Annotated in this window: 58 protein-coding genes and 1 pseudogene (1 of these 59 running past the window's edge); 30 read left to right on the top strand and 29 right to left on the bottom strand. The window is 71.5% G+C overall.

Features of this window, described 5'->3' with window-relative positions; all coding sequences use genetic code 11:
* The 5 genes in view from Dsi01nite_RS48400 to Dsi01nite_RS48380 are tightly spaced (at most 53 nt apart) and all read right to left on the bottom strand, a layout consistent with a single transcriptional unit that may run on beyond the window.
* Positions 1 to 1,345, bottom strand: the beginning of a protein-coding gene (locus Dsi01nite_RS48400; protein WP_203853250.1) for a LuxR C-terminal-related transcriptional regulator. 1,397 nt of this gene lie to the left of the window's left edge; only the first 1,345 of its 2,742 coding nucleotides appear in the window; the start codon lies at positions 1,343 to 1,345; the stop codon falls past the left edge of the window.
* Positions 1,339 to 3,552, bottom strand: a complete 2,214-nt coding sequence (locus Dsi01nite_RS48395) for a LuxR C-terminal-related transcriptional regulator (protein WP_203853249.1) — start codon at positions 3,550 to 3,552, stop codon at positions 1,339 to 1,341. Before Dsi01nite_RS48395 ends, Dsi01nite_RS48400 begins: the two co-directional genes overlap by 7 nt.
* The gene (locus tag Dsi01nite_RS48390; protein ID WP_203853248.1) at positions 3,549 to 6,209 is read right to left on the bottom strand and encodes a helix-turn-helix transcriptional regulator; all 2,661 of its coding nucleotides are present in this window, start codon (positions 6,207 to 6,209) and stop codon (positions 3,549 to 3,551) included. Before Dsi01nite_RS48390 ends, Dsi01nite_RS48395 begins: the two co-directional genes overlap by 4 nt.
* 53 nt (positions 6,210 to 6,262) lie before the next feature.
* Positions 6,263 to 6,649: a DUF6069 family protein gene (locus Dsi01nite_RS48385; protein WP_203853247.1), complete on the bottom strand. Its 387-nt coding sequence runs from the start codon at positions 6,647 to 6,649 to the stop codon at positions 6,263 to 6,265.
* Positions 6,650 to 6,689: 40 nt separating this feature from the next.
* Entirely contained in the window at positions 6,690 to 7,562 is an 873-nt protein-coding gene (locus Dsi01nite_RS48380) for a 1,4-dihydroxy-6-naphtoate synthase (RefSeq protein WP_203853246.1), read from the bottom strand.
* Between the two features lie 269 nt (positions 7,563 to 7,831).
* Here Dsi01nite_RS48380 and Dsi01nite_RS48375 point away from each other — a divergent pair, with 269 nt between their 5' ends.
* Genes Dsi01nite_RS48375 through Dsi01nite_RS48360 form a run of 4 tightly spaced genes read left to right on the top strand, consistent with a single transcriptional unit; the run spans position 7,832 to position 11,193 of the window.
* On the top strand, positions 7,832 to 8,911 hold the full coding sequence (locus Dsi01nite_RS48375; protein ID WP_203853245.1) for a hypothetical protein: 1,080 nt from the start codon (positions 7,832 to 7,834) through the stop codon (positions 8,909 to 8,911).
* A 41-nt stretch (positions 8,912 to 8,952) separates the two neighbouring features.
* Positions 8,953 to 10,119 carry an aminofutalosine synthase MqnE gene (mqnE, locus tag Dsi01nite_RS48370; protein WP_203853244.1) on the top strand — a complete coding sequence of 389 codons (1,167 nt, stop codon included), beginning with the start codon at positions 8,953 to 8,955 and terminating at the stop codon, positions 10,117 to 10,119.
* A 46-nt stretch (positions 10,120 to 10,165) separates the two neighbouring features.
* Positions 10,166 to 10,471 (top strand): ferredoxin, encoded by a 306-nt coding sequence (locus Dsi01nite_RS48365; protein WP_203853243.1) that lies wholly within the window; start codon positions 10,166 to 10,168, stop codon positions 10,469 to 10,471.
* A complete protein-coding gene (locus Dsi01nite_RS48360; RefSeq protein ID WP_239136876.1) occupies positions 10,468 to 11,193 on the top strand; it encodes a 4'-phosphopantetheinyl transferase family protein in 726 nt (241 codons plus the stop codon). The genes Dsi01nite_RS48365 and Dsi01nite_RS48360 overlap by 4 nt, the downstream gene beginning before the upstream one ends.
* A 55-nt stretch (positions 11,194 to 11,248) precedes the next feature.
* Here the strand turns inward: Dsi01nite_RS48360 and Dsi01nite_RS48355 are convergent, their stop codons facing one another.
* The gene (locus Dsi01nite_RS48355) at positions 11,249 to 11,983 is read right to left on the bottom strand and encodes a rhomboid family intramembrane serine protease (RefSeq protein WP_203853242.1); all 735 of its coding nucleotides are present in this window, start codon (positions 11,981 to 11,983) and stop codon (positions 11,249 to 11,251) included.
* Positions 11,984 to 12,092: 109 nt separating this feature from the next.
* On the opposite strand from Dsi01nite_RS48355, the gene Dsi01nite_RS48350 reads away from it, so the two are divergent.
* Genes Dsi01nite_RS48350 through Dsi01nite_RS48335 form a run of 4 tightly spaced genes read left to right on the top strand, consistent with a single transcriptional unit; the run spans position 12,093 to position 20,408 of the window.
* Positions 12,093 to 17,144 carry a type I polyketide synthase gene (locus Dsi01nite_RS48350; protein WP_203853241.1) on the top strand — a complete coding sequence of 1,684 codons (5,052 nt, stop codon included), beginning with the start codon at positions 12,093 to 12,095 and terminating at the stop codon, positions 17,142 to 17,144.
* A complete protein-coding gene (locus Dsi01nite_RS48345) occupies positions 17,141 to 18,904 on the top strand; it encodes a fatty acyl-AMP ligase (protein ID WP_203853240.1) in 1,764 nt (587 codons plus the stop codon). The genes Dsi01nite_RS48350 and Dsi01nite_RS48345 overlap by 4 nt, the downstream gene beginning before the upstream one ends.
* Before the next feature lie 17 nt (positions 18,905 to 18,921).
* Complete coding sequence (locus tag Dsi01nite_RS48340; protein WP_203853239.1) at positions 18,922 to 19,665, top strand: HAD family hydrolase; 744 nt, start codon at positions 18,922 to 18,924, stop codon at positions 19,663 to 19,665.
* Complete coding sequence (locus Dsi01nite_RS48335) at positions 19,662 to 20,408, top strand: futalosine hydrolase (protein ID WP_239136874.1); 747 nt, start codon at positions 19,662 to 19,664, stop codon at positions 20,406 to 20,408. Before Dsi01nite_RS48340 ends, Dsi01nite_RS48335 begins: the two co-directional genes overlap by 4 nt.
* Here the strand turns inward: Dsi01nite_RS48335 and Dsi01nite_RS48330 are convergent.
* The gene (locus tag Dsi01nite_RS48330) at positions 20,405 to 21,586 is read right to left on the bottom strand and encodes a multidrug effflux MFS transporter (protein WP_239136872.1); all 1,182 of its coding nucleotides are present in this window, start codon (positions 21,584 to 21,586) and stop codon (positions 20,405 to 20,407) included. The genes Dsi01nite_RS48335 and Dsi01nite_RS48330 overlap by 4 nt on opposite strands.
* A gap of 59 nt (positions 21,587 to 21,645) precedes the next feature.
* Here Dsi01nite_RS48330 and Dsi01nite_RS48325 point away from each other — a divergent pair, with 59 nt between their 5' ends.
* The gene (locus Dsi01nite_RS48325) at positions 21,646 to 22,077 is read left to right on the top strand and encodes a MarR family winged helix-turn-helix transcriptional regulator (protein ID WP_239136870.1); all 432 of its coding nucleotides are present in this window, start codon (positions 21,646 to 21,648) and stop codon (positions 22,075 to 22,077) included.
* Positions 22,078 to 22,325: 248 nt separating this feature from the next.
* Here Dsi01nite_RS48325 and Dsi01nite_RS48320 read toward each other — a convergent pair whose 3' ends face one another.
* Positions 22,326 to 22,967: a family 43 glycosylhydrolase gene (locus Dsi01nite_RS48320; protein WP_275423476.1), complete on the bottom strand. Its 642-nt coding sequence runs from the start codon at positions 22,965 to 22,967 to the stop codon at positions 22,326 to 22,328.
* A gap of 227 nt (positions 22,968 to 23,194) precedes the next feature.
* Between Dsi01nite_RS48320 and Dsi01nite_RS48315 the strand changes: the two genes are divergently transcribed.
* The 3 genes from Dsi01nite_RS48315 (at position 23,195) to Dsi01nite_RS48305 (ending at position 25,092) form a co-directional block, all read left to right on the top strand.
* A complete protein-coding gene (locus Dsi01nite_RS48315; RefSeq protein ID WP_239136867.1) occupies positions 23,195 to 23,617 on the top strand; it encodes a hypothetical protein in 423 nt (140 codons plus the stop codon).
* An 81-nt stretch (positions 23,618 to 23,698) separates the two neighbouring features.
* A complete protein-coding gene (locus Dsi01nite_RS48310; RefSeq protein ID WP_239136865.1) occupies positions 23,699 to 24,436 on the top strand; it encodes a DUF6766 family protein in 738 nt (245 codons plus the stop codon).
* Positions 24,437 to 24,480: 44 nt separating this feature from the next.
* The gene (locus Dsi01nite_RS48305; protein ID WP_203853236.1) at positions 24,481 to 25,092 is read left to right on the top strand and encodes a flavodoxin family protein; all 612 of its coding nucleotides are present in this window, start codon (positions 24,481 to 24,483) and stop codon (positions 25,090 to 25,092) included.
* Positions 25,093 to 25,399: 307 nt separating this feature from the next.
* Here the strand turns inward: Dsi01nite_RS48305 and Dsi01nite_RS48300 are convergent, their stop codons facing one another.
* The gene (locus Dsi01nite_RS48300; protein WP_203853235.1) at positions 25,400 to 25,672 is read right to left on the bottom strand and encodes a DUF4235 domain-containing protein; all 273 of its coding nucleotides are present in this window, start codon (positions 25,670 to 25,672) and stop codon (positions 25,400 to 25,402) included.
* Complete coding sequence (locus Dsi01nite_RS48295) at positions 25,669 to 26,046, bottom strand: DUF3618 domain-containing protein (protein WP_239136863.1); 378 nt, start codon at positions 26,044 to 26,046, stop codon at positions 25,669 to 25,671. Before Dsi01nite_RS48295 ends, Dsi01nite_RS48300 begins: the two co-directional genes overlap by 4 nt.
* A 386-nt stretch (positions 26,047 to 26,432) precedes the next feature.
* On the opposite strand from Dsi01nite_RS48295, the gene Dsi01nite_RS48290 reads away from it, so the two are divergent.
* From Dsi01nite_RS48290 to Dsi01nite_RS48280, 3 genes are all read left to right on the top strand, one after another.
* Positions 26,433 to 27,290 (top strand): RNA polymerase sigma factor SigF, encoded by an 858-nt coding sequence (locus tag Dsi01nite_RS48290; protein WP_239136861.1) that lies wholly within the window; start codon positions 26,433 to 26,435, stop codon positions 27,288 to 27,290.
* 118 nt (positions 27,291 to 27,408) lie between these two features.
* Positions 27,409 to 27,882, top strand: a complete 474-nt coding sequence (locus tag Dsi01nite_RS48285; RefSeq protein ID WP_203853234.1) for a response regulator — start codon at positions 27,409 to 27,411, stop codon at positions 27,880 to 27,882.
* 333 nt (positions 27,883 to 28,215) lie between these two features.
* A complete protein-coding gene (locus Dsi01nite_RS48280) occupies positions 28,216 to 28,947 on the top strand; it encodes an STAS domain-containing protein (protein ID WP_203853233.1) in 732 nt (243 codons plus the stop codon).
* 19 nt (positions 28,948 to 28,966) lie between these two features.
* Here the strand turns inward: Dsi01nite_RS48280 and Dsi01nite_RS48275 are convergent, their stop codons facing one another.
* Positions 28,967 to 30,130 (bottom strand): SigB/SigF/SigG family RNA polymerase sigma factor, encoded by a 1,164-nt coding sequence (locus Dsi01nite_RS48275; protein WP_203853232.1) that lies wholly within the window; start codon positions 30,128 to 30,130, stop codon positions 28,967 to 28,969.
* Between the two features lie 234 nt (positions 30,131 to 30,364).
* On the opposite strand from Dsi01nite_RS48275, the gene Dsi01nite_RS48270 reads away from it, so the two are divergent.
* From Dsi01nite_RS48270 to Dsi01nite_RS48255, 4 genes are all read left to right on the top strand, one after another.
* A complete protein-coding gene (locus tag Dsi01nite_RS48270) occupies positions 30,365 to 31,183 on the top strand; it encodes an endonuclease/exonuclease/phosphatase family protein (RefSeq protein WP_203853231.1) in 819 nt (272 codons plus the stop codon).
* A gap of 112 nt (positions 31,184 to 31,295) precedes the next feature.
* Positions 31,296 to 31,694: a DUF6158 family protein gene (locus tag Dsi01nite_RS57955; RefSeq protein WP_239136857.1), complete on the top strand. Its 399-nt coding sequence runs from the start codon at positions 31,296 to 31,298 to the stop codon at positions 31,692 to 31,694.
* A 125-nt stretch (positions 31,695 to 31,819) separates the two neighbouring features.
* Positions 31,820 to 32,626, top strand: coding sequence for an SDR family NAD(P)-dependent oxidoreductase (locus tag Dsi01nite_RS48260; RefSeq protein ID WP_203853230.1), 807 nt, complete (start codon positions 31,820 to 31,822; stop codon positions 32,624 to 32,626).
* A gap of 185 nt (positions 32,627 to 32,811) precedes the next feature.
* Positions 32,812 to 33,282, top strand: coding sequence for a PP2C family protein-serine/threonine phosphatase (locus Dsi01nite_RS48255; RefSeq protein WP_203853229.1), 471 nt, complete (start codon positions 32,812 to 32,814; stop codon positions 33,280 to 33,282).
* 60 nt (positions 33,283 to 33,342) lie between these two features.
* Here Dsi01nite_RS48255 and Dsi01nite_RS48250 read toward each other — a convergent pair whose 3' ends face one another.
* Complete coding sequence (locus Dsi01nite_RS48250; RefSeq protein WP_203853228.1) at positions 33,343 to 33,771, bottom strand: STAS domain-containing protein; 429 nt, start codon at positions 33,769 to 33,771, stop codon at positions 33,343 to 33,345.
* Positions 33,772 to 34,024: 253 nt separating this feature from the next.
* Here Dsi01nite_RS48250 and Dsi01nite_RS48245 point away from each other — a divergent pair, with 253 nt between their 5' ends.
* On the top strand, positions 34,025 to 36,328 hold the full coding sequence (locus Dsi01nite_RS48245; RefSeq protein ID WP_203853227.1) for a catalase: 2,304 nt from the start codon (positions 34,025 to 34,027) through the stop codon (positions 36,326 to 36,328).
* A 140-nt stretch (positions 36,329 to 36,468) separates the two neighbouring features.
* Here the strand turns inward: Dsi01nite_RS48245 and Dsi01nite_RS48240 are convergent, their stop codons facing one another.
* Positions 36,469 to 36,642 (bottom strand): hypothetical protein, encoded by a 174-nt coding sequence (locus Dsi01nite_RS48240; RefSeq protein ID WP_203853226.1) that lies wholly within the window; start codon positions 36,640 to 36,642, stop codon positions 36,469 to 36,471.
* A 31-nt stretch (positions 36,643 to 36,673) separates the two neighbouring features.
* Entirely contained in the window at positions 36,674 to 37,120 is a 447-nt protein-coding gene (locus tag Dsi01nite_RS48235; RefSeq protein WP_203853225.1) for an Hsp20/alpha crystallin family protein, read from the bottom strand.
* A 123-nt stretch (positions 37,121 to 37,243) separates the two neighbouring features.
* On the opposite strand from Dsi01nite_RS48235, the gene Dsi01nite_RS48230 reads away from it, so the two are divergent.
* On the top strand, positions 37,244 to 37,858 hold the full coding sequence (locus tag Dsi01nite_RS48230) for a type III effector protein (protein ID WP_203853224.1): 615 nt from the start codon (positions 37,244 to 37,246) through the stop codon (positions 37,856 to 37,858).
* Positions 37,859 to 37,871: 13 nt separating this feature from the next.
* On the opposite strand, the gene Dsi01nite_RS48225 is transcribed toward Dsi01nite_RS48230, so the two are convergent.
* From Dsi01nite_RS48225 to Dsi01nite_RS48210, 4 genes are all read right to left on the bottom strand, one after another.
* On the bottom strand, positions 37,872 to 39,005 hold the full coding sequence (locus Dsi01nite_RS48225; protein WP_203853223.1) for a carboxylate-amine ligase: 1,134 nt from the start codon (positions 39,003 to 39,005) through the stop codon (positions 37,872 to 37,874).
* Between the two features lie 11 nt (positions 39,006 to 39,016).
* Positions 39,017 to 39,973: a methyltransferase gene (locus tag Dsi01nite_RS48220; protein ID WP_203853222.1), complete on the bottom strand. Its 957-nt coding sequence runs from the start codon at positions 39,971 to 39,973 to the stop codon at positions 39,017 to 39,019.
* A 174-nt stretch (positions 39,974 to 40,147) separates the two neighbouring features.
* Positions 40,148 to 40,759 carry a hypothetical protein gene (locus Dsi01nite_RS48215; RefSeq protein ID WP_203853221.1) on the bottom strand — a complete coding sequence of 204 codons (612 nt, stop codon included), beginning with the start codon at positions 40,757 to 40,759 and terminating at the stop codon, positions 40,148 to 40,150.
* 371 nt (positions 40,760 to 41,130) lie between these two features.
* Positions 41,131 to 42,312 (bottom strand): zinc-dependent alcohol dehydrogenase, encoded by a 1,182-nt coding sequence (locus tag Dsi01nite_RS48210; RefSeq protein ID WP_203853220.1) that lies wholly within the window; start codon positions 42,310 to 42,312, stop codon positions 41,131 to 41,133.
* 283 nt (positions 42,313 to 42,595) lie between these two features.
* Between Dsi01nite_RS48210 and Dsi01nite_RS57950 the strand changes: the two genes are divergently transcribed.
* Entirely contained in the window at positions 42,596 to 42,841 is a 246-nt protein-coding gene (locus Dsi01nite_RS57950; protein WP_239136855.1) for a spore photoproduct lyase family protein, read from the top strand.
* Positions 42,842 to 43,072: 231 nt separating this feature from the next.
* Here the strand turns inward: Dsi01nite_RS57950 and Dsi01nite_RS48200 are convergent, their stop codons facing one another.
* Entirely contained in the window at positions 43,073 to 43,309 is a 237-nt protein-coding gene (locus Dsi01nite_RS48200; protein WP_239136853.1) for a CDGSH iron-sulfur domain-containing protein, read from the bottom strand.
* 158 nt (positions 43,310 to 43,467) lie between these two features.
* On the opposite strand from Dsi01nite_RS48200, the gene Dsi01nite_RS48195 reads away from it, so the two are divergent.
* On the top strand, positions 43,468 to 44,508 hold the full coding sequence (locus tag Dsi01nite_RS48195; RefSeq protein ID WP_308442143.1) for an iron-containing redox enzyme family protein: 1,041 nt from the start codon (positions 43,468 to 43,470) through the stop codon (positions 44,506 to 44,508).
* Positions 44,509 to 44,600: 92 nt separating this feature from the next.
* Here Dsi01nite_RS48195 and Dsi01nite_RS48190 read toward each other — a convergent pair whose 3' ends face one another.
* The 3 genes and pseudogenes from Dsi01nite_RS48190 to Dsi01nite_RS48185 all read right to left on the bottom strand — a co-directional run bounded on the left by Dsi01nite_RS48190 (position 44,601) and on the right by Dsi01nite_RS48185 (position 45,343).
* Positions 44,601 to 44,978, bottom strand: coding sequence for a sigma-70 family RNA polymerase sigma factor (locus Dsi01nite_RS48190; RefSeq protein WP_203853218.1), 378 nt, complete (start codon positions 44,976 to 44,978; stop codon positions 44,601 to 44,603).
* Between the two features lie 41 nt (positions 44,979 to 45,019).
* Positions 45,020 to 45,070 (bottom strand): annotated as a pseudogene (locus Dsi01nite_RS57945) (hypothetical protein); the annotation flags it as partial.
* Between the two features lie 63 nt (positions 45,071 to 45,133).
* A complete protein-coding gene (locus tag Dsi01nite_RS48185; RefSeq protein ID WP_203853217.1) occupies positions 45,134 to 45,343 on the bottom strand; it encodes a hypothetical protein in 210 nt (69 codons plus the stop codon).
* On the opposite strand from Dsi01nite_RS48185, the gene Dsi01nite_RS48180 reads away from it, so the two are divergent.
* Together Dsi01nite_RS48180 and Dsi01nite_RS48175 are read left to right on the top strand one after the other, a co-directional pair.
* A complete protein-coding gene (locus tag Dsi01nite_RS48180) occupies positions 45,336 to 45,521 on the top strand; it encodes a hypothetical protein (protein ID WP_203853216.1) in 186 nt (61 codons plus the stop codon). The two genes, Dsi01nite_RS48185 and Dsi01nite_RS48180, sit on opposite strands and share 8 nt — an antisense overlap.
* A gap of 59 nt (positions 45,522 to 45,580) precedes the next feature.
* Positions 45,581 to 46,045, top strand: a complete 465-nt coding sequence (locus Dsi01nite_RS48175; protein ID WP_203853253.1) for an SRPBCC family protein — start codon at positions 45,581 to 45,583, stop codon at positions 46,043 to 46,045.
* 494 nt (positions 46,046 to 46,539) lie between these two features.
* Here Dsi01nite_RS48175 and Dsi01nite_RS48170 read toward each other — a convergent pair whose 3' ends face one another.
* Entirely contained in the window at positions 46,540 to 46,851 is a 312-nt protein-coding gene (locus Dsi01nite_RS48170) for an EthD family reductase (RefSeq protein WP_203853215.1), read from the bottom strand.
* A 164-nt stretch (positions 46,852 to 47,015) separates the two neighbouring features.
* Here Dsi01nite_RS48170 and Dsi01nite_RS48165 point away from each other — a divergent pair, with 164 nt between their 5' ends.
* Genes Dsi01nite_RS48165 through Dsi01nite_RS48155 form a run of 3 tightly spaced genes read left to right on the top strand, consistent with a single transcriptional unit; the run spans position 47,016 to position 48,360 of the window.
* Positions 47,016 to 47,303: a winged helix-turn-helix transcriptional regulator gene (locus Dsi01nite_RS48165; RefSeq protein ID WP_239136851.1), complete on the top strand. Its 288-nt coding sequence runs from the start codon at positions 47,016 to 47,018 to the stop codon at positions 47,301 to 47,303.
* Complete coding sequence (locus Dsi01nite_RS48160; RefSeq protein ID WP_203853213.1) at positions 47,303 to 47,470, top strand: carboxymuconolactone decarboxylase family protein; 168 nt, start codon at positions 47,303 to 47,305, stop codon at positions 47,468 to 47,470. Before Dsi01nite_RS48165 ends, Dsi01nite_RS48160 begins: the two co-directional genes overlap by 1 nt.
* Positions 47,470 to 48,360: a PhzF family phenazine biosynthesis protein gene (locus tag Dsi01nite_RS48155; RefSeq protein WP_203853212.1), complete on the top strand. Its 891-nt coding sequence runs from the start codon at positions 47,470 to 47,472 to the stop codon at positions 48,358 to 48,360. Before Dsi01nite_RS48160 ends, Dsi01nite_RS48155 begins: the two co-directional genes overlap by 1 nt.
* 136 nt (positions 48,361 to 48,496) lie before the next feature.
* Here the strand turns inward: Dsi01nite_RS48155 and Dsi01nite_RS48150 are convergent, their stop codons facing one another.
* Positions 48,497 to 48,907, bottom strand: a complete 411-nt coding sequence (locus Dsi01nite_RS48150) for an organic hydroperoxide resistance protein (protein ID WP_203853211.1) — start codon at positions 48,905 to 48,907, stop codon at positions 48,497 to 48,499.
* 138 nt (positions 48,908 to 49,045) lie between these two features.
* Here Dsi01nite_RS48150 and Dsi01nite_RS48145 point away from each other — a divergent pair, with 138 nt between their 5' ends.
* The gene (locus Dsi01nite_RS48145; protein WP_203853210.1) at positions 49,046 to 49,960 is read left to right on the top strand and encodes an AraC family transcriptional regulator; all 915 of its coding nucleotides are present in this window, start codon (positions 49,046 to 49,048) and stop codon (positions 49,958 to 49,960) included.
* A gap of 89 nt (positions 49,961 to 50,049) precedes the next feature.
* On the opposite strand, the gene Dsi01nite_RS48140 is transcribed toward Dsi01nite_RS48145, so the two are convergent.
* From Dsi01nite_RS48140 to Dsi01nite_RS48120, 5 genes are all read right to left on the bottom strand, one after another.
* The gene (locus Dsi01nite_RS48140; RefSeq protein ID WP_203853209.1) at positions 50,050 to 50,970 is read right to left on the bottom strand and encodes a carboxypeptidase-like regulatory domain-containing protein; all 921 of its coding nucleotides are present in this window, start codon (positions 50,968 to 50,970) and stop codon (positions 50,050 to 50,052) included.
* Between the two features lie 216 nt (positions 50,971 to 51,186).
* Positions 51,187 to 51,837 carry a chloramphenicol phosphotransferase CPT family protein gene (locus Dsi01nite_RS48135; protein ID WP_203853208.1) on the bottom strand — a complete coding sequence of 217 codons (651 nt, stop codon included), beginning with the start codon at positions 51,835 to 51,837 and terminating at the stop codon, positions 51,187 to 51,189.
* Positions 51,838 to 51,920: 83 nt separating this feature from the next.
* Positions 51,921 to 52,604 (bottom strand): DUF4240 domain-containing protein, encoded by a 684-nt coding sequence (locus Dsi01nite_RS48130; RefSeq protein WP_203853207.1) that lies wholly within the window; start codon positions 52,602 to 52,604, stop codon positions 51,921 to 51,923.
* A gap of 93 nt (positions 52,605 to 52,697) precedes the next feature.
* Positions 52,698 to 53,108, bottom strand: a complete 411-nt coding sequence (locus Dsi01nite_RS48125) for a hypothetical protein (protein ID WP_203853206.1) — start codon at positions 53,106 to 53,108, stop codon at positions 52,698 to 52,700.
* Between the two features lie 129 nt (positions 53,109 to 53,237).
* Complete coding sequence (locus Dsi01nite_RS48120; protein ID WP_203853205.1) at positions 53,238 to 53,699, bottom strand: hypothetical protein; 462 nt, start codon at positions 53,697 to 53,699, stop codon at positions 53,238 to 53,240.
* A gap of 182 nt (positions 53,700 to 53,881) precedes the next feature.
* On the opposite strand from Dsi01nite_RS48120, the gene Dsi01nite_RS48115 reads away from it, so the two are divergent.
* Positions 53,882 to 54,085, top strand: coding sequence for a hypothetical protein (locus Dsi01nite_RS48115; RefSeq protein WP_203853204.1), 204 nt, complete (start codon positions 53,882 to 53,884; stop codon positions 54,083 to 54,085).
* Positions 54,086 to 54,143 lie beyond the last annotated feature (58 nt).

Below are 54,143 nucleotides of genomic sequence, written 5' to 3'. Positions count from 1 at the left end.
GCAGGACGTCGTCGATCGCCGCGCCCGCGGCCTCCGCACCGGTCTGCAGCGCCGTCAGCGGGACCCGGGCCAGCGCGGCGGCCCGCGCGTCGTCGTCCGGCAGCGACGGCAGCGCCTGCAGGACGCGGCGCACCAGCGTCGCCGGGTTGCCGCACCGCTCGGCGACGGCGAGCTCGACGAGGGCCTGGGCCCGCTCGGCGCCGTGCGGCGGCAGGCCGCGCAGCGCGACCCGCAGATACCGCACGGCGGCGGTCACGTCGTGGCGGGCCAGTGCGCTCGCGGCGGCGTCGGCCAGCACACCCGCCGCGTACGGCTCCAGCGTGACGGCCTGCTCCAGGTGCGCGGCGACCCGTTCCGCGGATGCGCCGGCCCGGTAGAGCGCCGTCGCGGCGTGCTGATGACCGGCCGCGAAGGACTCCGGGCAGATCGTGGTGCCGACGACGTGCCGCACGACCGCGTCCAGCAGCGGCTGCGGCTCGGCGGCGCCGTACAGCCCCATCGCCCGCAGCGCCCGGGCGGCGGTGCGGGCGTCGACGTCGTCGAGCCCGGCCAGCCGGGCGACCAGGCCGGCCTCCGCGTCGGTGCCGAGCAGCACCCCGTGCAGCAGGTACGCGCTCAGCGGCTCGGGCAGCGCCCCGACGACGGCGGTCACCCGCCGCAGCAGCGGCCGGTACGCCTGGCCCGTGACGTCGGGCGGGGCGGTGCCGGCCGGCCCGGCGGAAGCGGACCACCCGGCGGCGTCCGCCGCCATCGCCCGCACGACCGACGGGTTGCCGCCGCTGAGCCGGTGGCAGCGGTCGGCGGCGAACCGGTCCACGCCGGCGTCGGTCAGCAGCCGCTCGACGCCGGCCACACTCAGCCGGGCCGGGCGCAGCGTCCGGTCGGCGTCGGCCAGCGCGGCGCGGACCTCGGGCCGCTCGCCGCCGGCGTCGCCGTCCAGGACCGAGAGCGCGACGAGGACCGTCACCCCGCTCGCCCGGCCGGCGAGGCGGTGCAGGCGGTTGAGCCAGGCCAGGCTCGCGTCGTCGGCCCATTGCAGGTCGTCGATGGTGACCAGCAGCGCGCCGGCGCCGCCCGCCGCGGTGGAGGCGGTTGCGGCGCGCGCGCGGACCTCCCGCCACAGCCGGGACGCCAGACTCCGCGGCAGGCCCTGCTCGACCCGGTTCGCGGTGGCCGCGACCACCGGCACGCCGTCGGCGCGGGCGAGCTCCGCCGCCTGCGCCAGCAGCGCCGTCTTGCCTGTGCCCAGGTCACCGGTGATGGCCAGGACCCCGCCCTGCCCGGCCCGGAGCCGGGTCAGTGCGGCGCAGCAGATGTCACGTTCGTGGTCCCGCTCGATCAGCACACCGGAGAGTGTTCCCCAGCCGCGCCATACAGCACATCGGAAAGTTCCGATCTGTTGGAAATTCCGAGTTTCCGGTACGCGTTGCTCAGGTGCAGTTCCACGGTGCGCTTGGTGATGGCGAGGATCTCGGCGATCGCGGCGTTCGGCAGCCCGTTCGCCGCCAGCTCCGCGACCCGCAGCTGGGCCGCGGACAGGTTCCCGGCGTCGCCGCCGGACACCGGCCGCCGGTCGGTGCGGCCGGCGTTGCGGGGCACCGCGACGCTCCTGGCCGCCTTGGCCGCGCTGGTGCCGCCGACCCTGACGCTCCAGCCGCTGCCGGGCCCGATCCGGGCCGCGGCACGCACGGCCGCGTCGGCCGCCGCGGACATCGGGCGGCCCGCCGCGGCGCTCTCCAGCGTCAGCAGCGCCTCGGCCGACCAGCCGCCCCGCATCGCCGCCCACAGCGCCACGACGGCCCGGTCCGCCCTGCTCACCCCGTCGCCGTGCAGCAGCGCCGCCCGCAGCTCGGTGAGCGTGACGGTGCCGGCGGCTCCCCACCGCTCGGCGGCCTGCCGCTCCACCCGCAGCAGCGCGGCAGCTTCGGTGTCGTCGCCGCGGACGTGCTCCCACAGCGCCGCCTGGGACCGCCAGGGCAGCAGGGCCGGGTTGCGGTGCCCGGCCGACAGGCAGCGGCGGCCGCACTCGTGCAGCATCCGCACGGCGGCGTCGACGTGACCGTCGGCGGCCTCGGCGACGGCCCGGGCGTACAGCAGGTACGCCCAGGCGACGCCCTGGTCGCTGCCCGGCGGCAGCGGCTCGCCCAGCGCCGCACCGACCTGCTCCCTACGGCCGGTGGCGAGCAGCTGCATGAGCTGCAGCGCCCGCAGCCGCGGCAGGGCACTGGGGTGCCAGGACTGCTCCGGCAGGCATTGCTGCAGGTCGTGGAGGTCGCGTTCGGCCTCGGCGAGGTGGCCGGTGCGCAGCCACAGCTCGGCCCGCGCCGCCAGCGGCCGGGCGGCGTGCCCGCCGGCGCCGCGGGATGCCTCGACGAGCCCGTTGAGGCGGTGCTCGGCCGCGTCGAAGTCCTCGGTCACCATCAGCGCGCGGGCCGCCGCCACCTGCACGGCCGGCGGCACCACCGCACCGGCCGGCGGGTCCAGCGCGGCCAGGGCGTGCCGGCGGGTGCGGTCCAGGTCGTCGCCCGCGACCGCTTCGCGCCAGGCCAGGACCCCGCGCCCGGCGGGGTCCGCAGCGGCGCCGTCGAGGGCGGGCACCCGGTCGGAGGTCAGCTCGGGCGGGGTGCCGGCCCGGTCGGCCGCGAGCCAGTACAGCGCCGCGAGCGCCGCGGGTTCACCGGCGTGCGAGGGCGGTGCGGTGGCCGTACGGTGATGGGCGGCGGCCAGCGCGCGGCGCGCGGTCTCGTCGTCGCCGCGGACCAGGAGCCGGTCCGCGGCCGCGAGCCGCACCGTCAGCGCCCCGCCGTCCGGTGCCGTGCGCAGCACCGTGCGGAACGTGCGGTCGGCGGCCTCCGGGGAGCAGGTCAGCTGCGCGTCGCCGAGCGCCAGCGAGGTCGTCAGCCGCAGAGTGTCGTCCATCGGCTCGCGCAGTGCCCGGTCGTACAGCGTCGCGGCGGTCTCCCAGTTGCGTTCGGTCGCGGCGGCCGCGGCGGCGGCCAGCAGCGCCTCCAGCGCCCAGCTGGGCCAGCCGGGCTCGGTCGCGCTCAGCAGCCGGCCGACGAGGACGGGCGGCAGGCCCAGGTCGTTGGCGGTCTCGGCGGCGTGCCGGCGCAGCGCGGCCCGTTCGGCGCCGTCCATCGCGGCGAGCACGACGTCGGCGACGAGCGGGTCGGTGGGGTCGATTCCGGAACAGCCGGGGAGGCCGTGGGTGAGTCCCGCCGCGAGGCGTTCGGGCACTCCGGGGCCGAGCAGCGCCCGGATCCGCAACCCGCGCAGCTGCGGGGCGGACAGCAGGGCGAGCCGCCCGGCGACGAGGTCGCGCCGCACCTCGCGGCAGGCGGCGTTGAGCCCGTCGACGTCCGGGTCGCGCAGGCCGCTGCGGCGCATGGCGGCCAGCAACGCCGCCGGGTCGCCGGCGGCCGCGGCGGCGAGCAGCGCCTCGGTGTGGGCGGCGAAGGCGCCGTCGGCGTCGAAGGCGCCTCCGCCCGCGGCGGCGGGCACGGACCGCCACCAGGCGGCAGCGGTCCCGGCGGCCCGGGCCGGCTCGGTCATGACGTCGCCTCGGCCGGTCCGGCGGCGGACCCCGAGGCAGGGCCGCCGGGCCGGGGCGGGGCGGTGGCCCGCCGGGACGGGGCGGTGGCCCGCCGGGTCAGCGGCATCGGCTCGACGATGCCGGCCAGGGCGTCCCTGCGGCGGATCCCTAGCCGCCGGTAGGCGTTGGTGAGGTGGAACTCGACGGTCCGCACGGAGATGAACAGCTCCTCGGAGATCTGCCGGTTGGTCGCGCCGCCGGCCGCCAGCCGCGCGACGGCCCGTTCGCTGCTGGACAGCTCACCGCACGCGGCGAGCTCGGTGCCGGTGCGCCCGCCGGCGGAGCTGAGCACGTTGCGGCAGTGCGCGGCGAGCATCATGTAGCCGAGCCGGTTGGACAGCACCATCCCGTCCCGCAGGTGCCGGCGGGCGGCGGTGCGGTCGCCCAGCTCCGTCAGCGTCCGGCCGAGCATCAGCTGCGCCTTCACCTGGTGCAGCGGCGCCGGTGAGTGCTCCAGCTCGGCGAGGGCACCGAGCAGCAGCTCGACCTTGGCGCCCTGCTCGGTGAGCGAGGCCCTGGCAAGCAGGGCCATGCCCGCCGTCCGCGGGGTCCGCCACCGCCGGCACTGCTCCTCGGCCTGCTCGAGGCGCAGGTGCGCCTCGCTGCGGCGGCCGCGCAGCCCCAGCAGGATGATCTCGTCGAGCCACCAGCTGCTGAAGGCCGGGCTGCATACCCCGGCCTCCTCGATGACCTGCCCGCAGACCCGCAGCCGTTGCAGCGCCCGGTCGTAGTCCTGCGCCCAGTAGGCGGCGTGGGCCGTCGCCCCGACGGCCTGCACCTGCTCCCAGAGCGGCAGTTCGGAGCCGCGTTCGTGGATCGCCTCCAGGCCCGCCTCGGCCGCGAGGATCCGCGCCTGCGAGCTGTTGATCAGCGAGATGATCGTGTGCGCGGACCAGGTCGCGGCGCCCCAGTCGCCGTCCCCTGCCAGGCGCAGCGCCGTCGTCGCCTCGGTCCAGGCGGCGTCCAGCTCGCCGACCTCCAGCAGCACGTGCGCCCAGGTCGCCCGGGCGACCGCTTCGGCGCAGGGTTCGCCGCGGTCGCGGTGGTGCAGGGCCAGCCGGCTCGCCGCGGTCAGGGCCCCGGCGGTGTTGTCGGTCATCAGCAGCACCCGGGTCGCCATCAGCGGCGCCCAGCTGTCGCCCATCACCGGACGGTCCAGCACGAGCCGGGCGTACCGGGCCGCCTGTTGGACCTCGAGGCCCTCGTAGGCGGTGGTGAGCGCGTGCACGGCGAGCATCCGGTGGGTGGAGGAGGCGCCGGCGACGCTGGCCGGTGCCTCGCCGATGCGTGAGCGGACGGTGTGGTAGGTGGTGCCGCCGATGACGGCGTTGGCGGCGAGGGTCGAGTCGACGGTCGCGAGCTGGATGCGGTCCCGCAGCGAGGGGGCGCTGCCGGCGGTGCGCCGCAGCGTCTCCATGGCGTCGTGCAGCAGGTAGGGCGCGGTCGGCTCCCGGCCGGTGACGAGCGCGGCGAGCCCCACGCAGACCACGGCCCTGGCCTTCGTGCGGGCGTCGCCGGAGCGCGGCAGCGCCTGCCGGGCGTGCACGAGCGCGGCGGTCGGGTCGACGTTGAGCAGCGCGACGGCGAGGTCGACGGCGGCGTCCGGCGACTGCGGCTGCGCGGCCAGCAGCCGCGTCCAGATGCGGACCGCCGCCGGTGCGTCGTGCCGGTAGGCGCGGGTGGCCGCGTCGCGGAGGCGCTCCAGCATCCAGGGTTCGTCGAGGTCGCGCAGCTCCAGCAGCACCTCGGCGAGGCGTTGCACGGGCGCGTCGGCGTCGTTGAGCATGAACGCGGCCCGGCGGCACAGCTGCTGCAGCTCATCGGCGGCGAGCAGGCCGAGCAGCTCCGCGGCCACGGCCGGCGGCACCGGCTGGTCCGCCTCGCCGGTCACGATGCCGGTGTTGCGCAGCGTTGAGAGCCGCGCGACGGCGAGTTGCGGCGGGAGCCCGGCGAGCGCGCCGACCAGTTCGGCGTCGGTCCGCTGCAGCACGGCGGTGGCGACGGCGACCCGCAGCAGGTTCGGCTGGCGGCTCAGGAAGCGGCGCAGCCGGTCGATGCGCGGCTCGGTGCCGGCGTGCTCCGGCGCGTCGAGGTCGAGGATCAGCTGCCGCGGGGTGCCGAGGATGTCGGCGAAGAGGGTGTTGAGCGCCGGGTGCTCGCGGGGTTCGACGGCGAGCACCACCTGCAGCGGCCGGTTGGTGCAGCGCCGCAGCAGGTAGTGCAGCCAGCGCAGGGTCGCCGCGTCGCACCAGTGGGCGTCCTCGACGACGAGCCGGACCGGGCCGAACTGCAGCAGGCCCAGCGCGCGCCGGTACAGGTGGAGCACGGTGCGGTGGCCGCCGTCGGCGGCCACGACCTGGGTGCCGCTGCGCGGCTGGGCGGGCAGCAGCTGCCGGGCCGCGGTGAAGTCCACCGCGGCGCCGGCCTCCGTGCAGGTCGCGGACAGCACCGTCACGCCCGGCCCGGCCGGTGTCCGCAGCAGTGTGGTCTTGCCCGTGCCGCTCGCCCCGGTGATCAGGACCACCGCGACGGCCTCGACGTCCGGCAGCACCGGCCGGCCGTCGCGGGCCGGCGTGGTGCCGGTGCTGCGGTCCGGTTCGGCGGCCTGCGGTGTCATGAGGGGTGTCCCATCCGTACGGTCGGTGCGGTGTCCCTGCCGGTCGGCCTCGGTCAGGTGCGCGCCGGCGTCCGGGTGAACCCGGTGATGATCACGGCTCCGACCAGCAGGTGCAGCAGCGCGAGGGAGACCTTCGTGCCGGTGTCGAGGCCGCCGAGCGGCGCGAGCAGCGACAGCAGCAGGAAGATGACCGCGATGACGGTCCAGATCGTGCGGCCCTTCGCGGTGATGCGCTCCAGCAGGGCGAGCAGGCCCCAGCCGAGGAGGCCGACGACGACGACGCTCAGGATGACCGAGGCCACGCCGACCGTCTGGGTGCTGCCGCCGGACTTGACGACCAGGTCGCCGGCGACCTGACGGGCGATGAACCAGACGATCAGGGCGAGGACGGCGGCGGCGACGATGCTGAGCGGGCGCACGGCGGACGGGGAAGCCTTCATGGGCGGGTGTACCTCCGGGGTCGGGTGGAGCTGGACTGCTTCAGGGCACGGGCGACGGTTGTACCGCATCGAGGGCGCCGGGCGGAACCGCCGGGCAGAGCCCGGCCGAGGCGGCGCGGTCCAGCAGCGCGCGGACGGCGGCCAGGCCGGCGTCGCCGAGGTCCTCGGTGAAGGCGTTGACATACAGGGCGATGTGCTGCGCCGTCACCTCCGGCGCCATCTCCTGCGCGTGCTCGCGGATGTAGCTCTGCGACGCTTCGGGGTGCACCCACGCGTGCCGCACGGACGCCCGGACGGCGTCGGTGACCGCGGCGATGCGCCCGGCGCCGAGGTCGCGGCGGGCCACGATCGCTCCGAGCGGGATCGGCAGGCCCGTGTCCTCCTCCCAGAACCGGCCGAGGTCGACCAGCTCCCGCAGGCCGTACGTGTGATACGTGAAGCGGGCCTCGTGGATGATGAGGCCGGCGTCGACCACGCCGTCGCGGACCGCGGGCATGATCTCGTGGAACGGCATGACGACGATGCGGCCGAAGCCGCCCGGGACGCCGCGCTCGGCCCACAGCCGCAGCAGCAGGTACGCCGTGGACTGCTTGCTCGGCACGGCGACGACGGAGCGGCCCAGCTCGGCCGCCGTGCGCTCCTCGCGGGCGACCAGCAGCGGGCCGCAGCCCCGGCCGAGGGCCCCGCCGCAGGGCACGAGCGCGAAACGGCCCAGGAAGCCGGGCAGCGCCGCGTAGGAGATCTTCATGACGTCGAACCGGTCGCTGCCGGCCAGATGGTTGGTGACGTCGATGTCGGCGTGGGTGACGGCCGTCGCGGGCGCACCCGGCAGGACGCCGTGCGTCCACGCGTGGAAGACGAAGGTGTCATTGGGACACGGCGAATACGCGATGGACAGCGGCCGGTCGTCCATGGAGCCCCTTCCCGGAGGCGGGAGACGCATTGATCGTGCTGCCGGATCTTACGGCTCGCACGCGCGGCTTGTCCCGGTTCGTGGTGGCGGCCTCTTCGCATGCGGATCAAGTGTGGTGATTTCCCCAATCTCCGCCACGGCACGATGCCAGCAGCACAAGTGCGTCGGTCGCCGTCCGGGCAGGACCTGCAGGCCATCGACCGCCGCAGTTCCCCGTGTCCGGTGCATCCAGCCGGGCTCATCGCTTCCGGCACCCGAAGGACGAATCGATGACGACCGTTTTGGAGCCGGCCGCGGCGCTCACCGACGCGTGGTTGGCCGCCGACCTCGACGAGTGGACCGTGCGCGTGGTGCGCCGGCACTTCGACCCGGCGACCGGCAGCCCGTATTGGCTGGCCCGCAGGCCGCACCTCGGGTTCGACCCACTCGCCATCACCCGCTACGACGACCTCGCCCAGTTCGGGCCGTTCTCCCTGGCCACGCTGCGGGACCTCGACCCGGTGCAGCTGGTGCCGTCCGACGTGCCGCGCCCGCTGGCCGGGCGGATCTGGGAGTCCGGCGGCACCACCGGCAAGCCGTGCCGCATCTTCCACACCGCGTCGATGGCCGAGCACCACACCGCCTGGCGCCTGCGGGGGCTGCGGCTCACCGGCTTCGAACCGGGCCGCACCTGGCTCTACGCGTGCCCGAGCGGCCCGCACATCGTCGGGCGCGGCGCGAACCAGATCGCCGAGCTGTACGACTCGACGGTCTACACGATGGACCTCGACCCGCGGTGGATCAAGACGCTGATCCGCGACAGCCGGCTCGTCGAGATGAACATGTACGTCGAGCACACCATCGAGCAGATGACCGACGTGCTGGAGACCGGCCGGGTGCACTACCTGGAGACGACGCCGGCGATCCTGCAGGCGCTCATCTCCCGCCGCCCCGAGCTCGTCGCCGGGCTGGAGGGCGTCGGGCTCGGCGGGACCCAGCTGACCCCGTCGATGTACACCGAGATCGCCGAGGCGCTGCAGGGCGGCCTGATCGGCATGACGTACGGCAACACGTTCGGCTGCGCGATGGGCCTGCCGGTCGAGCGCGACGGCGCCGTCCTGCCGTACCTGCCGAACTACCCGCAGGTCACGATGGCGGTCGTCGACAAGGAGGACCCGCGGCGGACGGTCGGCTACGGCGAGACCGGCCGGGTGCGGCTCACGGTCCTGCACGACGACCTCTTCCTGCCCAACATCATGGAGCGCGACCAGGCGGTCCGGCTCCGGGCCGGGGACGCGTGGCCATGTGACGCCGTCGCCAACGTGCGGCCGCTGCAGATCACGTCCGCCGCGCCGGAAGGGCTCTACTGAGCCTCGCTCGCAAGCCCACACAAGTCGATGAGGAGTCGTAGGTGGACACAGGTCTGAAGCGGGAATTGGAGGCGAAGGTCTTCGCCGGAGAGCGGCTCAGCCGCGAGGACGGCATCGCGCTGTACGCGTGCGACGACCTCGCGTGGCTCGGCGGACTGGCGCACCACGTGCGCACGAAGAAGAACGGTGACGTGGTCCACTTCAACGTCAACCGGCACCTGAACATGACGAACGTCTGCACGGCGTCGTGCGCGTACTGCTCCTTCCAGCGCAAGCCGGGGGAGAAGGACGCCTACACGATGCGGATCGAGGACGCGGTCCGGCTGGCGAAGTCGATGGAGGCCGAGCAGCTCACCGAGCTGCACATCGTCAACGGCCTGCACCCCACGCTGCCGTGGCGCTACTACCCGCGCTCGATCCGGGCGCTGAAGGAGGCCCTGCCGTCAACGGTGGCGGTCAAGGCCTTCACCGCGACGGAGATCCACTGGTTCGAGCGCATCTCCGGGCTGTCGGCCGACGAGGTCCTCGACGAGCTCATCGACGCCGGTCTGGAGTCCCTGACGGGCGGCGGCGCGGAGATCTTCGACTGGGAGGTCCGCCAGCACATCGTCGATCACGCCACCCACTGGGAGGACTGGTCGCGCATCCACCGGCTCGCGCACAGCAAGGGCCTCAAGACCCCGTGCACGATGCTGTACGGGCACATCGAGGAGCCGAAGCACCGCGTCGACCACGTGCTGCGCCTGCGGGAGCTGCAGGACGAGACCGGCGGCTTCCACGTGTTCATCCCGCTGCGGTACCAGCACGACTTCCACGACTCGCGCGACGGCAAGATCCGCAACAAGCTGATGGCCCGCACGACGATGGCGACCGGCGCCGAGGCGCTCAAGACCTTCGCGGTGTCGCGGCTGCTGTTCGACAACGTCCAGCACGTCAAGGTGTTCTGGGTGATGCACGGCCTGCAGACCGCGGAGCTGGCGCTCAACCACGGTGCCGACGACATCGACGGCTCGGTCGTCGAGTACAAGATCACCCACGACGCCGACGAGTTCGGCACCCCGGACAAGATGACCCGCGAGAGCCTGCTCGACCTGATCCGCAACGCCGGTTTCCGGCCGGTCGAGCGCAACACCCGCTACGAGATCATCCGCGAGTTCGAGGGCCCCGACCAGGCGCGTCGCGAGACGCCCCAGCCGATGCGGGTCTGACCCCCGTGCCGGCCATCGACCGACAAGACGAGGCAGGTGAGCGCGGATGACCGCGACGACGGCACCGCAGGAGGAGCAGCTCGAGGTCTGGATCGACCAGGGGCTGTGCACCGGCGACGGGATCTGTGTGCAGTACGCACCGGATGTCTTCGAGCTCGACGTGGACGGGCTCGCCTACGTCAAGGGCGACGACGGGGAGCTGCGGCACACGCCCCGCACGGCCGTGCTGGTGCCGCTGGTCGCGGCCCAGGACGTCATCGACTCCGCGAACGAGTGTCCCGGCGACTGCATCCACGTGCGCCGGCAGCACGACGGCGTGGAGGTGTACGGACCGGAAGCGCCGACGGCATGACCGTGACGACGGCCGGCCCGGCGGCGGACGCGGGTGCGCTGACCCTGCTCGGCCGGCTCCTGCCGGCCGGCACGGCCGTCGTCGAGGCCTTCGACGACGCGCTGCCGGCGCCGCTGTTCCCGCAGGAGCTCGCGGCGCTCGGCAACGCGGTCGCGAAGCGTCGGGCGGAGTTCATGACGGCCCGCCGCTGCGCCCGGGAGGCGCTCGGCCGGCTCGGGATCGGACCGGTCGCGATCCCGTCCGGGCCGCGCCGGGAGCCGCTGTGGCCCGACGGCATCGTCGGCACCATCACCCACTGCGCCGGCTACCGGGCCGCGGCCATCGCCCGTGCCGGGCAGCTCACCACCATCGGCATCGACGCCGAGCCGCACGAGCCGCTGCCCGACGGGGTCCTGGACAGCATCACGCTCGCCGAGGAGCGCCGGCACCTGCGGCAGCTGGCCGCGCAGCGGCCCGGGGTGCACTGGGACCGGCTGCTGTTCAGCATCAAGGAGTCGGTGTTCAAGGCCTGGTATCCGCTGACCGGCCGCTGGCTGGACTTCACCGAGGCCACCGTCACGATCTCCGCGCAGCGCGAGACGTTCCACGCGTGGCTGCTGGTGCCCGGCCCGGTCGTCGGCGGGGTCGAGGTCGGCGGTTTCGGCGGCCGCTGGCTCGTCGGCCGCGGCCTGGTGCTCACCGGCATCGCGGTCCCGGCCCGGCAGCCGGCGTACGCAGCCTGACAGACAGATGAACGGCCCGGCACCCCCAGGGTGCCGGGCCTTCGCGATCCAGCGGTCAGCGGCGCGCGGGCACCGGCCACTCCGGGCCGACCCGCCCGGCGCGGTGCCGCGGCGGGAACAGCAGCAGCCCGGCGACCGCGCCGCAGACCAGGCCGATGCCGTGCTGGTCCGGCCGTGCCGCGAGCGCGCCCGCGGCGACCAGCGAGGCGACCCCGGCAAAGAACGCGACCCCGGTGTAGGTGTCCTGGCGCAGCAGCACGCTCATGATCACCAGTACGGCGGTCGGGGCGATGGTCGCGCCGAGGATCCCGCCGAAGCCGAGCCCGGCCACGCACGCCACGTAGTACGGCACGACGAACGCGTGCGGGCGGGTCGCCGCGCCGGGACGCAGCACCAGCAGCGTCGCCAGGGCGCCGGCGAGGCCGCAGACGGCGAGGGAGTTGCCGGCGCCGGTCGGGTCGAGCCGCTCGCCGAAGGCCTCACCGGCCAGGCCGATCCCGACGTACAGCACCAGCCAGCGCAACGTGCCGAACCGGCGCTCGGCGATGACCCCGACGACGATCAGCGACCCGATGTTGAACAGGATCTGCCCCCACCCGGCGGACTGCACCAGCAGCGGCGTGAACCACCGCCACCACTCCCCGTCGTGCAACGCGGGGTAGTCCCGGCGGAAGCGGGTCAGGACGCCGGGATCGTTGACCTGGGCCGCGGCACCGAGCACGGTGATCAACGTGAAGATCACGGTGGCGATCGGCAGGCCCGCTGGGCGGCGAGGTTCGACGGTTGTCACTGCCCCTACGCTACCGGTCGCGCGCTCGCTCCTCTCGGCATGATCGGCGAACTAAGGAATGTCCTAACCGTGATCGCCGATGCTCGGTACCGAGCATGGGAGGCGTGGCATGCAACCAGCGAGGCAGGCGGCAACCGACGCGGCGGCGGTCGAGGCGTGGATCCTGCGGCACGTCGCCGGGAAGGTCGGCACGGCCACCGTCGAGCCCGACGCGGTGCTCGCCGACCTCGGCCTGTCCTCCCGCGACGCCCTGGTGCTCCTCGGCGACCTGCAGGAACACCTCGGCCGGCCGGTCGCCGCCACCGTGTTCTGGCAGTACCCGACGGCCCGGCAGCTCGCCCGGCACCTGACGGGCGCCGCCGGACCCGCGCCGGCCCTCGCGGCAGCCCAGGCCGATGCCGCCGCCCCGATCGCCGTCATCGGCCTGGGGTGCCGGTTTCCCGGCGCGACCGGCCCGGACGCGTTCTGGCGGCTGCTGGAGTCCGGCACCGACGCCGTCGGCGGCGACGTGCCCGGCCACCCGCCGCTGGGCCGCCCGCACGGGCTGCTCGCCGACGTCGACCAGTTCGACGCGGAGTTCTTCGCCATCTCCGGCAAGGAGGCCGGGCACGTCGACCCGCAGCACCGGCTGCTGCTGGAGGTCGCGTGGGAGACCCTCGAACACGCGGGCGTGCCGCCGGCGACCCTGGCCGGCACCCGCACCGGCGTCTTCGTCGGCATCAGCGGCAGCGACTACGGCCGGCTCATCGCCCGCGAGCCGCACCTGCACACCCCGCACACCGGGACCGGGCAGGCGCTGAGCATCGCGGCGAACCGCGTCTCCTACGCCCTGGACCTCAAGGGCCCCAGCATGGCGGTGGACACCGCGTGCTCCTCCTCGCTGGTGGCGCTGCACATGGCCTGCCGCAGCCTGCGCCTCGGCGAGTCCGACACGGCACTCGCCGGCGGCGTCAACCTGCTGCTGGCCACCGACGGCACCGAGGTGTTCGAGCAGGCCGGCATGATGGCCGCCGACGGGAGGTGCAAGACCTTCGACGCCGCCGCCGACGGCTACGTGCGCGCCGAGGGCTGCGGCCTGGTGCTGCTCAAACGCCTCGACGCGGCCGTCCGCGACGGCGACCGGGTCCTCGCCGTGATCCGCGGGTCGGCGGTCAATCAGGACGGGCGCAGCAACGGGCTCACCGCCCCGCACGGCGGCGCCCAGCAGGACGTCCTGCGTGACGCCCTGCACGACGCGGGCCTGGCCCCCAACGACGTCGACTACGTCGAGGCGCACGGCACCGGCACCCCGCTCGGCGACCCGATCGAGGCGGCCGCGCTTGCCGCCGTCCTCGGCGAGGGTCGGCCCGCGGGTGAGCCGCTGCTGCTCGGCTCGGTGAAGACGAACATCGGGCACGCCGAGGCCGCCGCCGGGATCGCCGGGGTGCTCAAGGTCGTGCTCATGCTCCAGCACGGCCACGTCCCCGCCCACCTGCACCTGCGGGAGCGCAACCCGCGGATCCCGGCCGACGCGCCGCTGAGCGTGCCGACCGCCGGGCAGCCGTGGCGGCCGCGGCACGGCACCCTCACCGCCGGCGTCAGCTCCTTCGGCTTCGGCGGCACCAACGCCCACGTCATCCTCCAGGCCGCGCCGCCCGCGCCGTCGTCGAGGCCCGCGGCGGGCGGCAACATGCGCTCCTCGCACCTGGTGACCGTCAGCGCGAAGAACCCGGCGGGGCTCGCCGAGCTCGCCGCCCGCTACGCGAGCGTGCTGGAGCAGCGGCCGGCGCCGTCCCTGGCCGACCTCACCGCGTCCGTGCACACCGGCCGGTCGCACCTGCGGCACCGGGCCGCGTTCGCCGCCCGTACCCGCGAAGAGGCCGCCGAACAGCTGCGGCGCGTCGCGTCCGGCACCGCCCACCGGGGTCTGCACGCCGGGGTGCGGCCACCCGACGGCGGCGGGAGCGTCGCGTTCCTGTTCAGCGGGCAGGGCTCGCAGTACGCCGACATGGGCCGCCAGCTGTACGTGACGAACGCCCGCTTCCGCGAGACCCTGCTGCGCTGCGACGAGATCCTGCGGGACCTGATCGGCCGCAGCCTGCTGACGGTGCTGTTCCCGCAGCCCGGCGACGCGCACCTGCTCGACGAGACCCGCTACACGCAGCCCGCCCTGTTCTGCGTCGAGTACGCCCTCGCGCAGCTGTGGACCGGCTGGGGCGTGCGTCCCGGCCACCTGCTCGGCCACAGCGTCGGCGAGCTCGCCGCCGCCTGCGTCGCCGGGGTCTTCGACCTCGAGGACGGGCTGCGGCTGGTCGCCGCCCGGGGCCGGCTCGTGCAGGAGCACAGCGGGCCCGGCACGATGCTGGCCGCGTTCACCGGCGAGGACACCGTCCGCGCCGCGCTCGCCGCCGTCGCCGACCCCAGCCTGGCGATCGCCGCGGTCAACGCCGACACCAACGTCACCGTCGCCGGCACCCCGGCCGGGGTCGCCGCCGTGGAGGCGCACCTGACCGCCGCCGGCGTGACCGTGCGGCCGGTGAAGTCGGGCCTCGCGTTCCACTCGCCGATGATGGCCGCGGCCCGCGACGCGTTCGCCGAGGTCGCCGCCGCCGTGACCTACCGGGCGCCGCAGCTGCCGCTGGTCAGCGATCTCGACGGCCGGCACTTCGACGACACGCACCGCCCCGACGCGGCGTACTGGACCCGGCACCTCACCTCGACGATCCGGTACGCCGACGGCGTGCGCCGACTCGCCGACGCGGGCTGCACCACGTTCGTCGAGGTCGGCCCGGGCCAGGTGCTGCTCGGCGCCGGCCGCCGGGTGGTGTCCGGGGCGCGGTGGGTGGCGTCGTTGCGCACCGGCGCCGAGGACGGCGACGTGCTCACCGACTCGCTCGCCCAGCTGTACGCCGCCGGACACGACCTGGACTGGGCCGGCGTCCACGACGGGTTCCGCCGCCGGCGGGTCGACCTGCCCACCTACCCGTTCCAGCGCAGACGGTTCTGGTTGCCCACGGGGGCGCCCGCACCGGCACCGATCCCGAGAGGGGCTGAGGAGCACGTGGCACAACCGACGTCGGCAGGGGCGGGCGACCGTATCCTGGCGGAGCTGGGCCAGGTCGTGACGACGCTGCTGGAGTCCGACGCGCCGATCGACCCGGACACCTCGTTCCTGGAGCTCGGCGCGGACTCCATGACGCTGTTCCACACGATCCAGAGCATCCAGCGCACCTTCGAGGTGATCATCCCGATCGGGATGCTGTTCGAGGAGGTCAACACGCTGCGGCGGCTGGCCGACTACATCCGGCGGACCGCCCCGGCCGCCGTGCTGGCCCAGCGCGAACCGGCTCCAGCAGCTCAGCCGGTTGCTCCTACGCTGCCGGTTGGTCCTACGCTGCCGGTTGGTCCTGCGCTGCCGGTTGGTCCTGCGCTGCCGGTTGCGGCGTCGGCGGTGACCGCGGTGCCGACGCCCGTGCTGCCGCCGCTCGCTGCTGGCGGGAACGGCGCCGTCGACCGGTTCCTCGATGTCCACGCGCAGGTGATGGATCAGGCGTACGAGCTGCTGCGCCGCCGCCAGCCCGGTGCCGCACAGCCTCCGGCGCCGGCCGCCGCCCCCGTGGCGCGACCGGCCGAGCCCGTCCCGGCCGCCGTCCCGCCGCCACCGGCGTTCGTGCCGGCGCCGCCTGTGCCACAGACGGTGATCCCGGCCGCGCCGCAGGGAACGTTCGTCGCGTTCGGCCCCCGCACCGGCGGGCCGTCGCGGAAGCTCACCGACGCGCAGAAGGCCTTCATCGCCGACGTCTCCCGCGCCTACTGCGCCCGCACCGCCGGCTCCCGGACCCAGGCCGGCGCGGAGCGGCTCGGCCACGCCGACGTCCGGCACGCGCCGCAGCCGTACCTGAACCTCAAGGAGACCCGCTACCCGATCGTGGTGACCCGCTCCCACGGCGCCAAGGTCTGGGACGTCGACGGCAACGAGTACATCGACCTCACCATGGGGTTCGGCGTCAACCTGTTCGGCCACAACGAGCCGTTCATCAACGAGGCGATCACCGCCCAGCTCGCCGACGGCATGCAGCTCGGCCCGCACTCGCCGCTGGTGCCGGAGATGACCGACCTCATCCGGCAGCTGACCGGCAAGGCCCGGGTCGTCTACTGCAACACCGGATCCGAGGCGGTCATGGTCGCGGTGCGGCTGGCCCGGGCGATCACCGGACGGCACCGCATCGCGATGTTCGCCGGCGCCTACCACGGCACCGCCGACCCGATCCTGGCCCGCCAGGACATCGAGGGCTCCTCCGGTGAGTCGGTGCCGATGGCGCCGGGCATCCCGCCTGAGGTCAGCGCCAACGCGCTCGTCCTGCCCTACGGCGACCCGGCGTCGCTGCAGGTGCTGCGGGAGCGGGCGCACGAGCTCGCCGCCGTGATCGTCGAGCCGGTGCAGAGCCGCCGCCCCGACATCCAGCCGGTCGAGTTCCTCCGCGAGGTGCGCGGCATCACCGCCGACGCTGACGTCCCGTTCATCTTCGACGAGGTCATCACCGGCTTCCGGATGCACCAGAACGGCGCCCAGGGCCTGTTCGGCATCACCGCCGACATCACCACCTACGGCAAGGTCGTCGGCGGCGGCATGCCGATCGGGATCGTCGCCGGCAACGCGAAGTACCTCGACGCCATCGACGGCGGCGCGTGGGAGTTCGGCGACCAGCCGTATCCGCAGGCGGTCCGCACGTTCTACTCCGGCACCTTCTGCAAGCACCCCCTGTCGCTGGCCGCCGGCCGGGCCGTCCTGCGGGAGCTGGTGCGCCGCGGGCCGGCGCTGCAGGCCGACCTCAACGCCCGGACCGAGGCCCTCGGCGCCCGCCTGGACGCGATGTTCGAGGAGGCGGGCGTGCCGATCCGCGTCGCCCGCTTCGGCTCGCTGTTCCGGCTGCGGCTGGTCGAGGAGCCGGCCAACTCCGAGCGCGCCGAGATCTACCACACGATGCTCGTCCACGACGGCCTCTACATCTGGGAGGGCCGCAACTGCTTCCTGTCCCTCGCGCACACCGACGAGGACCTGGAGCGGATCGTGGCGATCGTCGTGAAGGCCGCCGACGCGATGACCGCCAACGGCCTGTTCCCCGGCGCCCGCACCATCCTGGCGTCCGCGAACGGTCACGGCTCGGCGGGGAACCTGTGACGCCCGACCGGCACCCCGTCCAGGTGATCGAGGGTGTCCGCACGCTCGGCGACCTGCTGCGCCACCACGCCGGGGTCCGGCCGGACCGGCCCGCCTGCGTCGAGCTGGACAGCCACGGCGAGGAGGTCACCACCCTCACCTACGCCGAGCTGGACCGGCGGGTCCGGGACACCGCGGCGCTGTTGCAGCAGACGGCGTCGCCGGGGGACCGGGCGATGCTCATGCTGCCCAACGGCGCCGACTTCGTCGTCGCGTTCTTCGCCTGCGCCTACGCCGGGCTCGTCGCGGTGCCGTCACCGGCGCCCGACGCGATCCACAGCGGGAAACGGACCCTCGGCCGGCTCGACGGGATCGTCAAGGACGCCGACCCTGCCGTGGTGCTCACCACCGCACAGCACGCGGAGTCGTCGCTGGTCGCGGACCTCGGCAGCGTCGAGCCGATCGTCGTCGCCGACGTGCCGGCGGGTCTCGCCGTGCTGTGGCGCGACCCGGGCGTGCGGTCGCAGGACCCGGCATTCCTGCAGTACACGTCCGGCTCCACCAGCGCGCCGAAGGGTGTCGTGCTCAGCCACGCCAACGTGCTGGCCAACGCCGCCGCCATCGAGGTCCTCGTCGACGCGCGGAGCTGCCCGCCGGACGAGTTCAGCGTCGTGAGCTGGCTGCCGATCTTCCACGACATGGGTCTCGCCCAGCTGATCGGCGCCCTGCACGCCGGCGGCCGGGTCGTGCTGCTGCCGCCGATGGCGTTGCTCATGCGCCCGTTCGTGTGGCTGGACGCGGTCAGCCGCTACCGTGGCTGGGTCTCCTCGGCGCCGAACTTCGCCTACGAGCTGTGCGTCGCCAAGCTCACCGAGGAGCAGAAGGCCCGGCTTGACCTGCGCGGGTGGAGGATCGCGCTCAACGGCGCCGAACCCGTGCGGCACAGCACCCTCACCCGCTTCATGGACGCGTTCGCCGGCGCCGGGTTCAGCGCCGACACCATGCGGCCCTGCTACGGTCTGGCCGAGGCGGTCGTGTATGTCAGCGGCGCCCGCAACCCTGACGACGCCCGCCTTGCCGACCTGGACGCCGAGGCCCTCGCGGAGCGCGGCGAGGTCGTCGCGGCACGACCGGGACACCCGTCGCGGCAGATCGTTGCCTGCGGCCGGATCCCCGCCAACCTCGACGTGCGGATCGTCGCCGCAGGGGTACCCGCGGCAGCGGAGCAGGTCGGTGAGATCTGGGTCGCCGGCGACAGCGTCTCCGGCGGCTACTGGCGGCAGCCGGAGGCGACCGAGGCCCGCTTCGGCGGCCGGCTCGCGGACCGGCCCGACACCACCTACCTGCGGACCGGGGACCTCGGCTTCGTCCGCGACGCGCAGCTGTTCGTCCTCGGCCGCCTCGACGACCTGATCATCGTCGACGGCCGCAACCACTACCCGACCGACATCGAACGCACCGTCGCCGCCGCGCACCCGGCGATCGCCGCCGACGCCGTGGCGGCGTTCCCGTTCGGCGACGACGGGCAGCTCGGCGTCGTCGCCGAGACCGCCCGCCAGGTCCGCGTCGACCGCTCCGTCGACCGCTCCGCCGGCGGCGCTGGTGTCGCGTACGACGACGTCGTCGCCGCGGTCCGCCGGGCCGTCGCCGACGAGCACCAGCTGCACGTCGCGTCGGTGACGCTGCTGCGCCCCGGCGGCCTGCCCCGCACCACCAGCGGCAAGGTCCAGCGCAAACGGAGCCGGGACCTGCTGCCCGACGGTGGGCCCAAGGCGTGGTGACCGGTAGCGTGGTGGCGATGCGCACCCTGTTCGACACGCCCTCCGCGTATGCCTGCGACCCGGCCTCCTCGGCGGATCCGGTGCCACCGGTGCAGGCGGTGCTCTTCGACTTCGCCAACACGATCTTCCACATGATCGACGTGGCGGTGTGGCTGCGACGGATCGCCGCCGACACCGGCCGCACCGACGAGCTCGACGACCCGGCCGCGCTCGCCGCGGTCGAGGCCGACCTGGCAGCCGCCTACCAGCTGCCGGAGGTCCTCGCCGTGCAGGTCGGCCGCGACCTGACCGCGGACCGGCACCGCGATGCGATGCTCGCCTGGTTCGCCGCGGTGCCGTTCCTGCGCGGGCACGAGGCCGCGGCGCAGGCCAGGGTCGTGCACGCCGACTCATGGGTGCCCTACCAGGACACCGGCGCCGTGCTGCGCGGGCTGCGGGAGCGCGGCGTGCGGGTCGGTGTCGTCAGCGACATCGGCTGGGACATCCGCGTGCACGTCGACCGCGCCGGGCTCGGCGACCTCGTCGACACCTACGCGCTGTCCTTCGAGGCCGGCCGGGAGAAGCCCGACCCGGAGCTGTTCCGCAAGGCGTGCGCTGATCTGGGCGCGGACCCGCGGGCGACCCTCATGGTCGGCGACAACCCGGTCCGCGACGGCGGCGCGTCCGCCGCCGGGCTGCGCTGCTACATCCTGCCGGCGGAGCACCGCACCGGTGATCGTGGCCTCGCCCCGGTCCTCGACCTCGTGCAGGCCGTGCGGTGAACCCGGCGGCCGCGGCCCGGCCCGCCGGGACCGGCCTCTCCGCGTTGCCGGGGCTGCCCGGCTTCCGGCGGGTGCTGATCGTCACCGCGGTCGAGCCGGAGCGCGCGGCGGTCCTCACCGGCCTCGGTCTCGCCCCGGACGACCAGCCGCGGGTCGGTGCGGTCGGGCCGGATTCGGTGCTGGTCGTCGCCGGCGGGGTCGGTCCGGCCGACGCCGCCGCGGCCACCGCGCGGGTGCTGACGCGCGCGGAGTGCGAGGGCTCGCCGTTCGACGCCGTGCTGTCCGCCGGGATCGGCGGCGCGTTTCCCGGCAGGGCCGACATCGGCGGTCTCATCCTGGGCAGCCTCAGCGCGGCGGGGGACCTCGGCGCCGAGGACGGCGACGGCTTCATCGACCTGGAGCGTCTCGGGTTCGGCCGCAGCCGTCACGCCGTCGATCCGCTGCTGTTGCGGCTGCTGCGGCAGGCTTTGCCGTCGGCGGCCGTCGGGCCGGTGGTGACCGTCAGCACCGCGACCGGGTCGGCCGCGCGGACCGATGCGCTGCGCCGGCGGGTACACGACGCGACGGCGGAAGGCATGGAAGGCTTCGGCGTGGCGGTCGCCGCGTCCGCGGCCGGGACGCCGTTCGGCGAGCTGCGGGCCGTCTCCAACGAGGTCGGTCCGCGGGACCGGTCCGCCTGGCGGATCCCGCAGGCCCTGGGTGCGCTCCGCGACGCGTTCGCAGTCCTGGCGACGGCTTCCTAAGGTCGCCTGGCTCGCATCACCATCAGGACGGCGAGTGCCGCGGCGGCACAGACGGCCATCGTCGCGGCCATCGGCACGGCGGTGGACTGCCCGGCGAGGCCCATCGCGGAGGCGGCGAGACCGGCGACGAGGAACTGCAGCAGCCCCTGCAGCGACGACGCCGCGCCCGCCGACCGGGCGTGCCCGGCCAGAGCGAGGGAGGTGGCGTTCGCGAGGACCAGGCCGAGCATCGACACCACGACGAACAGGCAGGCGAGCAGCAGCGGCAGTGGCAGGTCCGCCGTGGCGCAGAGCAGGACCCCGGCGGCGCCGGCGACCGCGACCCCGAGGCCGGTGCGCAGCAGCGCGTGCTCGCCCGCGACGCGGCCGACGAGGACGCCGTTGAGCTGCCCGAACAGCACGATGCCGAGACCGTTCGCGCCGAAGACGAGGCTGAACTGCTGGGGGCTCAGCCCGTGCACGTCCTGCAGGACGAACGACGAGCCGGAGATGTAGGCGAACACGGCGGCGAACATCAGGGCCGCCGTCAGGACGTAGCGCAGGTACTGCCGGTCGGTGACGAGCACCCGGAACGCGCCGAACGTGTCGCGGAAGCCGGCGCGGCGGCGCTCGGCGGGCAGCGACTCAGGCAGGGCAAGGGCGACGACCAGCGACAGGACGCCGCCGAAGGCCGCCAGGACGAGGAAGAGCGCCGGCCAGCTCGCGACGGCGAGGAGCTGGCCGCCGATGACGGGTGCCAGGATCGGGGCGGCGCCGTTGACGAGCATGAGGGTGGAGAAGAAGCGGGTCATGGCGGTGCCCTCGAAGAGGTCCCGGACGATCGCGCGGGACAGCACGACGCTGGTCGCGGCGCCGAGCGACTGCACGGCCCGGCCGGCGATCAGCCAGCCGACGTCGGGGGCGAGCGCGCACCACAGAGAGCCGGCGACGTACAGGGCCAGGCCCGCGAGAAGGGGCCGGCGGCGTCCCCACGTGTCGGACAGCGGCCCGGCGACGACCTGGCCGACGGCGAGGCCGATCACGAAGACGGTCAGGGTCAGCTGCACCATCGGCGTGTTGGTGTGCAGGTCGCGGGCCATGCCCGGCATCGCCGGGAGGTACATGTCGATGGTGAGTGGGCCGAACGCCGCGAGCGAGCCGAGCACCACGGCCAGCCGCGCCCGCTGCAGGCGTGGCACGGGCTCCACCTTGGTTATCGTCACATAACTATGCTGCCATAATCCACTACGATGACGCGGTGACCCACGACACCGACGCCGATCTCGCCGACCTCGCGCACCTGATCCTCAACGTCGGCCGGCTCGTGCGGGCCCGCACCCCCGAAGGTCCCGGCGTGGTGCCGATGACCGACACCGAGCGGCACGTGATGCGGGTCGTGGACCTCTTCCCGGGCGCCGCCCCGAGCGAGATCGCCCGCCGCACCCAGCTGCAGCGCACCAACGTCAGCACCGCCCTGCGCGCCCTCGAGGACAAGGGCATGATCTCCCGCCGCGCCACCGCCGGCCGCGGCGTCGCCGTGCACCCGACCGACCGCGCCGCCGCCAACCTGCGCACGCTGCGCGCCGCCTGGTCCCGCGAGCTCGCCGAGGCCGTCGGCGCCGACCTCGACGACGTCCGCCGCTGCGCCGCCCTGCTGAGCCGCATCGAACAGCACTTCAGCGCCGGGTGAAGGTGATCGGGACCGACATGAAGTCGCGGACACCAGTGCCGGGTGCCGACCGGGGCGGTGAACGGTCTGGCGTCGATGACCGCGGCGCGGGCCGCGGGCGGCGCGACGAGCAGCGCGCCGAGCACGATCAGGACGGCGGCCACGCGGGACCTCATGCCGCACCCCCCGCGGTGACGTTGTCGAACGTGGCGGTGGCGTTGAACGTAGGCACGCCGATCAGGCCACTGCCGAAGGTCCCGTCGGTGACGTCAGCTTCGGGTGGTCATGTCGGTCACGTAGACCCGGATGAGGCTGCCGGAGGCGACGACCTTCAGGTGGTACGCGGTGCCGGGCACCACGGTCACCGGTGCGGTCGCCAGCTGGGTCCAGTGCCGGCCGGACGCCGCGGACCAGGTCCCGCCGTTGCGGACCCAGGCGCTGTCGGTGTGGGTGCTGAACCGTTCGGTGACCTGGTACGGGAAGGTGATCGGGCCGAGCGTGTTGCCGCGCGGCAGGACCCGGCCGGCGTCGATGTCGACGGGGTCGACGTTGGGGCCGCCGATGGTGCTCGGATACTGCGGGTTCTCGCCGCGATAGCTGAGCCAGGTCCGCCCGTCGGGGCCGTCGAAGGCGTTGACGTGCCCACCGAAGAACAGCTTCGCGTGCGGGTCCTTGGTGAACGGGCCGAGCGGGCTGTCGGCGTAGGCGACGTTGGTCCAGTACCCCTGGTTCGCGGCGGGGCCGTAGTAGGCGGCGTGGAACAGGTACCAGCGGCCGTCGCGTTTCGTCATCCACGGACCTTCGAGGTACTGCGGATCGGTGGGGTAACCGATGTCGGCGTTGGCCGCGTCGACGACCTTGACCCGCGGCCCGGGCCGGGCCGGCCGCCCACGGCATCGCCACGGCGGCACTCCCGGCAACTGCGGCGCCGAGGAGCCCTCGACGGCTCAATGTGTTCGGATTTGGTGGATCTGGCGATTCGGCACGCAAAGTCAACGCCTCTCCTGGCGGATTGCGAAGCAATACGGCAACGTTCGCGCAGAAATCATCGCATATCAACACTTATGAGTGTCGATATGGGTGGAGTTTGTGCCCGGCCGATGCATGACCTCGGGTTTTGCGGGGAATCCCGTTCCATGTGGACTACCTGCGAACGCTTCCCCTCGCCGCTGTGGGGCTGCTGAGCGCGCTCGCCCTTTCGGGCTGCGGCGGCGACGCCCGCGCGGACACCGCTGCCGCCACCGCCAACCAATTGCTCAGCGCCGCTCGAGACGGCGATGGTGCCGCCGCCTGCGCCCTGCTCGCCCCGGACACCGCACACGCGGTCGAGCAGGCCGCCGGTAGGCCATGTCCCGAGGCGATCGGCGACGAGGGCCTGCCGGACCCGGGCGCGGTCACCCGCGTCGAGGTGTACGGGCAGCATGCCCAGGTCGCGGTCGAGGCGCCCGACGGTGACGGCACGCTGTTCCTCGCGATGTTCCCTGGCGGTTGGCGGGTCGCTGATGCCGGCTGCCGGCCGCAGGGTGACCGTCCGTACGACTGCGCTGTACAGGGAGGCTGACGTGCGTGTCATGTTCATCCTGTGCCTCGGCGTCATCGCCGTCGGGCTGGCGTACCTCATCACGATCGGGTTGATGCACCGGTGACCGCCCCACCTCGAATCGAGACACCCGCCGCCGACGCTGGCACGACACGAACCCGGCTGTGGCGCCGGCTGACCGGACATGCCCTCGGTCTGGTCTTCGGTGCACTGTTCCTGCTGGCGCTCGTGGGGCAGGCGCTGGCAGGGCACGCCGCCTTCAACGCTGAGCAGATCACCGACGGACTGCCGCCGATCTCCCTGACCCGCTATCTGACATCGGCATCGTTCGCCGCCGACGTCGCGGAGAACTGGCAGTCGGAGTACCTGCAGTTCTTCCTCTACATCGTGCTGACCGTCTGGCTCATCCAGCGCGGCTCGCCGGAGTCGAAGAAGCCCGAGGAGGCCGGCCTTGAGTCCGACGAGGACCAGCTGGTCGGCAGGTACGCCCGCCAGGACTCGCCGGCGTGGGCCCGCACGGACGGCGGCTGGCGGCGGGTGCTGCTGTCGAACTCGCTCGGGCTCGTCATGGGCGTCATCTTCGTGCTGTCGTGGCTGGCCCAGTCGATCGCCGGCGCCGCGGCGTTCAACGAGCGGCAGCTGGCGGACCGGCAGGACCCGCTCAGCTGGAGCCAGTACCTGCTCAACGCGGACTTCTGGAGCCGCACCCTGCAGAACTGGCAGTCGGAGCTGCTCGCGGTGGCGTCCATGGCGATCCTGTCGATCTACCTACGGCAGCGCGGCTCACCGGAGTCGAAGCCCGTAGGTGCCTCGCACAGCTCGACCGGTATCGAAGGGTGACCCAGCGGGGGTTCGCAGCTGATGCCGCGGGTACAGGTGAGATCATGCCTTCGTTGCGTGCCCTGGTCCTGGTCTGTTCGCTGAAGAAGTCTCCCGCCCCGTCCAGTTCCGAACTGCTCGGCCGGGAAGTCCTGGCCGCCCTCGCCGACCACGACGTCGACGGCGAGGTGATCCGCGTCGTCGACCACGACGTGCGGTTCGGCGTCTCCACGGACGAGGGCGACGGCGACGCCTGGCCACAGATCCGCGCCAAGCTCCTCGGCACGCAGATCCTGGTCATCGCCACCCCGATCTGGATGGGCCAGCCGGCGTCGGTGTGCAAGGTGGTCCTCGAACGGCTCGACGCCGAGCTGTCCGAGACCGACGACCAGGGCCGCCTGCTCACCTACGGCAAGGTCGCGGCGGTCGCGGTGGTGGGCAACGAGGACGGCGCCCACCACGTGACCGCCGAGGTGTTCCAGGCGCTCAACGATGTCGGCTTCACCATCCCGGCCGCCGGCGGCACGTACTGGGTCGGTGAGGCGATGCAGAAGGTCGACTACGACCAGGCGGGGCCGAAGCCCGACACCACCGGCGCCGCGACGAAGACCCTTGCCGCCAACGCCGCCCATCTCGCCCGGCTGCTGGCCGCTCAGCCTTACGAGCCGTCGGCTTGACCCACCCGCACCCGTGGGCAAACGCGGACACGTGCCCGGCCACGGCCCGGATGTCAGTGAGAAGTTCGGAGCCACGTGCAGCTCAGGTCCGGCTCCGCCCCTGTTTGGACATCATGCTGTGTCGGTGCGTTCCCTGCGTTCCCTGCGTTCCCTGCGTTCCCTGCGTTCCCTGCGTTCCCTGCGTTCCCTGCGTTGCAGCGTTCGAGACGGTCGTGGCGGTGCTGGCACGTCCGTAGGACGTTCGCTGCGGTACGGCAGGTGGACCTGTGCTCGGCTGCGCGTTTAGGGCTGACCGCAGAGCGGGCCCTCAGGTGGGCCAGTAGCCGGTTGTGCGGCGTACCGCAACCGCGCCGCCCCGGTCGACGGCCGCCTTGACGATGGCGAAGATCGCGCCCTGCAGAGCGGCCGCAGCGAGGATCTCGCCCCAGCCGCGGTCCTCATCGGTGGCGTTCGGTGCGTCGTCGTCGTGGCCGGCCAGCCGCCACGCCTGCTTGAACAGCGCCCCGGCCGCCGCGCCGGCGGCGACACCGAGCAGCAACCCGACCGGCTTGTACGCAAGCTTCCCAGCGAGGCCGCTCACCGGCGCCGCCCCCTCACGCCGAACACGACCAGCGCGACGGCGACGGTCACCGCGGTGCTCAGCACGGCGGCGGGAACTGGCCGGCGCAACCGCCGCCACCCGTGCGGGTCGCGGGCCGCCACGACGAGCGGCCCGGTTGTCGTGGCGGCGCGCTCGGCCACGGTGGTGGCAGCGGACGATGCCTGGTCACGCAGGCGTCCGGCGGCGGCAACGGTCCTCGCCTGCGCGCGATGTGCCAGCCCGGCCGCGGCGTCCTTCGCGCGAGCCTTGACATCGACCTTCGCCGCAAGGGCTTCGACAGTCTCGCCGAGCGCGACGCGGGTACGCGCGATCTCGGCCCGCAACTGTTGCGGATCAGCCGTCGTCGGGGCCATGCCATCCATCCTTTCGCGTCGATCACTTCCGCTGCCCATTCCCTTGCTGTGCGGAAAGTAAACATCGATCCTTCGCAGGTCATCGCCCATGCGCGTCGTCGGGATAGGCACCGCGTCGGCTGGCGCCGGCGCCCGGGCGGGCCTACGATGCGAGGTAGGTCAGGTCGTCCAGCAACGGCGGCCAGCACGGACCGTCCACGGGCACCGCGCAGCGGCACTCAATACCCCGGCTAGGTCAGCGCACCTATGCCGGCGTGCACGCCGCGCAGGCACCGCCCGCGCCTTTTCGACGCATGCCGCGCTCACCGCTGACCCGCTGTTCCTTGCCGCAACATCCCTGCAGTTCAGGAACAGCACTACAAACACCCTCCGAGGGGTTGCTGACCATGACCATGACCACGACCATCCATGCAGACGCCACAGGCGCCGCCGCAACCGACGATCCAGCGACGGTGACCCACCGCCGGGCCGCGGACCGGGCGGCAACCAATGCGGTCGCCATGTCGCTGCTGTCCCTGCTCGCCGACCTGCCCACCGGCAGCCCGGACCGGACCCGCATCCGCGCCCGGATCATCGAGCTGTACCTGCCGCTTGCCCGCTACCTCGCCCAGCGGTTCCGCAACCGCGGTGAACCCGTCGACGACCTGGTCCAGGTCGCCGGCGTCGGGCTGGTCAAGGCGGTGGACGGATTCGACGCCGCCCACGGGGTCGGGTTCACCGCGTACGCCATCCCGACGATCACCGGCGAGCTCAAACGGCACTTCCGCGACCGCTGCTGGGACATGCGGGTCCCGCGCCGCACCCAGGAGCTCCGGCTGCGGATCAGCCGCGTCACCGACGACCTCACCCAATCCCTCGGCCGATCCCCGACGGTGGCGGACCTCGCCACCAGGCTCGGCTGCACCGAGGAAGACGTCATCGAAGGTCTCGACGCCGCCCACGCATACCGCACCCTGTCCCTGGACGCCCCCGCCGGCAGCGAAGACAGCGACCGCGAGCACACCAGCCTCGGCGCCCGCCTCGGCTGCGCCGACCCGGGCCTCGAGCACGTCGAGGCCCGCGAGGCGCTGAAGCCAATGCTGGCCGCGCTTCCGGAGCGGGAGCGGGTCATCGTCACGATGCGGTTCTTCGGCAACTACAACCAATCGCAGATCGCCGCCGAGCTCGGCATCTCCCAGATGCACGTCTCCCGGATTCTCCGCGCCACCCTCAACACCCTGCGCCGCCGCCTCTCGGACGACTGACCAGATTCCCACCCCTATTGGCTGACAGTGTCGGGCGTACAGTTGCGCCGGCTCGAAACCAGTCACCGCAGCTGACCTCTCTCCATCGTTCAACGCGCAGCCGGCGCGCCCACGCGGCATGTTCGATGAAGGGACCCCCGTGACCATCGGTCAGCCACTCACCGCGCAGATTCTGCTCGTCGAAGACGACCCTGGCGACGAGCTCATGGCCCGCGAAGCGTTCGGCGACGACGTCCTGGACAGCGACCTGCACGTCGCACGCGACGGCGAACAGGCCCTCGATTTCCTGTACCAGCGCGGCGACTACACCGATGCGCCCCGCCCGGACCTCATCCTGCTCGACCTCAATCTTCCCCGCGTCGACGGTCGCCAGGTTCTGCGTACCATCAAGGCCGACGCGACCGTCGCCAGCATCCCCGTCGTCGTCCTCACCACCTCCAGCTTGATCGAAGACGTCATCGCCTGCTACGACACCCACGGCAATGCCTACGTCACCAAGCCGGCCGACTATCAGGAGTTCGTCGCGATCGTGCGCCAGATCAACCAGTTCTGGATCAACACCGTCCGCCTTCCCGGCGCAGCCACAAACTGAGCGACGCCGGTCGTGGTCCTTGCGGACGGAAACCCGCATGGCGGGCGGTGTGAGTCCAGCGGAAGAGTGAGGTTGTCTGCCCTCTCTCTGGCGTCGGGACGTGGTGCTCGTCGTGTGCTCGAAGCGCTTGCCTCGGTCCAGAAACCCAGAGCACGGAATTGCTGTTTGCGGGTATCCAATGGCGGGCAACCGATCTGCGCACGAGGTCACTGCGCCGCCGCCTTGCTTGACGCTGCCGGGCGGAGCTTGCCCCCGCCGGCGGATGGCGCCTCGATGTCGTCGGACCGAGGCCGACCCGGGAGGCCGTTGAGCATGCAGCACTACAGTCGGGCGGTGTCCGGCGACCGTCTTGTCTGCGAAGTGACCCACACGACACCGCTGGCGCATGTGGCCGTGCGTGGAAGACTCGACCCGCTCACCGCCCCGGTGCTCAGGCAGGCTGTACTGAAGGCATTGGCGGAGGAGCCGGCGGCCGTGCTCATCGATCTGGCCGGTGTCGCTGACGCCGACCCGATCGCGCTGACCGTCTTTCTGTCGCTGGCACGTGCGGCCGCGGCGTGGCCGGGAGCCACGCTCATCCACCACTCGGCGACGCCCGCGCTGGCGCGTCAGCTCGATGAGCTGGCGATCGGCCGGCACGTGCCGCTTACCGTCGACCGGGTCGAGGCGGAGGCGCTCGCAGGTCGGGGGAGCGGGCCGGTGCGGGTGCGCTGGGACGTCCTCGGCGGAGCCGGCAGTCTGGCAGAGGCTCGCGATGTGGTGCGGGTGTTCTGTCTGCGGCACGGCTTGGGCGCGCTGAGCGGTAACGCCGAGCTGGTGGTCACCGAACTGGTGGTCAACGCGGTGGTGCACGGTTCGGCCCCGGTCACCGCGTGGGTGTCGTTGCGTCGGCGGTATCTGCATCTGGCGGTCCGGGACCGGTCCGCGACGATGCCGCGTCTGGCTGTGCCAGATGTTGCAGGGGGCGGTGGAAGGGGGCTGGTGATCGTGGAGGCTTTGACGGTTGCCTGGGGCGCCACGGTCACATCGGACGGCAAGATCGTCTGGTGCACCCTGCGCCCATAGCGCGGTGTGGCAGGAGACGTCAGTCGCTCAGGCGTCGGCGCAAGGACTCCAATGATTGCCGCAGCAGGCGGGACACGTGCATCTGCGACAGGCCGACCTGCTCCGCGATCTGAGACTGGGTGAGGTTGCCGTAGAAACGCAGGCTCAGGATCTGTCGTTCCCGCGGGGGCAGACGCGCGATCAGCACACGCAGCGCCTGCCGGTGCTCGACGGCGTCGAACTCCGGGTCGTCGCCGCCGATGACCTCCAGCAGTGTCGCGTCGTCGTCGGAGCCGGCGGGCACGTCCAGCGACAGCGGACGGCTGGACTGACAGGCGCCGAGCATCTCGATGATCCGGTCGTCGGCGACGTCGAGGTACGCGGCAAGATCGGCGACGGTCGGCGAACGTCTGAGCGTGTGGGTGAGCTCGTCACGGGCGGCGTTGACGGACATCCGCAGTTCCTGGAGCCGTCGGGGCATCCGGATGCCGGAGGTCCGGTCGCGGAAGTGGCGTTTGATCTCGCCGAGAACCGTCGGTGTCGCATAGGTGGCGAACTCGAAGCCGCGCGCAGGGTCGAAACCGTCGACGGCCTTGACCAGGCCCAGTGCCGCGACCTGCCGCAGGTCGGCGGCCGCTTCGCCGATGCCGCCGTAGCGTCGCGCCAGCCGGTGGGCGGTCGGCAGGCACAGCTCGATGATCGCGTTGCGGGCGCGGTGACGTGCTGGGTCGCCGGGCTCCATCGTGTGCAGGTGGGTCAGCAGTTCGGTGGCGCCGGCAGGCCACTGGCCGTGGCTGAGCCGGAGCGAGGCAAGGTCGACGACCTGCCGTTGCCGTTGCGGCACCGGCCAGTCGCACGTGGTGTAGGCGTCCAGCTCCTTGGCGACGCCGGTGATCTCCAGCGCGGTCAGCACCGTGCCGGTCGCGCCGGTCAGCTGCAGGTCACCGCCCAGTCGCTGGGACCGTTCGCGCAGGTACAGGATGACATTGATCGAGGATGCGTCGAGGATCCGGAGCTGGGACACGTCGATGGTGATCCGGAACCGTCGCTCGTCCAGCAGCTCGAACACGACGTGTCGCAGGTAGGGCAGAGAGGAATAGTCGAGGACGCCGGTCAACTCGACGAGGTCCTGGCCGCGCCCGGACGACAGCGCGATGGTCAGATCTATGGCAGAGCGAACGCCTGAGCTAGCTGTTGTTGTCACGCGCGGGCCTCCCCTCGAACGTCGAGGCCTCGGTACCCCACGGCGGGACCGCCAACCGGATGTCGCTCGAATGTCTGCTTGCCGCATCCCCGGCGTGGGGTGGTGTCTCGGGTGACGTGCGCGGGTACGCGTGGGGCACGACCTCCGGCGCCATGGCGGCCGACGATGCCGGTCGGGTCCTTGCGGAAGGAAACCTGCATGCCGCGCGGTGTGAATCCAGCTCATTTCAGGGTCATGACGGTCAATCTGCTGTCGCCGGATCACGGAGACTGGGAGCGTCGCCGCCCGGTGCTGCGGGCCGGTCTCGCGGATCTGAGACCCGATCTGATCGCGTTGCAGGAGACGGTCTGGGGCAACGGTTACGACCAGGCGCTCGACCTGCTCGGCCCCGGCTATCACATCGTCCGGCATTCCGGGCGCTCCGCTGACGGCGTCGGCGCCGCCTTCGCGAGCCGGTGGCCGGTCGGCACGGTAGGTGAGCTGGATCTGCACGTCACCGACCGGGTGGACCTGCCGTGGTGCGCGGCGGTGGTCGCCGAGGTCGAGGCGCCGGCGCCGGTCGGGCCGCTGCTGTTCGTCCACCACAAACCGGCATACCAGGTCGGCTACGCCCACGAACGGGAGTTACAGGCGGTGGCCTGCGCCCGGTTCGTGGAACAGCAGTTCGCCGGTCGGGAACGGCACGTGGTGCTGGCCGGCGACTTCGACGACACACCCGACGCCGCCAGCGTGCGGTTCTGGACCGGCAAGCAGTCCCTGCACGGCAGCAGCGTGGCGTATCGCGATGCCTGGGCGGCGATCCACCCCGACGATCCGGGGCACACGTTCACGCCGTCGAACCCGCTGGAACGGGCGGGCGAGATGTCGCTGGAGCTCGGCCGTCGCATCGACTACGTCATGGTCCGCTGCGGCATCCACGGCCCGACGCTGGACGTCGTCGGATGCCGGCTCGCCTTCGACGAGCCGGTCGACGACGTCTGGGCAAGCGACCATTTCGGGGTGGTCGCCGATCTGGCGGCACCCGAGCATCCGCCAGGTGCCTGGCTGCGCTGAGACGCGCCGGGTAGAACACGACACCAAAAGGGCGGTTCACCAAGGCCGATCGGTCGTGGACAGCGGTGCGCCGGAGATGTTCCACGCGGCGGGTGGCGGGTAGGCCTCCATCATGGGTGAAACTGAGAAGCTGCTCGACGTGCTGTACACCGGGCGGGACCGATTGACGTCCGGTGAGATCCAGCGGCAGGCGATCGTGGCCGAAGCATCGGCGGCGGTGGTGGGGCGGCTGGAGTCGCTGCCGGAGGGCGAGTACACCTACGACGAGGCCGTGGACGCCCTGGCGGTGACCGGGCGAGGCGACGACGGGGTCGGCGTGCCGGCCGGGGCCCTGTCCGACGAGGACCTGTCCCGTGAGCTCGGCCACCTGCACGAGACCCGCGACGACACATTCCGGCACGGCTCGCCGCAGGCACTGGAGCACCACGACGAGCGCACCGCAGAGCTGGAGGACGAGTTCCTGCGCCGCTTTCCGGAGCGCTCCGTGGACCCACGGCGGCTGCGGACCTGACGCGCACGACGCGGGTGTGTTTTCGGGTGATCGGCGCGGGTAGCCGTCGGGTACCACCCCGACGTCGCGGCGGCAGTACCGGCCGGGCCGATCCGGAGGCATCCCATGGAGAGGAACGCAGCACCATGAGCGCACCGAGCACAGAGCGTCCGCTGGCCGTTGTCACCGGTGCCAGCAGCGGCATCGGTTACGAGCTGGCGCGGCAGTTCGTCGAGCACGGCTTCGACCTGCTGATCGCGGCCGAGGACGGGGGCATCGAGCGGGCCGGTGCGGACCTGCGCCGCGACGGCGGCGCGGAGGTGCAGACCTGTCAGGTCGACCTGGCCACCTACGACGGTGTTGAGCGGCTGTACCAGGACATCGCGCAGACCGGGCGTCCGGTCGAGGCGATCGCCATCAACGCCGGCCGTGGCGCCGGCGGCGACTTCACCCGCGACACCGACCTGCGCGACGAGCTCAACATCATCGATGTGAATGTCACCTCCACCGTGCACCTCGCCAAGCGGGTGCTGCCGGACATGGTCCGTCGCGGCTCGGGGAAGGTCCTGTTCACCTCGTCGATCGCGTCGACCATGCCGGGCTCCTACCAGGCGGTGTACAACGCGTCGAAGTCGTTTGTGCAGTCGTTCTCCGAGGCGGTCCGCAACGAGCTCAAGGACACCGGCGTCACGGTGACCGCATTGATGCCCGGCCCGACCGACACGAACTTCTTCGAGCGCGCCGACATGATGGACACGAAGGTCGGCGCCGGTTCGAAGGACGACCCGGCGAAGGTCGCCGAGCAGGGCTTCGAGGCGCTCATGAAGGGCGACGACCATGTGGTCGCCGGCTCGTTCAAGAACAAGGTCCAGGCCGTCGCCGGCAAGGTGCTGACGGACCCGGCGAAGGCCGAGATGCACCGCAAGATGGCCGAGCCCGGCTCCGGGCAGTGAAACCGCTCAGCGACGCCGTCATGGCACCTGACGGCGGCTGGCCGTGGCGCGCCGCTGTAGCGGACCTGTTGCAGCGGGAGAGCCTCGCGCAACCGGATGAGTTCGTGGCCGCTCGAGACGCACCTGCCGGAGCTGCGGTTCACCACCGCAGTGCTCGGCGACCTGGATCTGGACACGGGGGCCGGTTGCGCTACATCAACGCCGGGCACCCGCCGCCGCTGCTGATCCGGCACGGCAAGGTGGCACGCAGCCTCGGTGGCGGCTGGCGCATGCCGCTGGGCGTGGACGATCCACAGATTGAGGTCGCCGAGGAGAGCCTGGAACGCGGAGACCGGCTGCTGCTGTACACCGACGGCGTCACCGAGACCCGGGATCAGCGCGGCGGCATGCTCACCGACGCCGGGCTCGTCGACCTCGTCGAGCGCGACGCCGGGCAGCTGCCGGCGCCGGAAGCGCTGCGGCGGCTGTGCCATGCCGCGCTGGCACGCTACGACGGCCCTCCAGCGGACGAAGTCACGCTGATGCTGCGGGCCCGCGATGGTACGCCCGCCCCCCCCGGTAACCGAGCCTTCGGCGGCCGCGTCCTCACTGGACCTATGTCCGCCGTCGGCGCCGCTTCTACCCGTTCGCCGGTGCCCGCGTCGTGCGCGATCTGACCTGGCGCGGCGAGCCGGTCCCAGCGGGTTCGCTGCTGCTGCTGGACATCAGCACCGACGTCACGGCCCCGTTGACGCACAGGCGCCATCCGACGAGGAGGCCGGCACAGAGGCGGAGACTGTCCGGATGTCGAACTGACCCGCGGTGTTGGTGATGTCCAGGACTTTGCAGGTCCTCGGTGAGGGGTTGCGCAGGATCAGTCGGCTGCCCTGGGCGGCGCAACCGTCCCGCAACCGCAGCAGCGTCGTGATACCGGCCGCGTCGAGCAGGCAGACCCCGGCGAGGTCCAGGACCAGCCATCGCGGTGCATACTCGGCAAGGAGCCGGTCGACCAGCCGGGTCAGCGTAGACGCACTGCCGTAGTCGACGATGCCGACGGCCTCGACCTCGGTCAGCGGCCCGGTAGACAGGGTCGTCAACCCCAGTTCTGGTTCCTGGCTGCTGTGCGCCTCGCGGATCAGCGAGTGCTGCACCTGATAGCTGGACATAGGACTCCTCGTCACCATGGAGCGCTTCGTCGGGCGTCGTCCGCCACAGGCTCATGTCCGAACTATCGCCAACCGTACTCCCGAACCCACGGTGGCGCTCGGCGGACATCCGCCAGTCCGGCTCGACGCCTGGCACTCGGTACGCTCCGTGGTGACCTGCCGAAACACTCCTGTCGGAGGTTGCGTTTGTGGCACTTCACCCAGGGTACGGCGGAGGACCTGCATGTTTCCGCCGCGTGGAGGTTCTCAGACGATGGCCCGCGACAATCCCGGCAAGGCCGCCAGCAAGCCCGCCAAAGCCGCGAAGAAGTCCGCAGCAGCGGTCAAGAAGGCGGTCGGAAGCGCCGCTGAGAAAGTGGCGGAGCTGCTCACGCCCGACGTGCCGGGCTCGCCGGGCAGTGGCACGCCGTCAGTCGCCGAGCCGACCGAGCCCCGTGATCCGTTGCCGCCGAGGCCGGAGCAGGGGACGCCGCAGACCCGCACGCCGACGGGTGCGCCGACCGGTGCGCGCGCCGACGCCAACGGTCAGCAGGGGAAGTACCTGACGACGTCGCAGGGCGCGCGGTTGCGCGACACCGACCATTCGTTGAAGGCCGGTCCGCGCGGGCCGATCCTGCTGCAGGACCACCACCTCCGCGAGAAGATCACGCACTTCGACCACGAGCGCATCCCCGAGCGGGTTGTGCACGCCCGTGGTGCCGGTGCGCACGGTGTGTTCGAGGGGTACGGCACCGCCGACGGTGTGACGCGGGCGGGATTCCTGAAGAAGGGCAAGCAGACCGACGTCTTCGTCCGGTTCTCCACCGTGCTGGGGTCGCGTGGGTCGGCCGACACGGTCCGCGACACGCGTGGCTTCGCGACGAAGTTCTACACCGACGAAGGGACGTTCGACCTCGTCGGCAACAACATGCCGGTCTTCTTCATCCAGGACGGGATCAAGTTCCCCGACATCATCCACGCGGGCAAGCCGCACCCGGACCGGGAGATCCCGCAGGCACAGAGCGCCCACGACACGTTCTGGGACTTCGTGTCGCTGCACACCGAGGCGCAGCACCACACGATCTGGAACATGTCCGATCGGGGCATCCCGCGTTCGTTTCGGACGATGGAGGGCTTCGGCGTCCACACCTTCCGTCTGGTCAACGAGGCCGGGGACACGGTGCTGGCCAAGTTCCACTGGAAGCCGAAGCTGGGCGTGCACTCCCTGGACTGGGAGGAGGCGCAGCTGCTCAGCGGCATGGACCCGGACTTCCACCGCCGCGACCTGTACGACGCGATCGAGGCCGGCGCGTACCCGGTGTGGGAACTGGGCATCCAGGTGCTGCCCGACACCCCGGACGAGACGTTCGAAGGCATCGACCTGCTCGACCCGACGAAGATCGTGCCCGAGGAGCTGGCGCCGGTGCAGCCGATCGGGAAGATGACGCTGAACCGCACGCCGACGAACTTCTTCGCCGAGGTCGAACAGGTCGCGTTCCACCTCGGCAACCTGCCGCCCGGCATCGACGTCACGAACGACCCGCTGTTGCAGACGCGGCTGTTCTCCTACGTCGACACGCAGCTCACCCGCCTCGCCGGGCCGAACTTCTCGCAGATTCCGATCAACCGGCCGCACGCCGCCGTCAACGACATGCTCCGCGACGGGTTCCACCAGCAGGCGATCCACGCGGGCGTCGCACCGTACCGGCCGAACTCCCTCGACGGCGGCAACCCCTCGGTCGCCGGGGACGCCGACCAGGCGTTCCTCGACGTCCCGGTGACGGTGGCCGAGGCGAGCAAGGTGCGGGCCAGCCCCGTGTCCTTCGAGGACCACTACAGCCAGGTGCGCCTGTTCTGGCTGAGCATGTCGCCGGTGGAGCGGGAGCACATCATCCGGGCGTACACCTTCGAGCTCGGCAAGTGTTACGAGCAGGCGATCAAGGAGCGGCAGCTGCTGTCCCTGGCCAACATCGACCCTGTGCTGTGCGCGCAGGTCGCGGCAGGGCTGGGCCTGCCGGCGCCGGAGCCGACCGTGCCGCTGGCCGACGTCACGCCGAGTCCCGCCCTGTCACAGATCGGCGAGGTGTGGCCGGGAGACGGCCGGACGGTCGGCGTCGTCATCGACCCGGACGGCGACCTGGACGGGCTCGGTGCGTTGCGCGAGGCGGTGTTCGCCGCGGGCATGGTGCCGCTGCTGATCGCCCCGCACGGCGGGCTCGTCGGCGGCCTGCCGGTGCAGCGGACGTTTGCCACCGCCCGGTCGGTCGAGTTCGACGCAGTGCTGCTCGCCGGGGCGCCGGTGCCGGCCCCCGACGCGATCCCGGCTCGCGACGCGAAGGCCGGCACGAAGGGGTCTGCGGCGATCGACCCGCGGGTGCTGCTGATGGTCGAGGAAGCGTGGCGGCACGCCAAGGCGATCGGTGCATACGGCGCGAGCTCGGCCGTCCTGACCGCCGCCGGTGTCGACGGCACGCCCGGTGTGGTTGTGGCCGACAACGCGGCGGACGTCTTCACCCAGTTGCAGCAGCTCATGGGCGCGCATCGGGTCTGGGACCGGTTCCCGGCCTCCGTCGCCTGAGACGCGCACATCCGGCCGTCCCACGCCGCGAGGCGTGGGACGGCTGACGCTCAATGCTTGCGCTGCGGTCAGGACCGTGCCGAGGTGACGATCGACGGCTGGGGACACGCGCCTCGCCGTTGAAGGTCACCTCGGATGCGTTACCGCTCCTGGCGGATGCCGGTGGTGTCGGCAGGGTCCGAGCAGGTTGGCCACGACCGCTGGATCAGGCCGGTGAACTCGGTGCGGACGAGATCATCGTCGTGGCTGACGAGGTCGGTGAACGCCTCGTCGAACCTGCGGTCCCACTCCGGCGACAGTCCGGTGTGCATCACGGGTCACCACCTTGTCATGCTGCGGGTGCTGTCAGCTGTCGAGGAGCTTGTGCCCCTGCTCGGCGTGGCCACCGACGGTGATCTTGCGAGGCTTCGCCTTCTCGGCGATGGGGATCCGCAGGGCCAGGACGCCGTTCTGGTACGTCGCGTCGATGCGATCGGTGTCCAGGGCGTCGCCGAGGAACATCTGCCGGGAGAAGACGCCGAACGGTCGCTCGGTCAGGGCCGCCTGGGCCTGCTCGCCGAGATCGATGGGCCGTCGTTCCGCGCGGACGGTCAGCACGTTGCGCTCGATGTCGATGTCGATCGCGTCCTTGTCCACCCCGGGCAGGTCGAACACGATCACGAACTCGTCGCCGTTGCGGTAGGCATCCGCGGGCATGGCCGTCGGGCGGGACCACGTGCCGGTCGACGGGGCGCCGAACAGCTGCTGGGCAAGCCGGTTGACCTCGGTGAAGGGTTCGCTGCGCACCAACATTGGACTACCTCCTGGGTCTCGACTGGTCGGTCAATGCGCGATAGGTTTGTTGTAACACGTCATCGGAACGATGACAAGCGCGAAGTCAACGAAACGATGACGTCATGGAGAGCGGAGGTCCGTATGGCTGGACGGGACGCGCTGAGCACGGCCGTCGCGGCAATCACGGCGGTGGCCGAGCGGTGCGCCGACGACGGCACGGCGGTGGATGCCGACGCCGTCCTCGAGGCGCTGGTGCTGCTCCGGTCGGTCCAGGAGCAGCTCGCGGCCATCGAGCCCGACCTCATTGCTGCTGCCCGGCGGGCCGGGGTCAGCTGGCAGACCCTCGCCCCCGCGCTTGGCGTGGCCAGCCGACAGGCCGCCGAACGGCGCTACCTCAGGGCCGCGCCCACCGCCGGCAACGGAGCGGGGACCCGCGAGGACAGGGTCCGCGCTGAGCGGGACCATCGGGCCGGCGTGCGCGCCGTCGCGCAGTGGACCGCCGACAACACCGCGGACCTGCGCAGCCTTGCCGGGCAGGTCGCCGCACTGCGCAACGCGCCCGCCGGCGCCACCGCCGACCTCGACCGGCTGCACCGCGCCCTCGCCGACCCCGACGCGACCGCGCTACCGGCCCTGCTCGTCGCCGTCCGGCAGCACCTCGGCGGACACTCCGCGCTGGCGCAGCGGATCGACCAGGTCACCGCCAGCACCGACGAGGTGCTCCGCCACACCCAGCAACGCCGCGACAGGCAGTAGAACGCCGGCGCCGTCAGGCCCGCACGGCCAGCTCCCGCAGCACCGCCGGCAGGTCGCCGGCCCGCTCGAACGTCCGCCGCTGACGGGTCGCGCCGTTGCCCTCGACCCGCAGCCGGGTCAGCTCACCGGCGATGACGTCCCGGTCGCCGTGGTGTACCAGCGCCGCCTCGACGGTGGCGAGCAGCTCGTCGACCATCTCCCAGGCCGGTCGCGCCGCCCGCCGTCGCACGTCCATCAGGGTGCCGTCCAGGCCGCTGTGCGCCGCGCCCCAGTGCGCCGCCCGGAGCAGGTGGTTGGGTACCCGCGGCGCCGGCCGGCCCGCCGCGATGTCGGTGAGCGTGGTGGCGACCAGTCCCCGGACCAGACCGGCGATGAGGACGGTGTCCTCAACGGTGGGGCAGACATCGGCAACCCTGACCTCCACGGTCGGGTAGCGACTCGACGGCCGCGCCCACCACAGCACCATCGTCGCGTCGAGCATCGCGCCGGAGGCGACGAGCTCCGCCACGGTCCGCTCGTAGTGCTGGACCGACTCCAGGAACGGCGACGGCCCCAGACTCGGCCAGCGCTCCATCTGGATGCTGCGCCAACTGCCGTGGCAGGTGTCCGCGCCCGCGTGGAACGGGGAGTTGGCCGAGAGCGCCTGCACGACCGGCAGCCACGGGCGCAGATGGTTGCAGACCTGCACGGCTGTTTCCGGGTCGGGGACGCCGACGTGGACGTGGCAGCCGCACAGCGCGGGGTCGTGGGCGATGGGGCCGTAGTGCCGGGAGATGGCGTGGAAGCGCGGGGTGTCCTCGACGGTGCGGTCCGGCTCGCCGACCGGGGTGGCGCCCACCGGCACCAGCGCGGCGCCCACCGACGCGGCGGCGGCCGCGGCGGCGGACCGGTTGCCGGCGAGGTGCCTGCGTAGCTGGGGCAGGGACGTGCACACGGGCGTGACCATCTCCATCATGCTGCGCCGGAACTCGACCCGGCTCAGCGCGCGCGCCTCGTCGATGAGCGCTGCCCGGGCGTCGTCCGCCCGTGGCGTGTTCTGGCCGGTGCCGGCGTCCAGCAGCAGGAACTCCTCCTCGACCCCCACGGTGAGCCGCTGCTGGGCGATGGTGCCGGCGACGGCCGCCGGACCGGATGCGGTCAGTGACATCGATGCGCCTTTCAGGAGGGCCGGGTCGCGGTGAGCACGGCGAGCGCGATGCGTTCCGCGTGTGCGTAGGCGGGACTGTCCAGGTTCTCGCTGTAGACATCCGGATCGATTTCCCGGTACGTCCAGCGCAGGTCCGTGTCGGCCAGCCGGTGCGCGGCCGTCGCCAGCAGCGGGTCCTCGCCGTCGACGATGCCGGTGCCGCTGAACAGCACCAGCGAGCCGCCCGCCGCCAGCCGCAGCACGGCCGCGCCGAGGATCGACAGCGGAAGGTCGTGGCCGTGCGGGCCGCCGCCATCGCGATAGATCCGGCCCTCGGGGTCGATCATGAACGGCGGGTTGGACACGATCAGGTCGAAGGTGCCGTCAACGCCGTCCAGCAGGTCGCTGTGCCGGACCTCGACCCGCCGGGTGCCGGCGATCGCCGCGTTGATCCGGGCGAACCGCACGGCAGCCGGGTTGATGTCGACCGCGACGACCTCCGCCTGCGGGGCGTGCTTGGCGATCGTCACCGCCACCGCACCCGACCCGCAGCCCACCTCCACCACCCGGCGCGGCTGGCGCGGCAGTGCACGCAGGTGCGCGAGGGCGGCGTCGGCCGTGCGGTGCGTATCGGGCCCGAAGAACACCGATTCCGGCGCCGACGGCGGAAACGCCGAGTGGAAGAACAGCTCTCCGCCGTAGGTGGAGCACCGGACCAGGCTGCGCCACACGTCGCCGTCGCGTCCCAGCACGCCTGCGGCGTCCATGAGCGTCACGATGTCGTCAGGCAGCAGACCGGCATCGAACGGGCGGCTCCAGCCGAGCACGTCGCGCAGGCTGCCGGCGCGGTCGTTGCCGGGACGGTGGTTGATCCGCTCGTGTGTGGCGGGTGTGACGGTGGTGAACTCGTAGCCGGCGGACTTCAACGCGACGCCCAACTGCCGCAGGGCGGTGTCGCGCTGCGACAGCGTCTCGGTGGCGGCGGTCATGGCCTCGGGTTTCCCACACGCACATCGCCTAACCAGCCCGAATGAGGGAACTCCATCGCCATGCTCCTCGCCAGCCCCCGAGGTCCGAATTCCGCCGGACTGGTGGTGACAGCACCTACGGGTCGTGTGCGATGGTGTCGATGCGTAGCGCATGGCGCTGCAGCAATCGTCGGCTCAGGTTGTTATGAGCCGGGACAGTGTGTCCTGCAGAACGACCAGCACCGCGGTACGAGCGTCCTCGCCGCCGACGACGGTCCATCGGCCGGCATGCAGTTCGGTCAGCGAGCTGGACAGTGCTTGGCGGGCAAGCTCCAGTGCCCCCGCTGGAAGCAGGAGTGCCGAGTCGCCGGCGCGATACGCATCCTGAACAGCTGAGCCGATGGTCATCATGCAGCTCGCCGTACGGCCCAAGATCGCCCCCAGCGCCGGCTGCAGTTGGTTCGCGTTGATCAACGCGCAGTGGGTCGTCACGCCGAGCGCCGTGATGAGCCGACCGGCTTCATCGAAGTCCAGCACCGCGGGGTCGGCAATGGACTCCTGCGTGGACGGGCCGTCGGCCACTTCCGTGATGACGGTTTCCGCGATCGTCGTCGACAGCGCCGCGGTGGCGGCGGCGTCGAGGTTGTTCACGTCCATTGCCGCTGAGGGGCTGGCGGCGAGCTGCTGTTCGACGATCGCCTGAACAAGCCAGTCTGGAGCAAGGATCCCCCGGCCGTGTAGTTGCTGGCTGACGCGTTGAGTGATCTGTTGCAGCGGTGTCTGGTCGGAGGTGTCCTGCAGGTCCATGTAGCACCTCTTCAGTGAGGCTGACGGCGAGCCTGGTGCTGCGGGAGATCCTGGCAGCTGATGGTCCTTTCCTTCCACATCTTGCTGCCGCTGGTAGATTCGACGCAAAAATCGACGCAAGGTCAAAGTACCCGTACGTCGCGTTCGGCATCCGGATCCCCGAGCCGGTCCGGGCAGCCTGCGGGTCGGCCCTCGCGGCGACTTCATCGACCGCTGGAGCGCCATCGCCCTCATCGCCGACGGCCTGCCCGACAGCGGCTCGCTCTCCGAGCAGGGCTTTGAAGCAATGACGAGGGCACCGTCCAAGGACCACAGCGTCCGGCAGGCGCTGCAGCAGCGCCTGCCGGGTATCGGCCGTCCAAATGGAACGGCTATGGCCGCAGGAGCACCTTGACGGTGCCGTCCTTCTTTTCCTGGAAGTTCTGGTAGGCCTCCGGCGCCCCGTCCAGCGGCACTCGGTGAGTCGCGAAGGTGTCTACGCCGAGCGGGTCGGTGTCGCCGGTGAGCAGCGGCAGGATGTCGTCGACCCAACGCTTGACGTTCGCCTGGCCCATGCGCAGCTGGATCTGCTTGTCGAACATCTCCATCATCGGCATCGGGTCGGCGTTGCCGCCATAGACGCCGGACAGGGAGATCGTGCCGCCGCGGCGGACCGCGTCGATGGCGAGGTGCAGAGCGCCGAGCCGGTCCACGCCGGCCTTCTCGCTCAGCTTCGCCGCGGCCGCGTCTGGCAGCAGGCCCGCGATCGTCTGTGCGAGCTTGCCGGCAGGGGAGCCGTGTGCCTCCATGCCGACGGCGTCGATGACGGAGTCCGCGCCGCGGCCACCGGTCAGGTCTCGGATCGACTCGGCAACGTCGTTGTGCGCGGTGAGATCGAGGACCTCGACGCCGTTGGCGCGGGCCCGTTGCATGCGTTCGGACACGAGGTCGACGCCGATCACGCGGTATCCCAGGTGCTTGGCGACCCGGGTGGCCATGTCGCCGATCGGGCCGAGGCCGAGGACCGCAAGGGTCCCGCCGTCTGGGACCGCAGCGTACTGCACCGCCTGCCACGCCGTCGGTAGCACATCGGAGAGGTACACGAACCGGTCGTCCGGCGGGCCGTCCGGCACCTTGACGGGCCCGAACTGCGCCTGTGGCACCCGCAGGTACTCCGCCTGACCGCCCGGCACCTGCCCGTAGAGGCGGGTGTAGCCGAACAGCGCCGCGCCCTTGCCCTCAGCGCGCACCTGTGTCGTCTCGCACTGCGTCATCAGTCCCTGGTCGCACATGTAACAGTGCCCGCAGGAGATGTTGAACGGGATGACGACCCGGTCGCCGACCCGCAGGTGGGTGATCGCGGAGCCGACCGCTTCCACGACGCCCATCGGCTCGTGCCCGAGGATGTCGCCCTTCTCCATGAACGGGCCGAGCACCTCGTACAGGTGCAGGTCCGAACCGCAGATTCCGCTGGACGTCACACGGATGATGATGTCGTTGGACTCCTGAATGACCGGGTCCGGCACCGTGTCGACTCGGACGTCCCGCTTGCCGTGCCACACAACCGCTTTCACTGCACTCCTCCGACTTCGACGCAGTCAAGTCGCCGCTCCTCTGTCGGCTACCCGGCGGTGAGCGGCGGAAACGCCGCCGCTGGCCGCGTCGCGCTGTCGCCTGCACAGACCGGGGCGGCGTGCATGCCTCCCGAAACGTCGGTACGGTCCGGGCCCGGGGCAGCGGAGTGCTGCGTCTGGTCGGTCCGCTGATGCGACTGGCGGGCCTGTCCCGTGAAGCGATCGCGCCGCACGACGGCATCGTCTTCGCCGCTGACCCCACCGGTGATGCCCTGCACGGGCAGTGGACATCCGCCGCATCTACGTCGAGCCCGCCGCCGCGGAGCTGCCCCGCGGCCGGGAGGTGCCGGCCCGGTTCCCCGACGCGCACCTGGTCGAGGTCGAGAGCCACAATCGCATCCCCGAGCTCTACGGCGACGAGACCAACGTCAACCGCTGGGTGCGGATCAAGCGTGAGGCGCTCGTGCTGGGGGTCAAGAAGTCCCTGACCGCGCGGGTCTTACCCACAACCGGGCCCTGCACGAGGTGAACCTCGGCTGGCACCCGAAGGCCGAGGAGCTGATCTGGCGCCCCGACCTGCAACAGGTGAAACGCTCCGAGAACGGGTTTCGTCAACGTGCGGTACCGCACCGGCGCCAAGGGCGGCTACGTCGCCGCGCTGCGTGCGCTGATCGGCGAGCGCACCCCGTACTGCCGCATCCGGTACGCCTTCTGACATGCACGCCTTCGCCGGGCACGTGCTGCAGCGTTGGAAGGCCGGTCAGTCCTCGCTGGACAGGGGGCGCTCGCCGGTCGGTGCGCTGGGCGCCTGAAACCCGACCGCCTTGTGGGTGCCGTCGCAGAACGGTTTGATCGCGGAGCGGCCGCAGCGGCACAGCGCGACGGTGGCGCGGCCGGGGTCCACGACTGCGCCGTCCTGCGTGCGGAGCGTGAACGGGCCACGCAGCAGCAGCGGCCCGTCCTCGCAGACGGTGACGGAGGCGGAGCGATCATCCATGCCCATGGGGTGCCCGCTGACCGGTAGAGCAAACTGCGGCGTGGTGTCCAGCGGGCATGTTCGAGGCTAGCGCTGCCCCCACCACCGACGGTGGTGAACTCGGAGCCCAGCGGTTTCCCCGAGAGATGCTGTCTAACCAGCCCGAATAAGGGAACTCCATGACTATGCTGCTCCCCACCCCTCGAGGTCCGGTTTCCGCCAGGCTGGTGCGGACGCTGACCGGGGCCGCACGTGACCTGCCTGTCGGCCTCGGCCGTGATCTGGCCGCTGGCGGTGACCCGTTCACCGACGAAGACCTGCAGCTCACCCTGCACCTGTGCTACGAACTGCACTACCGAGGCTTCGACGACGTCGACGACCGGTGGGAGTGGGATCCCAGCCTTTTGGCGCTGCGCCGCACCGCGGAGGACCGCTTCGAGTCCGAGCTGCGGCGCCTGGTGCCGATGTCCTCCCCACTGTCGGCCCGTGCCGTGCCGGCAGCACTGACGGCACTCGTCGAGCAGGACGAAGGGCCGTCGCTGTCCAAGTTCCTCGCCCGCCGAGCGACGATCGAGCAGTTCCGCGAGTTCGTCACGCACCGGTCCGTCTACCACCAGCGCGAGGCCGACCCGCACACCTGGGCGATTCCCCGGCTGGCCGGCCCGGCGAAGGCCGCGCTTGTGGAGATCCAAGCCGACGAGTACGGCGGTGGCCGGCTGCCCCGCATGCACGCCGAGCTGTTCCGCGTCACGATGCGCGAGCTGGGCCTGGACGACACCTACGGCTCCTACCTCGACGCCGTACCCGCCGTCACCCTCGCCACCAACAACCTCATGTCACTGTTCGGCCTGCACCGCCGGCTGCGCGGGGCGATTCTCGGACATCTCGCCGTGTTCGAGATGACCTCGTCACTGCCGAACCGCCGCTACGGCAACGGCCTGCGCCGGCTCGGCGGCAACGCCGACGCGACCCGCTTCTACGACGAACACGTCGAGGCGGACGCGGTGCACGAGCAGATCGCGGCGCACGACCTGTGCGGGTCGTTCTGCGCGGAAGAACCGGACCAGGCCCCGACAGTGCTGTTCGGCGCGGCGTGCGCGCTCGCCCTCGACGCGCGGTTCAGCGAGCACGTTCTGGGCCGCTGGACCGCAGGGGAAAGCTCCCTGCGGGATCAGATGCCCTCCAGCGGCCGCTTGCTCGTCGGTGCGCTCGGCGCCTGAACAGCAACGGCCCGTTCTCGCAGCCCGTGCGCTCGGCGCCTCCGCACGCCCCACGGAGCCGTGCGGCGCGCAGCTCGATGCGGGTCTTTCACTCAGTCGGCGAGGAGGCCAGCGCGCAATCTGGCCAGCGCTGCGGCCAACAGCCGGGAAACGTGCATCTGTGACATTCCGAGCTGTGCGGCGATCTGTGATTGGGTGCAGCCACCGAAGAGTCGCATCGTGACAATCTTCTGCTCCCGGCCCGGCAGTTGCGCGAGAAACGGGCGCAGCGCTTCGCGCGCCTCGGCCAGCTCCACGTCGGCATCGGCTTGCCCGATCATGGACCCCAGCTCGGTGCCGGTCTGGTCGTCGCCCTTCGCCGGCGCATCCAAGGACAGCGCCCGGTAGGCCGATCCGGCTTCGAGCGCTTCGATGATCGCTTCCTCGGTGGCGTCGAGCGCACGTCCCAGCACTTGTCGCGGAAGTGCCACTTCAACATGCCGGTGATCATCGGTACGGCGTAGGAGGGGAACGCGGTGCCCCGAGACGCGTCGAAGCCGTCCACTGCCCGCATCAGGCCCACACAGGCGACCTGGATGAGATCCTCGATCGGCTCGCCGCGGTTGCGGAACCGCTGCGCCAGGTACTAGGCGATCGGCACATACAGCTCGATCAGCCGGCTGCGGACCCTGGGCCGGTCCGGGCTGTCAGCCGGCAGATCGGCCAGCACGGCCAGCAGCGACAAAGCGACCGCGTCGGTCTCCGCCCGCGAACCCGGCTTCGTCCGAGTCAGCCGGCTCACTTTGGCGGTGGGCAACGGTGACACCGAAGCAGGGAACGTGGGAACGATGAACATCGAACCTGACCTTCTGGTCTATGCCGGCGTGTCGGAGGCGGACAGCGTTGTCGGACTGGGCCGGCGCGACCGCGTCTTCGGCCCGGCGGCAGACGCTTCGCTCGTCCGGGTCGCGGTCGTGTCCGAGCGCGTTCCGGTTACGGCGGCGCTGCGGATGCAGCATCGGTGGGTGACATAGCTGACGTTTCTGCAGGCATCCGCCGGGGAGGTGTTCGGTACGACGTCAAGGAGGACGCTATGAGCACTGTGACCGAAACCGTCGACGTGCGCGTGCCGGTGCGCACCGCGTATGACCAGTGGACGCAGTTCGAGTCGTTTCCGCAGTTCATGTCCGGGGTCGATGCGATCCGCCAGCTCGATGACACGCACACGCACTGGGTGACGAAGGTCGGGGGTGTGCAGCGAGAGTTCGACGCGGAGATCACTGAGCAGCATCCGGACGAGCGGATCGCCTGGAAGAGTGTCGGTGGGGACACCCGCCATGCCGGCGTGGTCACATTCCACCGGCTCAGCGACACCGAGACCCGGGTCACCGTTCAACTGGACTGGGAACCGGAAGGGATCGTGGAGAAGGCCGGCGCCGCTGTCGGCGCCGACAGCCTGCAGGTGAAGGCCGACACCAAGCGGTTCAAGGAATTCATTGAGCAGCGCGGCAGCCAGAGCGGTGAGTGGCGCGGCGACGTGCCCCGGCCCGGTCAGTAACCCATCAGGCTCACTGAGGTAGTCATGCTGCCGGCCGGCCCTCTCGTCGGTCGGCAGCATGTGCGTTCCGACGCCATCCGCACCGCATCGGGAGAGAGCGTGCCGCCTTTCGCTGCGGCACCTGGACCACGGTCGGTGCTGCTCGCACGCGCCTGCCGGACGGCTAACCTGCCCCCGCTATCAATGCCATCCGAAGCGGCGCCCGGGGGAGCGGACGAACGTCCCGACGACCCGGGTCGACATCTGAACGGCGATCAGGATCACCACGGCCGACTTGAACGTCACGTTCACGGTCGGCCCACCTCCGCACATCTTGCAGGGCGAAGCGCCAATCAGCGTCACGTTTTCCCTCCGAACTACCTGTGGAGGGCTCATTGTTGCCAAGACCTCGCCGCACGGCCCTCGATCCTGGACAGGCCTGGACAGCCGGCCCGCCGCGAGTCCGGGTCCGGACCGATCAAGCCGGGCCTCGACACCCGATCTCCGATAGGGAATCAGCCGGTGCCGTGTCGCACCGGATAGTCGATGACGACCACACCGCCGGTGGCATAGTTGGCGACATCGGCGGTCACCTGCCGGCCCTGCGGAGACGCCCTCGCCGCGGTCATTGCCGCGGCGTCAGCGAACTCGGCTTCGAAGACCGCGAAGTACGGCGTCTGACCCCGCGTCGTTGCCACGTCGAAGCTGTAGCGCCACGCGAGCAGGCCGGGCAGGCGCGTGACCAGCGGGAGGTGGTTGGTCACGTAGTAGTCGCGGAAGTGGTCGGGATCGGCGGGTTCGGGATACAGGACAACCAGCTTGTGCATGACAACCTCCGTCTACGGGAAAGCCACCCCGCCGCTTCGGAAATCGAATCAACTCCCCGGACGCTACTGTATCGAAGATCGAAGCATCAAGAGGGGCGGCACAGGCGATGACGGTACCCAGGCCGGGCCGGCCCGTACGCGGATCGAGCACCGGACGACCCCTCATGGCCGCCCTCGACCTCCTCGGCCGCCGCTGGAACCTGCGCATCGTCTGGGAGCTGCAGCACGGGCCGATCGGGTTCCGCGCGCTGCGGCAGCGCTGCGACGACATGTCCTCCAGCGTCCTACGGCAACGGCTGACCGAACTCCTTGACGCCCGGCTCGTCGCCCAGCAGCCGGACGCGGCCTACGCGCTCACCGATCTGGGCCGGGGCGTGTTCCAGGCGTTGCGCCCGCTCGCCCGCTGGTCCGACGCGTGGGCCTCGGCCCTGAGCGAGGACGGCAGGGACTGATGACCGTCGCGATGAGCCAGTGGGGCGGATACGAACCCGGCCGCTTCCTGTCCCTGACACTCCGCGAGCGGGAGATCGTCATCCTGCGAACCTGTGCGCGCCGCGGCTGCGAATACGAGTGGGGCGCCCACGTGCTGGTCTTCGCCAACCGTGTCACGGCCGCCTGATGGCCGGCCCACCGATGGCCGTGGTGAACGCCTGCACCCGCGATGGGGAAGGCGGCAGCCCCACCGCGGTCGTGATCGACGACGCCACACTCACCGACGACGACCGTCACGCCATCGCCCGTAGGACCGGCACCTCCCACACCGCGTTCATCGACACCGGCACAGCCGACGCGCCGACGGTGCGCTTCTTCACCAGCGCCGGGGAGCTCACGAACTGCGGCCATGGCATCATCGCCGCGCAAGCCGTCCTGCTGCACCGCAGCGGCGCCACCGAGCACCACGGCAGCCTGCGCACCGCAGGCCGCACCTTCGCCACGACCGCCATCCGCCGCCACAACGGCATCGAAGTCTGGTTCGACCAGGGCGTCATCGCCCTGGCGGACCACGCCGACGCCACTGCCGGCGGAATCATCGCGGCCCTCGACCTGCAACGAGCGGACATCGCCGCCGACGTGCGGGTCGCCTCGCCCGGCACGCCACGACTGCTCGTCCCCGTCCGGGATCACCTGACGCTGCTGTCCATGCAGCCCGACTTCGATCGGCTGGCAACCGAGTGTCGCCGGTTCGGGTATCTCGGCTGCTTCGCCTACGTGCTGGCGCCGACCGCAAGAACGGCCGCGGCCCGCATGTTCGCCCCCGCGATCGGCGTCAACGAGGACATCGCGAACGCCAACAGTGTCGGCTGCCTTGCCGCCCACCTGCTCGACACGTCCGGCAGTGGCGAAATCGAGGTTCAGCAGGGCGACACGCTCCGGAGGCCGTCGTCGATTCTCGCCAGCGCGACACGTACTGGATCCGGCATCGTCGCCAGCATCGGCGCAGTGGTCGACGTCGGCCCGCCCATCGATCTCCGTGCACCGGCGCCGTCGGGCCACCTTCCCTGGCGATGAGCGGATGCCACGATCGTGACCGGCGGACGCGGCAGGGCCCGGTCGGCACGGCTCTTGCCGGCACGGCTCTTGTCGGCAGGGCTCTTGTCGGCAGGGCCAACGACGCGACCTGCATCTGGGACTCCGGCGGCGGCGGTTACCCGGCGAGCAGTTCGACTGGGATGTTGCCGCGGGTGGCGTGGGAGTACGGGCATACCTGGTGAGTGGCCTCGATGAGCTCGCGACCGGCTTCCCGCGGCAGGCTCTCCGGCAGCTTCGTCCGCAGGACGACTTCGAGACGGAAGCCGCCCTGCCCGTTCGGGACGAGGCCGACCTCAGCGGTGACCGACATGCCGGAGACGTCGATCTTCTTCTTCTGCGCCACCAGCTGCATCGAGGTGGCGAAGCAGGCGGCGTAGCCGGCCGCGAACAACTGTTCGGGGTTGGTGCCGTCGCCGGTGCCGCCCAACTCCTTCTGGAGGGCGAGCGTGACGTCCAACTTGCCGTCCGAGCTGAAGGCGCGGCCGTCGCGGCCGGTGGCGGTCGCGACGGCGGTGTAGTGGCTCATGTCTTGCCCCTCTGGTAGACAGACCGAAACGTTGACCGCATTCACCGTATGGAGATCAAAGACCGCTCTCCATGGTTCTAGGTCTTCGATACATGTCTGATCGTCTCGATCGGTGCCGTTGGGCGATACGATCTGGCGATGGACGTACTCAGTGACGCCATCCGCGTCATGCGCACGGGGCGGCCACATTCCGCCGAGATCCGCAAACGTGTCCCGTGGGGAGTGCGGGCCGAGCCGTTCTCGGGGGCCGGCTTTCACGTGGTGCTGGAAGGGACGTGCTGGCTGATCCCGTCGGAGGGTGCGCCGATCGCGCTGGGCCCGGGCGATGTGGTGTGCCTGCCGCACGGTTGTGGGCACGCGCTGGCCGACAGCCTGTCCAGGCCGCTGGCGGGCGCGCCCTCGGCCGCCCTGCCGGAGGTGGCGCCGAGCGCCGACGACGGCGAAGGCGCCGCCACGATCCTGTTGTGCGGCGCCTACACGCTCGACCAGACTCGGCCGCATCCACTGTTCCAGGAACTGCCCGAGGTGATTCACCTCCCGGCTCGCCTCGGCAACCGCTCGCCGCTGCACGCTGCCGTCAACCTGCTCGGCGACGAGATCGCCCACCCCGGCCACGGCACCGAAGCCGTCGTTTCGGCGCTGCTGGACATGATGCTGCTCTACATCCTGCGGGCCTGGCTCGCCGACCGGACCGAGGGCGGCCCGGCCACCGGTTGGGCCGCGACGCTGGCCGATCCCGCGATCACCGCGGCGCTGCGCCTGATCCACCAGGAACCCGCCCGGCAGTGGACAGTCGAAGCGCTGGGCGCGCAGGCCGGGCTGTCGCGGGCAGCCTTCTCCCGCCGGTTCACCTCACTGGTCGGCAAACCACCGCTCGGCTACCTGACCTGGTGGCGGATGACCTTGGCCGCGCAAGTGCTGCGCGACACTGACAAAGCGGTGCAGACCATAGCGCAGAGCGCCGGATACGCCTCCGAATTCGCCTTCGCCAAGGCGTTCAAACGTGAGCAAGGCTTGGCCCCTGGCCAGTACCGCCAGCACTCGCGAAGGTAATTCCCGTCCGCCGGCCTCTCCGAGGCGGGGCGGGTGTGGAGGTGCGGAGTGCCGGGTCGCCTGACCGGGATCTCCGCACCTCAGGGACGTCAATCCGGGAGGACGAACCGGCGGCGCCGGCGCCGGCCCGCGAAGAATGCGACAGCGCCGACGACAATCACGGTGGCGCCGGCGATAAGCGTCAGACCGGTTTGGCTGCCGGTGACCGGGAGCCCAGGGACTGAGCTGCTGGACGGCGCAGGGGCGGCGGTGTGGGTGGGCTCGGCCTGGTGGCCGCCGGGCACCAGGGGAAGGAAGAGGCGCGCCGTCTGGTCGCCGAGTACCTGCGCGTTTGGGGAGTTCTCGCCTTCGATCTTCCAGCCGGCGACGCTCAACAGGTACACGCCGGCCGGGAGCGTCATGGTGAACGTGCCGTCTGTGCCCGTCTTGGCTGTGCCGGCGGTCTTGCCCGCGGTGTCGGTGACGGTGACGGTGACGCCGGCGAGGCCGGGCTGGCTGTTGTCGAAGTCGCCCTTGACGTCCACGAAGACCTTGCCGCTGAGCACGCCCGAGGCGCCGGGCACGTCGATGTGGAACTTGCCCGTGTTGTCGTCGGGGTTGGCCTCGCCCGCGTCGTTGGTGACCGACCAACCGCCGTTTGCGAAGCCTTGCTTGGCCGCGGCTTGGTCGACCGTGCCGGCCCAGACGATAGAGCGGCTCGAGCCTGGCGCGAGGTCGAACTGATCGCTCGGTGGATCGGTCTTGCGGTCGACGCCTTTCTCGCTACCGCCTTGAATACGCGCGTTCTTGGCGGTGGCCGCACCCACGTTCACGATGGTGAACGTGGTAGTGATGGCGTCACCGACGGCGTAGGTCGCCTTGACCGGAGCGACAATGATGGTGACCCGCAGGTCGGGGAGGGCTGCCGCCACGGCGGGGCTCGGACCGACGAGGCCGACTGACGCGATGCCACCGGCGACGACCGCGGCAGCGGACAGCAGAAGCCGCCTGAAGGGATGAGCGCTGTTCACTGGGCTCCTTGATGCGATCCGGTTGGCTGCGGCAGCATACGTGCCTGTCGGCCAACCCGCTGTCCCGAAACGATGGGTCAGCGCACACGATGCGCAGCGCTTCTCTGCCTGATGGTGCGGCGGGCGGGGCGCACAGACTCGGGCGTCAGGGCTCACGGTTCCACGACCGGTGATGTCGCTGCCGGAGGTCGTGAGCCAGTGTTCCTGGGCAGCTGGTCAGTGGTGGGGATCCTGTCGTAGTGCGGTGAAGGCTGTGGGCGCTGGCCCGGTTTCGCGGTGTGTGAGCACGGCCTTGGCGAGTTCGGCGGCTGGGGCGGTGCTGGTGTCGACCTCAAGGTCGTAGTGCCCGTGGGAGTGGGCGGCGCGGAGATGTCCGCGGGCCAGGCCGGGGCGGCTGCGGCGGCCCCGTTCGCGCTCGCGGTTCTCGAGTACTGCTAACGGGCAGTGCACGCCGACGAAGAGCACGTCCAATCCGGCCAGCGTGTCCAACCAGTCGGTGAGGAGCTCAGGTGCCAGGAGCATTTCGTCGATGATGAGGTTGTTGCCGGCCACGGTGAGCGCCGCGATGGATGCGTGCATGGCCCGTAACATTCGCCGTCCGGTGCCGCCGTAGCGGATGACGGTCAGCGGCGACCCGTCGTGGTCGATCTCGGATTCGTCGTAGTAGAACCCGTCGCGGCTGAGTGGGCCTGCCCGGCCGCCGCCCCACTTTTCGGGCACCATCGCGAAGAAGGAATCGATGCCCGCGAGCAGGTACGGCTGTTGGCTTTCTTCCTGGATTGCTTGCGCGAGGGTGGTTTTGCCGGCGCTGGAGGTGCCGTTGAGGAAGATGATCTGTCCGTGCTGGTTGTCCTGCGGCTCGGTCATGAACGTGATCCTTTCGGCTGACCGGATCTCTCACGTGGCAACTGCGGGTCACGCGCTTGCACGGCGGCGTGAGTGCTCGTTCGTCACGGAGTCCTGGGCGGTGTCCTGCGGAAGAAGTCGGCCAAAGTTCGGCCGGACTCTGCGGACTCTCCCTCCTTCGCTTGCATGAGGGAGAGTTGCGTGGCCTGGGACGGACCGGACTGTGGAAACATGGCGGCGAGTCGCGGCAGCCGCTGATGGGACTCTGCCGGATCGTGGTGATCCCAGCGTTCTTCCTCGACGGGCCGCAGCAGTGGCTCGGCGGTGGTCGGCCGGGACGTCTGCGCGTGGTAGATACTCGCGCTGTCACCGTGCCGGCGTTCGTACTCATGGACGGCAACGAACTCCAATTCCTCCCAGTAAGGCCATTCCTGTTCCGCCCACGTGCGCGGGTGCCGGCCGGCCAGGCGCTGCACCTCTGGTTGGTCAGCGAGCCGGTCAGGGTCGTCGGCAACACGGTCGACCACGGCGGGACCAAGGCCGACCAGCCACGCGCGGAACCCGCTGAAGCCGTCATCGCCGCACCCATCCTGGATCAGGCTGGCCGCGTGCCACATCAACCAGCCGCTCACCCTATCTGTCTGGGCGTCGAGATGGTCCTGGAAGTCGATCAGTTCTTCGTCCGCGAGCCCGGTCAGCGCCGCTGCGAGCCAGTCGCCTCGCTCGATCGGATCGGTGTTCTCCTGCGTTGAGCGCTCAATGAGCGCCCAGAATCCGGCAAGATCCATGTGCCGCATTATGTCGTACGAGCCGCACGCTCATCGGCCGCGAGCGGAACGCCCGGCCACCAGGATCGCTGCTCGCGGCATCGTCCATCGACGTCAGCGTCGCTGATCGTGCCCCGCCGTCCAGCGGTTCAGGATCGGGTCGGTGAGGGTCCGGGCTCCCCAACACATGGTTTGGCCGTGTCTCGCGAACAGCTGATCCCGGGAGCCGAAATGGCCGAGGTCGGCAAGGACCGCCGCGGACAGGTCACATGCCGAGCAGGTGCCGGGTGTGCTGGTGACGCCGTCCCAGTCCACGGCGGTGCGTGTCACCGCATCAAAGAGCGTCTCCCCGCCGCGGTTGGTGAAGCCGCCACCGCTGGCACTGAGTTGCTCGACAGAGCCGAACAGTTCGGTCGTGGACACCCACTGCTGGTCGAGATGGAACTCGGGCCAGGCAAGGAGCACTTCTGTGGGGACGAGATGGCGCAGCCGGGGGAAGCGCGGGTACCAGAAACGCCCGTCCACCAGCAGTGCCCGGCAGCGCGTAGCGACCCCCGTCGCCCGGGCGACTGCTTCCAGCGCCGCGAGCCGCTGGCTACAGGACCCACGGCGACGGATCAGTTAGGTCCTAGGGAACCTGGATCCCGCAGAGCGTCACGCGAGCGGGTTGGTGCCATTCAGCCGACGCAGTCGCCGCTCACGACGCACCAGGAAGACCCGGCCCGCGACGGTGACGGCGAGGCCGGTGAGCAGCAGGGTCGGCACCGCGCCGTGCATCTCATCGCCGGTCTGCAGGTACACACCGGCGGGTATGAGAACCACAGCGAACCCGACCGACAGCACCGCGAGGGGCAATTCGAATCCGCGAAGTCTCGGCGGCGTCCAGATACGCGTGACCGCGAGGACAGACAGCACCAACATCCCGGCACCCAGCAACGTCATGAGCCAGCCGGACCAGCCGAGCACCGCGGCCGCCGCGAAGACTGCACCGATTCCCGCCGTCAGCGCCGTGTATTGGCGCTCACGGCCGCGCCATCTCTCCGGAACCCAGAATCGCGTGATCGCGAGCATCGAGAGCACGAACATGAAGATCGCGAACGTCCAGGCAAAGGACACGGACATCAGTCTATCGCTCTGTGACCAGCATCCCCTACCGGAATGAGTGACGAACACTTGACCTTGTCGCTGCGCACTTCACCGTCGCGGTCGACGGCGACCATGTCGTGGCGGACAGGTGCTGCCCGGTCAGGTGGCGGGCAGCGGGACCCGGATTGGGCGGCCAGCTATCGTGCCGGATCATGACGGCGGCGAACGGCGAACGGCTTGGCGTGATCGAACGGCGCCTGCGGGCCGCCGCCGCGTCGGTGGTCCGGACGCTGCGCTGCGGTCTGCCGGCGGAGTTGGTCTGGCCGGAGTACGAAACGGCTGTGGCCGAGCTTGACCACCAGCGTGTGCGCGTCGAGCGCCAGTGGCCGCTGCTGGCGGGGAGCGCCTGGCGCTGATCAAGGTGTGAGCAGCACAGGGCAGGTCGAAGCCAGCGCGGCTGGGCGATGTACGCGC

It is taken from the genome of Dactylosporangium siamense, from assembly GCF_016862795.1.
Lineage (GTDB): Bacteria > Actinomycetota > Actinomycetes > Mycobacteriales > Micromonosporaceae > Dactylosporangium > Dactylosporangium siamense.
This window is presented reverse-complemented; position numbering and strand designations above follow the sequence as displayed.

Excerpts from the sequence above, each read along its gene's own strand:
- Dsi01nite_RS48305 (WP_203853236.1), top strand. The coding sequence starts at position 24,481 with ATGCCTTCGTTGCGTGCCCTGGTCCTGGTCTGTTCGCTGAAGAAGTCT.
- Dsi01nite_RS48395 (WP_203853249.1), bottom strand. The coding sequence starts at position 3,552 with ATGACCGAGCCGGCCCGGGCCGCCGGGACCGCTGCCGCCTGGTGGCGG.
- Dsi01nite_RS48225 (WP_203853223.1), bottom strand. The coding sequence starts at position 39,005 with ATGTCACTGACCGCATCCGGTCCGGCGGCCGTCGCCGGCACCATCGCC.
- Dsi01nite_RS48365 (WP_203853243.1), top strand. The coding sequence starts at position 10,166 with ATGACCGCGACGACGGCACCGCAGGAGGAGCAGCTCGAGGTCTGGATC.
- Dsi01nite_RS48390 (WP_203853248.1), bottom strand. The coding sequence starts at position 6,209 with ATGACACCGCAGGCCGCCGAACCGGACCGCAGCACCGGCACCACGCCG.
- Dsi01nite_RS48245 (WP_203853227.1), top strand. The coding sequence starts at position 34,025 with ATGGCCCGCGACAATCCCGGCAAGGCCGCCAGCAAGCCCGCCAAAGCC.
- Dsi01nite_RS48270 (WP_203853231.1), top strand. The coding sequence starts at position 30,365 with ATGACGGTCAATCTGCTGTCGCCGGATCACGGAGACTGGGAGCGTCGC.
- Dsi01nite_RS48250 (WP_203853228.1), bottom strand. The coding sequence starts at position 33,771 with ATGTCCAGCTATCAGGTGCAGCACTCGCTGATCCGCGAGGCGCACAGC.
- Dsi01nite_RS48360 (WP_239136876.1), top strand. The coding sequence starts at position 10,468 with ATGACCGTGACGACGGCCGGCCCGGCGGCGGACGCGGGTGCGCTGACC.
- Dsi01nite_RS48175 (WP_203853253.1), top strand. The coding sequence starts at position 45,581 with ATGAGCACTGTGACCGAAACCGTCGACGTGCGCGTGCCGGTGCGCACC.
- Dsi01nite_RS48195 (WP_308442143.1), top strand. The coding sequence starts at position 43,468 with ATGACTATGCTGCTCCCCACCCCTCGAGGTCCGGTTTCCGCCAGGCTG.
- Dsi01nite_RS48165 (WP_239136851.1), top strand. The coding sequence starts at position 47,016 with ATGGCCGCCCTCGACCTCCTCGGCCGCCGCTGGAACCTGCGCATCGTC.
- Dsi01nite_RS48200 (WP_239136853.1), bottom strand. The coding sequence starts at position 43,309 with ATGGATGATCGCTCCGCCTCCGTCACCGTCTGCGAGGACGGGCCGCTG.
- Dsi01nite_RS48160 (WP_203853213.1), top strand. The coding sequence starts at position 47,303 with ATGACCGTCGCGATGAGCCAGTGGGGCGGATACGAACCCGGCCGCTTC.
- Dsi01nite_RS48185 (WP_203853217.1), bottom strand. The coding sequence starts at position 45,343 with ATGTTCATCGTTCCCACGTTCCCTGCTTCGGTGTCACCGTTGCCCACC.
- Dsi01nite_RS48290 (WP_239136861.1), top strand. The coding sequence starts at position 26,433 with ATGACCATGACCACGACCATCCATGCAGACGCCACAGGCGCCGCCGCA.
- Dsi01nite_RS57955 (WP_239136857.1), top strand. The coding sequence starts at position 31,296 with ATGGGTGAAACTGAGAAGCTGCTCGACGTGCTGTACACCGGGCGGGAC.
- Dsi01nite_RS48145 (WP_203853210.1), top strand. The coding sequence starts at position 49,046 with ATGGACGTACTCAGTGACGCCATCCGCGTCATGCGCACGGGGCGGCCA.
- Dsi01nite_RS48375 (WP_203853245.1), top strand. The coding sequence starts at position 7,832 with ATGACGACCGTTTTGGAGCCGGCCGCGGCGCTCACCGACGCGTGGTTG.
- Dsi01nite_RS48295 (WP_239136863.1), bottom strand. The coding sequence starts at position 26,046 with ATGGCCCCGACGACGGCTGATCCGCAACAGTTGCGGGCCGAGATCGCG.
- Dsi01nite_RS48180 (WP_203853216.1), top strand. The coding sequence starts at position 45,336 with ATGAACATCGAACCTGACCTTCTGGTCTATGCCGGCGTGTCGGAGGCG.
- Dsi01nite_RS48260 (WP_203853230.1), top strand. The coding sequence starts at position 31,820 with ATGAGCGCACCGAGCACAGAGCGTCCGCTGGCCGTTGTCACCGGTGCC.
- Dsi01nite_RS48230 (WP_203853224.1), top strand. The coding sequence starts at position 37,244 with ATGGCTGGACGGGACGCGCTGAGCACGGCCGTCGCGGCAATCACGGCG.
- Dsi01nite_RS48350 (WP_203853241.1), top strand. The coding sequence starts at position 12,093 with ATGCAACCAGCGAGGCAGGCGGCAACCGACGCGGCGGCGGTCGAGGCG.
- Dsi01nite_RS48135 (WP_203853208.1), bottom strand. The coding sequence starts at position 51,837 with ATGACCGAGCCGCAGGACAACCAGCACGGACAGATCATCTTCCTCAAC.
- Dsi01nite_RS48220 (WP_203853222.1), bottom strand. The coding sequence starts at position 39,973 with ATGACCGCCGCCACCGAGACGCTGTCGCAGCGCGACACCGCCCTGCGG.
- Dsi01nite_RS48285 (WP_203853234.1), top strand. The coding sequence starts at position 27,409 with ATGTTCGATGAAGGGACCCCCGTGACCATCGGTCAGCCACTCACCGCG.
- Dsi01nite_RS48155 (WP_203853212.1), top strand. The coding sequence starts at position 47,470 with ATGGCCGGCCCACCGATGGCCGTGGTGAACGCCTGCACCCGCGATGGG.
- Dsi01nite_RS48340 (WP_203853239.1), top strand. The coding sequence starts at position 18,922 with ATGCGCACCCTGTTCGACACGCCCTCCGCGTATGCCTGCGACCCGGCC.
- Dsi01nite_RS48380 (WP_203853246.1), bottom strand. The coding sequence starts at position 7,562 with ATGGACGACCGGCCGCTGTCCATCGCGTATTCGCCGTGTCCCAATGAC.
- Dsi01nite_RS48235 (WP_203853225.1), bottom strand. The coding sequence starts at position 37,120 with ATGTTGGTGCGCAGCGAACCCTTCACCGAGGTCAACCGGCTTGCCCAG.
- Dsi01nite_RS48115 (WP_203853204.1), top strand. The coding sequence starts at position 53,882 with ATGACGGCGGCGAACGGCGAACGGCTTGGCGTGATCGAACGGCGCCTG.
- Dsi01nite_RS48385 (WP_203853247.1), bottom strand. The coding sequence starts at position 6,649 with ATGAAGGCTTCCCCGTCCGCCGTGCGCCCGCTCAGCATCGTCGCCGCC.
- Dsi01nite_RS48170 (WP_203853215.1), bottom strand. The coding sequence starts at position 46,851 with ATGCACAAGCTGGTTGTCCTGTATCCCGAACCCGCCGATCCCGACCAC.
- Dsi01nite_RS48130 (WP_203853207.1), bottom strand. The coding sequence starts at position 52,604 with ATGGATCTTGCCGGATTCTGGGCGCTCATTGAGCGCTCAACGCAGGAG.
- Dsi01nite_RS48215 (WP_203853221.1), bottom strand. The coding sequence starts at position 40,759 with ATGGACCTGCAGGACACCTCCGACCAGACACCGCTGCAACAGATCACT.
- Dsi01nite_RS48150 (WP_203853211.1), bottom strand. The coding sequence starts at position 48,907 with ATGAGCCACTACACCGCCGTCGCGACCGCCACCGGCCGCGACGGCCGC.